The following is a 57671-nucleotide window of genomic DNA, read 5'->3' on the forward strand; positions in this document are numbered from 1 at the left end:
CGCCCCCGTCACCGATTTCAGGAACGCTCGCCTGCCCTTCACGCGGAATACTCCTTACAATGGCACTCACTCTGGCCGGGGTCCCGGGCCACGGTCCCGCCCGCGCGGGATCGCATGGCCGAGGCGCAGGCGCGCGCAATCCCGCCATGCACTACTTCGGCGACCCAGCCCGGCCATTGAACGGATTTTCTCCGATCTTGTAAAGCGCCTCGCGCATCGGCCTTCCCGCGTGCGCGCGCGGGAAATTCGGCACGGTCGAGCCGCGCGCCGGCAACGGCTTGACCTCCGGTCCATCAGGTCCAGCCGCGTGAAGAACGACAGGAAGATCGTTTTTCCGCGCCGCGGCCGCTTCCCGCGCCTCGGTTCGCGCTGGCGGCCTTTGCGCTGCTCCGCGAGGTCCATATGCGCTCCACGCCGCGAAGAACGCCGCCGCGGCGGTGCTGACGGCGGCGGTGATCTCCCAGACACTTTGAGGCACCGACTGAATTGTCGTTGACTCCCCCAGCCCCGAAAACACGAAGGGCCGCCAACCGGCGGCCCTCGTAAGCTATTCCATCAGCTTGTCTATTCTGGAGCGGGCGAAGAGATTCGAACTCTCGACCCTAACCTTGGCAAGGTTATGCTCTACCCCTGAGCTACGCCCGCTTCCTTGGGACGGGGGTATACACAGGAGCCCGCGGCGATGACAAGGGCGAAAGCGCGGGAATTTCGCGCACGACGATGAGACGCCGCGGATCAGCGGATTTCGATGTCGAGGTCGCCGAGGCCGGCGATTTCGGCATGGAGCAGGTCGCCAGACGCGACGGCGCCGACGCCGGCGGGGGTGCCGGTGAAGACGAGGTCGCCGGCGGCGAGTTCGAAGAGGCTGGACAGCGCGGAAATCGCCTCGGGCACGGACCAGATCATGTCGGCGAGGTCGCCGCGCTGGCGGAGATCGCCGTTCTGGCGGAGCGTGATGGCGCCGGCGCGGGGATGGCCGGGCAGGGCGGAGACCGGGACGATCGGACCACAGGGCGCCGAGCCCTCGAAGGCCTTCGCGGCCTCCCAGGGGCGGCCGGCCTTCTTGGCGGCGGCCTGCAGGTCGCGGCGCGTCATGTCGAGCCCGACGGCGTAGCCGAAGATCAGCGCCTCGGCGGCGGCGACGGGAATGTCGCGCCCGCCTCCGGCCAGCGCGACCACGAGCTCCACCTCGAAATGCACGTCGCCGCTCAGCGGCGGATAGTCGAACACGCCGTCCAGAACGAGGTTGTCGGGATTCTTCTGGAAGAAGAACGGCGGTTCGCGGTCCGGGTCGTGGCCCATTTCGCGCGCATGATCGGCGTAGTTGCGGCCGACGCAATAGATCCGGCGGACCGGAAACAGCGTGTCGGAACCGGCGACCGGCACGACGGGACGCGGCGCGGGCGGGAAGATGTACCGTTGCTGGGGCATGGTCATGGGCGGCCTCCTTCCGGTCGGACTATTCGACGAAGCGCACGGCCCCGATATAGGGCAGGTTGCGGTTGCGTTGGCCGTAGTCGATGCCATAGCCGACGACGAACTTGTCAGGGATCTCGAAGCCGATCCAGCGCGCGGCGACGGCGCGCTCGCGTCGCGATGGCTTGTCGAGCAGCGCGCAGATCTCGAGGCGCGCGGGGTGGCGGGTGCCGAGGATCTCGCGCACATGGCCGAGAGTATTTCCGGTGTCGATGATATCCTCGACGACCAGCACGTCGCGGCCTTCGATCTCGCCGCGCAGATCCTTCAGGATGCGCACCTCGCGGCTCGAGACGGTGGCGTCGCCATAGGAGGAGGCTTCGAGGAAATCGACCTCGATCGGCAGGTCGATCTCGCGCACGAGATCGGCGATGAAGACGAACGAGCCGCGCAAGAGCCCGATCACCACCAGCTTGTCGGTGCCGGCGTAGAAATCGGTGATCTCGCGCGCCAGCGCCTCGACCCGGGCGGCGATCGCCTTGGCCGAGATGAGCTCGTCGATCACGTAGGGGCGCGCGGTCATCAGGCGTGGAACCCTTGCGTGCGGGATGGCGGGCTGGTTTGGACTTGTGCCGGAAGGTCTCCTGTTGTCAATCTCGGCGCTCCGAAAAACCGGAACAGGCAGGGATGACGGGGGCGCCATGACCACCCACGCGGAAAAGCGGGTCATGCCGTACAGCGCCGAGCAGATGTATGGATTGATCGCCGACGTGCCGCGATATCCGGAATTCCTGCCCTGGTGCGCGGCGGCGCGGCCGCGCGCGCGGCGGTCGTTGCCGGACGGTACCGGCGAGGTGATGGACATCGATCTCGTGATTTCCTTCAAGGTGTTCCGCGAGCGGTTCGGCAGCCGGGTCACGCTGCGGCCCGAGGCGCGGGAGATCGAGGTCGAATATCTCGACGGTCCGTTCAAGTACCTGCGAAATCACTGGAAATTCGTTCCTCTTGGGCCGGACTCATGCGAGGTGGATTTCTTCGTCGATTTCGAATTCAAGTCGGTGATCCTGCAGAAGCTGATCGGACTGGTCTTCACCGAGGCGATGCACCGCGTGGTCCGGGCCTTCGAGAAACGGGCGGAGGATCTCTACGGGAAGGGCTGAGCGACGCGGGCTGTCGATCGCCGCCCGGGTCGCGTCACTTTTCCCTGGACGGTGGATGGAGCGCCGCGAAAACGCCGAAAGCGACAGCGATGGCCAGGATGGACAGCGGCTTGGCCAGCATCTGCCACGACCCGCCGTGGCTCTCGGGGAGGTCAGTCGCGAAATCCACGAGAAGATAGAGCAGGATGACCTCGACCAGCGTGCTCTTCAATTCGCTTACGTTGTTGATGCGCATCCAGGCCGGCAGCCGATCCCAGCCGGGCAGGCTCTGGTCGAAGACGAAGCCGAAGGTGATCGCATAGGCGAAGGTCACCAGTACGATACCGAACAGGAAAGCGTCGGTCGCGTGCATGACGGAGGCGATGATCAGGGGGCGATCCTCGCCTGCCATCAGGGCGAGCGCCGCGTGGAAAACCTCGGCCATGCCTTCCCACAACAGCAGCGTCGCGCCGACCGCCGCCCCGAAGGAGGCAATGAGCATGACGAACCGTAGTGACAGAATGGCATGGAGCACTCGCGGTTCCTGACATCGCTGTTGAACTGCGCAATTTCCGGGTCGGCGTGTCGACTGGGCCCGCTTTGAAAATTGCTACAACTGGCGACTGTAGCAAGGAGCCCGCTGGCCTGACAACGAAAACCGACGCATTGACGTGCGGTCAGACCGGCGCGAGAAGCGCCCGAAGCGCGAGGGCGAGTGCGGCGCGGGTGCTCTCGAACCGGACGCGGGCGCGGCCGAGCGGACCGAAATCGTGGCGCTCGGCGTCGGTGCCGGCCGCGGTGGCGGCGGCGAACCAGACCAGCCCCTCGGGTTTCGCCTCGGACGCGCCGGGGCCGGCGACGCCTGTGATGGCGATGGCGAGCTCGACCCCGGAGGCGGCGCGCGCGCCCTCGGCCATGGCGCGGGCGACCTCTTCGGACACCGCGCCGTGCCGCGCGATGAGTTCGGGCGGAACGCCGATCATCTCGGTCTTGGCCGCGTTGGAATAGGTAACATAGCCCCGGTCGAAGACGTCGGACGATCCGGCGATCTCGGTCAGGGCGGCCCCGACCATGCCGCCGGTGCAGCTCTCGGCCGTGGCGATGTGCCAGCCGCGGACGCGGGCGGTGGCGAGGACCCGGGTCGCGAGATCCTCGGTCACATCAGTGCCCCGTGGGCGATCGCGGCGGCGATGGCGACGCAGACCGCCGCGAGAACGCCGGCGAGCACATCGTCCAGCATGACGCCCATCGGCCCGTGCCGCCGGTCGGCCCAGGAGACCGGCCAGGGTTTCCAGATATCGAAGAGGCGGAACATCAGGAAGCCGCCGACCCATCCGGGCCAGGGAAAGACATGCGGCGCGGCGCCGGCGAACCAGAGGCCGGCGGAGAGCGGGAAAAGGGCGATCCACTGGCCGACGACCTCGTCGACGACGATCTCGGACGGATCCTGATCGGCGGCGCCCGCGATCTCCCGGGCGGTGGCCCAGTAGCCGACGCCAAACATCAGGAGCGTCGCGAGGCAGAGCAGGGGAAAGCCGCCGAGCCAATGCAGCGCGTAGGCGAGCGGCAGGGCGGCGAGCGACCCCCAGGTTCCGGGGCCGGGCCGCAGCAGTCCGACGCCGCCGAAGGTGGCGATCAGCCGGGTCACGCGCGCACCAGAGTCGCGGTGGCGAGGGCCGCGATCCCCTCGCCGCGGCCGGTGAAGCCCAGTCGTTCCGAAGTGGTGGCCTTGACGCTGACCCGGTCGGTCTCGACGCCGGCGATGCGGGCAAGCTCGGCGCGCATCGCCGGCGCGTGCGGCCCGACCTTCGGCGCCTCGCAGACGAGGGTGCAGTCGAGATGGCTGACGGCATAGCCGCGGGCACCGGCGCGCTCCACCGCCTTGCGCAGGAAGATCTCCGAGGCCGCGCCCTTCCAGGTCGGGTCGGAGGGTGGGAACCATTGGCCGATATCGCCCTCGGCCAGCGCGCCGAAGATCGCGTCGGTCAGCGCATGCATGCCGACATCCGCGTCGGAATGGCCGACGAGGCCGCGGTCGAAGGGCAGGGTGACGCCGCAGAGCGTCACCCTGTCGCCGGGGCCGAAGGCATGGACATCGTAGCCGTTGCCGGTGCGCACATCGACCGTGGCGGGCCGGGCGCGCATCTGCGCCTTGGCCCGGACGAGATCCTCCGGCGTGGTGATCTTGAAGTTCGCCTCCGTCCCCGGGACCACGGCGACCTCGAGACCCGCCGCGCGGGCGATGGCGACGTCGTCGAGCGCGTCGCCGATCTCGGCCCGATGCGCGGCGAGAATGGCGGCGAAGCGAAAGCCCTGCGGCGTCTGGGCGCGCCAGAGATCGGCGCGCGGCACCGGGTTACGCGCCGAACCGGCCTCGCCCTGCCAGAGCGCGTCCACCACGGGCAGGGCGGGGAAGGCGCCGGCCGTTCTGTCGAGCGCGTCGAGTACGCCCGCCACGGTCTCGACCGCGACGAAGGGCCGGGCCGCGTCATGGATCAGCACGCGGTCCGGCGGATCGGCCGCGAGCGCCTCGAGTCCCCGCAGCACGGATTCGCGCCGGCTGCCCGCGCCCGGGACCGGCGGCGCCAGTCGCGGGTCGTCGAGCCGCGCCGTCGCCGCGTCATAGAGCGCGCGGTCGTCGGGATGGATGACGATGGTGAGGGACTCAAGCTCGGGCAGGGCGAGCAGCGCGCGCGCCGACCGGCAAAGGACGGTTTCGTCGCCGAGATCGAGATACTGCTTCGGGATCGCGCCGCCGAGACGGTGCCCGCGTCCGGCCGCCACGATCAAACCCGCGGTGCGCATGTTTCTTTCCTAGGCAATTCGACAGCCGCATATAAGGCGGAAGCCACGACCTTAACAATCCCGGCATGGGCGCGCTTGCCTTGGTGGCATCGCTTTGTTAATGATTGACCGGGATGCACACGGTTTAATCATATGATTGTCAATTTGAGTCGCATAGGCGCGTGCTCGCCCGTTTTTCTGGCACCGATGGCCGGCATCACTGATCTGCCGTTCCGGAACTTGGCTCGGCGCCTCGGCGCGGGTCTCGTCGTGTCGGAAATGGTGGCCAGCGCCGACATGGTCAATGCGCGGCCGGGCGTCCGGGCCAAGGCCGAGCTCGGCCTCGGGGCCGAGGGCACGGCGGTGCAGCTCGCCGGGCGGGAGCCGCGCTGGATGGCCGAGGCGGCGCGGATCTGCGCCGGGCAGGGCGCCCGCGTCATCGACATCAATTTCGGTTGTCCGGCGAAGAAGGTGACGAACGGGCTTTCCGGATCGGCCCTGATGCGCGACCCGGACCTCGCACTGCGGCTGGTCGAGGCGGTGGTCGGCGCGGTCGATGTACCAGTCACCATCAAGACCCGGCTCGGATGGGACAGCGACGCCCTGAACGCGCCGGAAATCGCGGCGCGCGCCGAGGCGGCCGGCGTCGCCATGGTCACGGTGCATGGGCGCACCCGCTGTCAGTTCTATCAGGGCGCGGCGGACTGGTCGGCGATCGCGGCGGTGAAGCGCGCGGTCGGCGTTCCCGTGGTCGCCAACGGCGATATCCTCGACGCGGCGACGGCGCGGCGTGCGATGGCGCTCAGCGGTTCCGACGCCGTGATGATCGGGCGCGGCGCGCGGGGGGCGCCGTGGTTGCCGGGGCAGGTGGCGGCGATGCTGGCCGGACGGCCGGTTCCGGAGGCGCCGCGTGGCGCGGCTCTGGCCGAGCTGATGCTCGAGCATTACGATGCGATGCTGAGCTTTTATGGTCGCGACATCGGCGTGCGCGTCGCCCGGAAGCATCTCGGCTGGTATCTGGACCGCGTGCCCGGCGCCGCCGCGCTGCGCATCCGGGTGGTCGCGGCGACTGATCCGGCCGCGGTGGTTGCCATGATCGCGCGCGAACTGCGCGACTGCGCCTTCGACATGCCGCGCGAGGCGGCGGCGTGATCGCGGCGGCGTTCGAGACGCTCTGGAGCGCGATCCCGTATCCGGCCCTGGTGCTGGACGCGGCCGACAATATCCTCACGGCGAATCCCGCCACCGAAAGCTTCGGCGCCACGTCGCTGCGTCAGATGTCCGGCCGGCCGATCGCGAAATTCCTCGGCTCCGACAGCGCGGTGCTGGAGGTGATCAAGCAGGCGCGTCGCAATGGTGTCTCGGTGGCACAGTACAATGTGATGGTCGGCTGGGCCGAACAGCCGCCGCAGTTGCAGGACGTGCACGCGACGCCGCTGCACGAGAGCAATGGCGAGCTGCTGCTGCTGATGCATCCGCAGGGAATGGCGGACAAGATGGACCGGAGCCTGAGCCATCGTTCGGCGGCCCGTTCGGTCACCGGCATGGCGGCGATGCTGGCGCACGAGATCCGCAATCCTCTGGCTGGCATCTCCGGCGCGGCGCAGCTGCTTGAGATGGAGGTGGGCGAGGCCGACCGCGAATTGACCGAGCTCATCCAGGCCGAGGCGGCGCGGATCGGCAAGCTCGTCGACAGGGTCGAGCAGTTTGGCGATCTACGACCGGCGCAGCGGCGGCCGCTCAATATCCATGATGTGCTCGACCGGGCTCGGCGGGCGGCCCAGGCCGGCTTCGCGGCCCATGCGCGCTTCAGCGAGGAATACGACCCCTCGCTGCCGCCGACCGCCGGCGACCCCGACCAGCTGCTTCAGGTGTTCCAGAATCTGATCAAGAACGCGGCCGAGGCGATACCGCGGGTCGGGGGCGCGATCGCGATCGCCACGGCGTTCCGGCCCGGGGTCAAGATGGTGCGGCCGGGCCGACAGAGCGAGAGCCTGCCGCTGCTCGTCACCATCACCGACAACGGGCCGGGGATCCCGGAAAACCTGATCCGCGACGTGTTCGATCCCTTCGTCAGTTCCAAGGTGAACGGCACCGGGCTCGGCCTGTCACTGGTCTCGAAATTCATTTCGGACCATGGCGGCGTCGTCGAATGCGACAGCCGGCCGGGCCGGACGCGATTCAGGGTGCGACTGCCCGTCTGGCGTGAAATCGCGGGCGCGGAGGAGTAGGGCATGGAAGGGACCATCCTGGTCGCGGACGATGATCGCACCATCCGCACGGTGCTGGCCCAGGCATTGACCCGGGCCGGCTGCCGGGTCCGCGCGACCGGCACCGCCTCGACGCTCTGGCGCTGGATCGAGGAGGGCGAGGGCGACGTCGTCGTCACCGACGTGATGATGCCCGACGGCGACGCGCTCGACCTGCTGCCGGCGATTCGCAAGAAGCGCCCGGACCTGCCGGTCATCGTGATGAGCGCGCAGAACACGGTCATGACGGCGATCCGCGCGGCCGAGGTCGGCGCCTACGAATATCTGCCGAAACCGTTCGACCTGAAGGAAGTGCTGGGTCAGGTCGCGAAGGCGCTGAACCAGAAGTCGCGGCGCCTGCCGGCGGTCGAGGACGAGCCGGCGCAGCGCGAGGACAACCTGCCGCTGATCGGACGCAGCCCGGCGATGCAGGAAGTCTACCGCATTCTCGCGCGGCTGATGAACACCGACCTCGGGGTGATGATCAACGGCGAGAGCGGGACGGGCAAGGAGCTGGTCGCCCGGGCCCTGCACAATTTCGGCCTGCGCAAGAACGGGCCGTTCGTCGCCATCAACATGGCCGCGATCCCGCGCGACCTGATCGAGAGCGAGCTTTTCGGCCACGAGAAGGGCGCCTTCACCGGCGCGGATCGGGCGATGGCCGGCAAGTTCGAACAGGCCAAGGGCGGCACCTTGTTTCTCGACGAGGTTGGCGACATGCCGCTCGACGCGCAGACCCGCCTCCTGCGCGTGCTGCAGGAGGGCGAATTCACCCGCGTCGGCGGCCGAGACCTGCAAACCGCCGACGTGCGCATCATCGCGGCGACGCATCAGGATCTGCGCAGCCTGATCAACGAGGGACGGTTCCGCGAGGATCTGTTCTATCGGCTGAACGTGGTGCCGATCCGTCTGCCGCCGCTGCGCGAACGGCTGGACGACGTGCCGGATCTCGCGCGGGCCTTCCTGCGCAAGGCCGAGACCGAGGGCCTGCCGCGCAAGACGATCTCGAAGGAGGCGCTGGACATCCTGAAGAAGCAGGAGTGGACCGGCAATGTGCGCGAGCTCGAGAATCTGATGCGGCGGCTCTGCGTGCTCTGCCCCGACGACGTGATCTCGGGCACGGTGATGGCGCAGGAGATTTCCGCCCGCCCGAGCTCGGCGGCGAGTCCTCAGGGCACGCAGCCGCAGCGGCTCGCGCATGCGATCGAGGCGCATCTGCGGCGCTATTTCGACCTGCATGGCGACAGCCTGCCCCCCGATGGGCTCTATGACCGGATCCTGAAGGAAATGGAGCTGCCATTGATCGCGCTCAGCCTCTCGGCGACGCGCGGAAATCAGGTGCGCACGGCGGAACTGCTCGGCATCAATCGGAACACCTTGCGAAAAAAGATCAAGGATCTCGACATTAGAGTGACACGTGGCAAGAGAATGATGTAAGACGGCAACAGTCGAGCCGGAAAAGCGTCACATCAGAATGCGCTCCCACACCCTGACTCTCGTCGGACACCGTCTGGCGCGCTGGCGTTCAAACCGCAAGGTTTACGCCGTCGCGTTCTGGGTGATGGTGGCGCTGGCGCCGATCCTGGCACTCGCCACCTTCGCGGTTCTGGGCGAGATGGAATGGCTTGGCGGTGGCCGGCCGCTTCGCGTCATCCTGCTCGCCGATTTCGTCTATGCGCTCGTCGTCGCGGGCTTCGTCGCCCGGCGGCTGGCCGAGATGATCGCCGCCCGGCGGCGTGGCTCGGCGGGCTCGAACCTGCATCTGCGGCTGGTGCGGTTCTTCACCCTCATCGCGCTGATCCCCACGATCATCGTCGCGGTCTTCGCCGCGATCACGCTCAATTTCGGTCTCGAAGGCTGGTTCTCGGACCGGGTGCGCAACGTGGTCTCGAACTCGCTCGCCGCGGCGCAGGCATACGAGGACGAGCATCGCGTCACCCTGCAGACCGATGCGAGGACCTTGGCGCGGTTCCTCGACGATCAGAAGGCGCGCTACCCGCTGCTGTCCGGCGGACAGTTGCGCGAACTGCTGACCCGCGGCCAGTTGCAGATGCAGCGCGCGTTGCCAAAGGCCTATGTCATCGACGGCGACCGTGAGTTGCGGGCGCGGGGCGAGCGCAGCTATCTCTTCGACTACAGCCCACCGACCCCGGAGGAGGTCGAGCGCGCGCGGAATGGCGAGGTGGTCGTCATCCAGGACTGGAAGAACAACGAGTTCCGGGCGCTGCTGAAGCTCGACGCCTTCGCCGACTATTTCCTCTATGTCAGCCGCGACGTGGACGGCAAGATCCTGAGCCTGCTCGACGATACCAAGGAGACCGTCACCCTCTACCAGCAGCTGGAGGCGGACCGCGGGCGCATGGTCTTCGAGTTCGCGCTGATCTATCTCGGCTTCGCGCTCGCGGTGATCCTGACCGCGATGTGGATGGGCCTCTGGTTCGCCGAGCGGCTGGCGCGCCCCGTCGGCCGACTGGCCGGCGCGGCCGAGCGGGTGGGCCAGGGCGATCTCGACGTTCGGGTGCACGAGGAGGAGGGCGAGGACGAGATCGCGCTGCTCGGACGGACCTTCAACGAGATGACCAGGCAGGTGAAGAACCAGCGCGACGCGCTGATCGCCGCGAACGAGGAAACCGAACGGCGCCGGCGGCTGTTTGACTCCGTGCTGTCGGGCGTCACGGCCGGTGTGGTCGGTCTCGACGGCCTCGGCCGGATCGAGATGCTGAACGCCGCCGCCGCCGGCCTTCTGGGGCTGAACCCGGCCGAGGCGATCGACCGGCCGCTGACCGAGGCGGTCCCGGAGTTCGAGGGCCTGCTGGAGCGGCTCGATACCCGCAAGGCGCCCGTCACCCAGGCCGAGGTGCGGCTGCGCCGCGACAGCCGCGAGCGCGATCTCCTGGTGCGGATCGCCGCGCGCGTCGCGGGCGATGGCGCGCTCGAGGGCTATGTCGTTTCCTTCGACGACGTGACCGACCTTGTCATGGCGCAGCGCATGGCCGCCTGGGGCGACGTCGCCCGGCGCATCGCTCACGAGGTCAAGAATCCGTTAACACCTATTCAACTCTCGGCCGAGCGCCTGCGGCGGAAGTTCGGGCCGATGGTCGGGGACCAGCGCGCGAGCCTTGAGCAGTATGCCGACGTGATCGTGCGCCAGACCAATGACTTGCGACGCATCGTCGACGAGTTTTCCAAGTTTGCACGGATGCCCGCGCCTGATCGAAAACCCCTGGATCTGGGCAAGCTTCTGGGCGAGGCGGTGCTTCTGCAGGAATCCGCTCGTCCGGATATCAACTACGTTCTGACATTGCCCGACCACGCCGTTTTGGCGCATCTCGATGGCACGATGATAAATCAGGCCCTGACGAACCTGCTGAAGAACGCCGCGGAGGCCATCGACGACCGGGCGGAGGCCCGCCACGCCGAGCGGAAGGAGATCCGGGTCGCGCTGACCAGCGACGAGGAAGCGCTCACCATCGACATCCAGGACAATGGCGCCGGGCTGCCCGACGAGCCGGCGCGGCTGTTCGAACCCTACGTGACGCACCGGGCCAAAGGCACCGGCCTCGGCCTGCCGATCGTCAAGAAGATCGTGGAGGAACACGATGGAACCCTGGAACTGAAGCCGGCCCCGATCTTCGATGGCGCCATGGGCGCCGGCGCCTGGGTCCACATGGTCCTGCCGCGCGCCTTGCCCGACCGGCACTGGGAAAGCGACGAAAAAAGCAAGATTAGCACCAAGTTGAGAGAGAGCATGTGATGACCGACATCCTGGTGGTAGATGACGAGCGAGACATCCGCGCCCTGATCGCCGATATCTTGCAGGACGAAGGCCACGGGGTCCGCATGGCCGCCGAGAGCGACGCGGCACTCGCCGAGATCAATACGGCGGCGCCGGATCTCATCATTCTCGATATCTGGTTGAAAGACAGCCGACTCGACGGGATCGACATCCTGAAGCGCGTAAGGCGCGACAATCCCGCGATTCCGGTGGTGATAATCTCCGGGCACGGCAATATCGAGATCGCGGTCGCCGCGATCAAGCAGGGCGCCTACGACTTCATCGAAAAGCCCTTCAATATCGACCAGTTGCTGGTGGTTGTGACGAGGGCGCTCGAAACCTCCCGGCTGCGGCGCGAGAACGCGGCGCTGCGCGGCCGCGAGACCACGAACACCTCGATGATCGGCTCCAGCGCGGCGTTTCGCGGGCTGAAGGGCCAGCTCGACAAGGTGGCGCGGACCAACAGCCGCGTCATGTTGAGCGGCCCGGCCGGTTCGGGCAAGGAAGTCGCCGCGCGCTGGATCCATCGCAACAGCGACCGCGCCAAGGGCCCGTTCGTGACGGTGAATTCGGCCTCGATCGGCGCCGACCAGATGGAGGAAGTGCTGTTTGGCCGTCAGGGCACCGACCGCGGGGTCGAGCCCGGGTTGCTCGAGCGGGCGCATACCGGCGTGCTCTTCTTCGACGAGATCGCCGACATGCCGCCGGGCACGCAGTCGAAGATCCTGAGGGTGCTGGTCGACCAGGCATTCCAGCGCGTCGGCGGTGGTGACACGGTGCGGGTCGATGTGCGGGTGATCTCCGCCACCACGCGCGACCTCTCGCGGGAAGTCGCGGCGGGGCGTTTCCGCACCGAGCTCTTCCACCGGCTGAACGTGGTGCCGGTCTCGGTGCCGGGGCTCGAGGCGCGGCGCGAGGACATTCCCGACCTCGCGCGGCACTTCCTGGCCGAGCTCAGCGCGAGCCAGGGCCTCGCCCCGCGGCCGCTGTCGGCCGAGGCCGAGGCGCAACTGCAGACCATGCGCTGGCCCGGCAATGTCCGCCAGCTGCGCAACGCGCTCGAACGGGCGCTGATCCTCGGCGCGGACCATGGGCCGATCGAGCCTGAGGAATTGATCCCCGAGACACAGGCGAATGGCGCGGCGGCGGGCGGAATGCTCGGCGCCGCCTTCGCCGGCCTCGCCCTGCGCGAAGCGCGCGAGATGTTCGAGCGGGAGTACCTCATCGCCCAGATCAACCGGTTCGGCGGCAATATCTCGCGGACGGCGAGCTTCGTTGGAATGGAGCGCTCGGCCTTGCATCGCAAGCTCAAATCGCTGAACGTCATCTCCGCTGGCCGCAACGGCCGGACCGAGGACGCCGAGGAGCACGTCTGACAATCTGACCGATTGACGGGGCATCGGCGCCGGAGCTCAAGGCGACGGCATGAAGATCATCATCTGCGGCGCGGGCCAGGTTGGCGGGCAGATCGCCCGGCATCTCGCGCGCGAGGAAGGCAGCGGTAGCGTCACGGTGGTCGATAGCGACCCCGCGCTGGTGCGCCGGCTGACCGACGCCTACGACGTCGGCGGCATCACCGGCTTCGCCTCTCATCCCGACATCCTGGAGCAGGCGGGCGCGCGCGACGCCGACATGGTGATCGCGGCGACGCAGTCGGACGAAGTGAACATGGTCGTCTGCCAGGTGGCGCATTCGATCTTCGCCGTGCCGCGGAAGATTGCCCGGCTGCGCTCGCAAGCCTACCTCGACGCGGTCTATTCCGATCTCTACCGCACGGGTCATCTGCCGATCGACGTGGTGATCTCGCCGGAGTTCGCCGTGGCCGAAGCCGTGACCCAGCGGCTGGCCGCGCCCTCGGCCTTCGATATCCAGAGCTTTCTCGATGGCGCGGCGCAGCTGATCGGCGTCTCGCTCGATGGCGCCTGCGCGGTGCTGAACACCTCGCTGCGCCAGCTGAGCGAACTTTTCTCGACGTTGCGGGTGGTGGTGGTCGGTGTGCGGCGGGCCGAGCGCCTGTTCGTGCCGGAGCCGGAGGACCAGCTGTTCGTCGGCGATCAGATCTATGCGATCGCGGCCAGCGAGGACGTGCCGCGGGTGATGGACGTCTTTGGCAAGACCCGTCTCGGCGTCGATCGGGCGCTGATCATCGGCGCCGGGAACATCGGGCTGCACGTGGCCCGCCGCCTGGAGGAAGCCCAGGGCCGGAAGGTGCGGCTGAAGATCATCGAGCGCAACCGCGCGCGGGCGGAATTCGCCTCGGACAGCCTGAAGCGGACGGTTGTCCTGCAAGGCGACGGGCTCGATCTCGATCTGCTGGAGGAGGCTGGCGTCTCGACGAGCGACGCCGTGCTGGCGCTGACCGACGACGACAAGACCAACATCCTCGCCTGCGTGCGCGCCAAGACCGAGGGCGCCAAGCTGACCGTGGCGCTGGTCAATGATCCGTCGCTGATCGGGTTGATCGCGCCGATGGGGATCGACGCCTATGTGAACCCGCGCTCGACCACGGTCTCGTCGATCCTGCGCTATGTCCGGCACGGCCGGATCCGCGCGGTCTATTCGATCGGCGACGCGGACGCGGAGGTGATCGAGGCACAGGTGCTCGGCACATCGCCGATCGCGGGCAAGCTCGTCCGCGACGCCGATCTGCCAGCGGCCGCGCTGTTCGGGGTCATCCGCAAGAAGGATCAGGTGATGGTGCCAAGGGGGGACACGCGTCTGGCCGAGGGCGACCTGCTCACCATCTTCGCCATGCGCGGCTCGGTCGCCGAGGTGGAACGGTTGTTCCAGGCCGGCCTGGACTTCTTCTGAACCCGAATGGGCCTGCTCCGCCGCTTTCCGGGTTTCATCATTCTCCTGATGATCTCCTCGGCCCTGATGGCGGCGCCGGCCCTGCACGCGGCGCGACTGGAGGATTGGCCGACGGCGCGCGTCTTCGCCGACCACGCGCTGTTTCTGCTGGCCTTGTCGGTCATTCTCGGACTCGCGACCATGAACCGGGTCCCGCGCAGCGTGGCGCGCTATCACCTCGTCACGCTCCTTCTCGCCTTCGCGCTGATCCCGGTGGCGCTGGCGGCGCCAGTCGAGGCGCTGGTGCCCGGCCTCTCCTTCGGCCGTGCCTATTTCGAGATGCTCTCCTGCCTTACCACCACCGGGGCGAGCCTGTTCGAACGGAACACCGAACTGCCCGAGCCCCTGCATTTCTGGCGTGCGTTGGTCGGCTGGATGGGCGGTTTGCTCGTTCTGGTCACGGCCTTCTCGATCCTCGCACCACTCAATCTCGGGGGATTTGAGCTTCGGCTGGGCGGCGGCGCGGTGGAAAGCCGGCACAGCGCCACCGTCGAGGAGGCGGGTCGGCGCATCGCCCGCTTCACCCGGGTCATCGCCCCGATCTATGGCGGGCTGACCGGCGCGCTGGCGCTGGCGCTGATCTTCGCGGGGGACCGGCCGTTCATCGCGATCTGCCATGCCATGAGCACACTCTCGACCAGTGGCATCTCGCCCGTCGGCGGGTTGTCGGGCGGTCAGTCGGGCTTCCTCGGCGAACTCGCCATCGCGATCTGCCTGCTGCCCGCCGTCTCGCACCATATCCTCGGCTATGAGCGGCGTCGGCGGACCATGCCGAATCCGCGCGATCCCGAACTCGAGCTCATGCTGATCACGGTATCGGCCGTGACCCTGCTCTTGTTCCTGCGCAGCTATATCGGCGCGGCCGAGATAGACCGTCAGGGCAATCTGCTGGCTTCCGCCAAGGCGATCTGGGGCGGGATGTTCACGACCCTGTCGTTCCTGACCACGACCGGCTTTGCCAGCAACGACTGGCGCACCATGCAGCTCTGGTCGAACATGCCCTCGCCGGGCGTCATCCTGATGGGCGTCGCGGTGATGGGTGGTGGCGTCGCCACCACCGCGGGCGGGGTGAAGCTGCTGCGAATCTATTCGCTCTATCGGCAGGGCCTGCGCGAGATGGAGCTTCTGGTCCATCCGAGCAGCCTCGGACGGAGAGGGCAGGGGGACCACATCATCACGGCGCGCGGCGCGCGAATCGCCTTCATCTTCCTGTTGCTGTTTCTCATCGCCATGGCGCTGGTGATGATCGGACTGGCCGCGACGGGCCTGAACTTCGAGACAAGCCTGACCCTCGCGATCGCCGGATTGACCACGACCGGACCCTTGATCGACACTTTGGGCGGCGGGACAGGATACCAGGATCTCGGAGACGCATCGCTGGCGATTCTGTGCGCTGCGATGATCGTCGGCCGTTTGGAAACCCTAGTGATCGTCGCGCTTTTCAACCCGGGCTTCTGGAGAGGCTGAAATTTGTGCTGCGCTGCGGCAAAAACATCATCCTGACGGAAAATTGGCGCCGCGCTCTGGCAAAGGCTTCTCCGCCGTTACATACTCAGGCGCACAACAACAACAGAGATCCCCGGATAGGGCGATCGTCATACAACTGAAGGCTGAAAAAAATGGCTGCCGACAAGCAAAACCTGCAGGACGCCTTTCTCAACAACGTTCGCAAGGCGAAGGTCCCGGTCACGATCTTCCTGATGAACGGCGTGAAGCTGCAAGGCGTAATCACCTGGTTCGACAATTTTTGCGTGCTGCTGCGTCGTGACGGCCAGTCGCAGCTGGTGTACAAGCATGCGATATCGACGGTGATGCCGTCGCAACCGATCACGCTCTACGAGGCCGAGGATAACTGATTTCAATGCTCGGATGCGGACACTGGTCCTGCATCCCGTTCGTCACGGTTCGCGACATGCGAGCAGCCAGCGCGATCCGTCGGACGCGCTGGCCGAGGTCGTGAGGCTGTCCGAGGCGCTGGATCTCGAGATCGTCGGCGCCGAGGTCGTGCCGGTGCCCAAGGCGCGGGCCGCGACGCTGTTTGGCACCGGAAAGCTCGCCGAGCTGGGAGAGCGCGTCACCGAGGGTGAGGCGGGTCTGGTGATCGTGGACGGGCCGCTGTCGCCGGTGCAGCAGCGCAATCTGGAAAAGGCCTGGAAGGCCAAGGTGCTCGACCGCACCGGCCTCATCCTCGAGATCTTCGGCGACCGCGCCCGGACCCGGGAAGGTGTGCTGCAGGTCGAGCTCGCGCATCTCAGCTACCAGAAATCGCGGTTGGTCCGCAGCTGGACCCACCTCGAGCGGCAGCGCGGCGGCGTCGGCTTCCTCGGCGGCCCCGGCGAGACCCAGATCGAGGCCGACCGGCGGGCGCTGGACGAGAAGATCGTGCGCATTCGGCAAGCGCTCGGCAAAGTGGTGCGGACGCGGGGCCAGCATCGCGCGGCGCGGGCGCGGCTCGACTATCCGATCGTCGCGCTCGTCGGCTATACCAACGCCGGAAAATCCACGCTTTTCAATCGCCTGACCGGCGCTTCGGTGCTGGCCAAGGATATGCTTTTCGCAACGCTCGATCCGACCATGCGGGCCATCGACCTGCCCGGCGGGCGCCGGGTGATCCTGTCGGACACCGTCGGTTTCATCTCCGACCTGCCACACCAGCTGGTGGCGGCCTTCCGCGCGACGCTGGAGGAGGTTCTGGACGCCGATCTCATCCTGCATGTCCGCGACATCTCGCATCACGAGAGCGAGCATCAGGCCGAGAACGTGCGCGCGATCCTCGGCGAACTCGGGCTTGGGCAGGAAGCGCTCGGTCGCCTGATCGAGGTCTGGAACAAGGTCGACGCGCTCGACCCCGAACAGGCGGAGGCGACGCGCCAGATCGCGGCGCGGACGCAACGCACGCATGTGATCTCGGCGTTGACCGGGGATGGTGTGCCCGAACTGTTGGCGGCGATCCAGAGCGACCTGACGGAGCCCGCGCGGGACGAAACGCTGCGGCTTGGCTTCGACCAGGGGCGGCGGCGGGCCTGGCTCTTCGACCATGATCTCGTGACGTCGGAGCGGCAGACCGAAATGGGTTATGAAATGGCGGTGCGCTGGACCGAACGCGACCGAAGCCAGTTTGATACGCTGTAACGTATTGATTTAACTCGGTATTTCAACGACCGCGTCGGCATCGGCGGGGTCGATCCACGTCCAGTCGGCCATGCGGTTGCGAAACCAGGTGCGCTGCCGCTTGGCGAACTGGCGCGTGGCGGTCACGGCCTGATCGATGGCGGTATCAAGCGGCAGCGCGCCATCGAGGAAAGCCATCAGTTCACGCGCACCCAACGCCCGGGCCGAGGGCAGTGACAGGTCGAATCCGCCGTCGCGGAACGCCGCGCATTCCTCCAGAGCGCCGCCGGCGACCATTTTGTGAAATCTGTTGGTTATGTTATTGTTAAGACGGGATATATCTGGCTGTAGAACCACGCGGACGGCGCTGTCCGGGTCGATCAGTGGCGTTGCGCGGGCGGATTGCCAGTCAATCATGCCGCGCCCGGTGGCGGTGACGACTTCCCAGGCGCGTTGAACCCGCATCGGATTGGCGCGATCGATCCGTGCGAGCGTGATCGGGTCAAGCCGCGCCAGATCGGCGATCAGCGCCTCGGGTCCGTCGTGGCGCAGGATCGCCTCGGATCGCGTGCGAACCTCTGGCGCGATCGCCGGGATCTCTGCGAGGCCGGAGGTCAGCGCGCTGAGATAAAGCCCGGTGCCGCCGACGATGATGGCGCGCCGGCGCTGACGCGCCAGATCGGCGAGCAACGGCGCGAGGTCGCGCAGCCAGGCGCCGACCGAATAGATCTCGGTACAAGCTACATGGCCGTAGAGCGCATGCGGCGCGCGCGCCAGATCCTCGGGATCGGGCCGAGCGGACAGAACCCGCCAGCAGGAATAGACCTGCAGCGCATCCGCGTTGAGCACGACACCACCATCGCGCTCAGCCACGCGCAGGGCGAGCGCCGATTTGCCGCTGGCGGTCGGTCCTGCGATGATCACGGGTGCAAGCGCCATCAGGTCAAATCCAACTCCTTGATTCCGAGAATCAAAGAACACAACATAATCTGGATTATACGAATATCCGATCCGCCCGAATTCGATCGCGCCCCCTGTCGCTGGCGGCTGGTTTCCGTTGTGAACGCGCCGAGAGAAACATTGACCTGAGGTCGAATCCGTTCTGCAATGGCCCCGACTTTCAAGCCAGCGATGGCACAGGGGGATTACGATGGCCAACGACACGATCAATGGCAAGCCGATGCATTCCGCGGTGCCCGAACTGGCGGAAGCCTGTCGGCTTGGAAAGATCGATCGGCGGGAATTCCTGGCAACCGCGACGGCGCTTGGGCTGACCGGCGCCGCAGCCTATGGCCTCATCGGGCTGACGCGGCCGTCCGAGGCGCTGGCCCAGGAGGTCGCGCCGGACGTCGCAACGCCCGGCGGCACGATCAAGATCGCGATGGCCGTGATGCGGATCGAGGATCCGCGGATCTTCAGCTGGTCGCAGATGGCCAATGCCGCGCGCGGCACCATCGAGCCTCTGGTGCGCTACACCGCCGATTTCACCTTCGTTCCCTGGCTGCTGGAAAGCTGGGAAGTGAATGACGACGCAACGGAATATACGCTGAAGCTGCGCCAGAACGCCTTCTGGACCAACGGCGATCCGTTCACCGCCGACGATGTGCTGTTCAACTTCGCCCGCTGGGCGCAAAAGGAAGTCGCCGGCAACTCGATGGCCGACCGCATTTCAAGCCTGATCGAGAAGAAGGGCGAGGAGAAGTTCACCGGCGACGTTACCAAGGACGACGGCACCGTGGTTCAGGAGGAGCAGACGCGCGAGCTGTTCGGCCTGATCGACGGCGCGGTGGAAAAGGTCGATGAGAAGACCGTCAGACTGCGTCCGTCGAAGTCGGACATTTCGATCATCGCCGGGTTCTCCGACTACCCTGCCCTGATCGTGCACCGAAGCTTCGACGAGACCGGCGCCGATCTGTCGAAGAACCCTGTCGGAACCGGTCCCTGGACGCTCGATAGCATCGATGTCGGGGTCAAGGCGGTGCTCAGCCGACGCACGGACGACAAGGGTTGGTGGGGCGACGACGTCGATGGCCCGGTGCTGCTCGACGGCATTGAATATATCGACTACGGCACCGACCCGTCGGCCGAGATCGCCGGCTATGAGTCGGGCGAGATCAACACCAGCTACGAGACGCCACCGAGCTATGTCGAAATCCTCGACGGGCTGGATCTGGTGAGGTCCGAGGCTGTTACCGCGAATACCGTCTGCGTGCGGATGAACACCAAGAGCGCGCCGTTCGACGTGAAGGAAGTGCGCAACGCGGTGCAACTCGCGGTGGACAATTCGGTGGTGCTCGATCTCGGCTATCAGGGGCTGGGGCTGGTCGCAGAGAACCACCACGTGGGGCCGATGCATCCGGAATATGCCGAGCTGCCTCCGATCTCCCGCGACCCCGAGAAGGCCCTGGCGCTGCTGACCGAGGCGGGGCACGCCGAGACCGAGATCGAGCTGATCTCGCTCGACGACGATATCAACCGCAACACCACTGACGCGGTCGCAGCGCAGATGCGCGATGCGGGAATGAAGGTGAAGCGAACGGTCATTCCGGGAAGTACCTTCTGGAACAACTGGTTGACCTACCCATTCTCATCCACCGAATGGAACCATCGACCGCTGGGCGTGCAGACCTACATGCTGGGCTATCGCACTGGCGCGCCGTGGAACGAGACCGCGTTTTCCGATCCGAAGTTCGACGAGCTGCTCGACAAGTCGCTGGCATTGTCGAACCCGGACGACCGGCGACCGCTGATGGCCGAGATGGAGAAAATCCTGCAGGACTCGGGCGTTCTGATCCAGGCCTACTGGCGCAAGACCTTCCGGCACATGACGCCGAACGTGCACGGCCTCTCCATGCATCCGGTGTTCGAAATCCATCTCGAGAAGACCTGGCTCTCGGCCTGACGCACCTGCCCCATCCGGCGCGCAAATTCGCGCGCCGGATCAGCCAAGGTTGCCAAAATGCTGTTATTCTTTCTGAAACGCCTCTGGACGATGTTGCTGACCGGTCTTTGCCTGACGGCGATCGTCTTCAGCCTGGTGAACCTCAAGCCGAACCTCGTGAAGCTTGCCAAGGAGCAGAGCAGCGCCAAGGCGTCCGACCAGCAGGTCGAGGTCTGGCTTGAGCAGAACGGCTATAAACGGCCCTGGGTGGTACGCTACGGCGAGTGGCTGGGCGGCGCGGTGCGTGGCGATTTCGGCAATTCGACCCGGTTCCGCGCGCCGGTGGCCGAGGTGCTGTTGCCGCGGCTGGCGCTGACCGGCATCCTGATGTTCTGGGTCATGGTGGTCATGGTACCCGGCGCCCTGCTGATCGGGGTGCTCGCGGGCATGCGGGAAGGCTCGAAAACCGACCGCGCGCTGTCGACCATCGCCATCGCCGGAACCTCGACGCCGGAATATGTGTCGGGCGTGGTGCTGACGGTGATCTTCGCCAGCAAGATGGTCGGGCTGCAATGGTTTTCCGGCTCGGCGACCTCGGCGGCGGAGACCGGACCGACCTTCTACAATTTCACCCTGCCCGTCCTCACCATCGCGATCTACGGCATGGGCTACATCGCCCGCATGACGCGCGCCTCGATGGCCGAGGTGATGACCCAGCAATATATCCGCACCGCGCGGCTCAAGGGCCTGTCGTTCCATACCATCGTCGCGCGGCATGCGTTGCGGAACGCGCTGATCGCGCCTTTCACCGTCATCATGCTGCAGTTTCCCTGGTTACTGACCGGGGTGGTGATCGTCGAGACGCTGTTCAATTATCGCGGCTTCGGCTGGCTGCTGATCGAAGGCGCGGGCAACAACGACATCAACCTGCTGCTCGCCTGCTCGATCGTCGCCGTGGTGATCGTGCTGACCACGCAGCTCATCTCCGACCTCGGTTACGTCTATCTGAACCCGCGCATCCGGGTCGGTGGCTAGATGGAACTCACATATCTCACGCCGGGACAGATCGTCTGGCAGGTCATCCTGCGGTTCGCGCCGGTGCTGATCTCCCTCGCGGCGATCATGGTCGTCAGCATGATCTTCCGCCGGCGCCTCGGCTTCTACGGCCGGATCTTCGAGAGCGGCATCGGCATGATCGGCTTGGCGCTGCTGCTCTTCTGGCTGCTGACGGCGCTGATGGCGAACTGGATCACGCTGTTCGATCCGTTCGAGCAGATCCGCGCGCTACAGAACAAACCACCGGGGGCGATCGCACCGGATATCGGCCTGCCCTATCTCTTCGGTGGCGACAGTCTCGGCCGCTGCGTCTTCTCGCGCATGGTCTATGGCAGCCGGACCGTGATGGCGATCGCACCGCTGGCGACGCTGTTCGCCTATATGGTCGGGATCATGTTGGGGCTGCCGGCGGGCTATCATGGCGGCTGGCTCGACACCGCGCTCAGCTTCGTGGCCAATCTGGTGCTGGCCTTCCCGGTCATCCTGCTCTTCTACCTGCTTGTGACGCCGGAGATCCGGCAGACGTTGATACCCGGCGCCATGGCGGCGGTCCTCTTCATCTTTCCGGTGCTGTTCCTGCTGACCCTGTTCTGGAGCCGGTTTCGGGAGCGGCCCGGGGTCCTGCTCTATACCGTCCTGCCGGTCCTCGTGATCGGCGGCTTTATCTATGTCGGGTTGATCGGCCTCTGGGATCCGACCGGTCTGATCACGATGGAGCCGAACACGCTCAACATCTTCCTCGCCGTCGTCTTCATCACCTCGCCCACGGTCTTCCGGATCGTGCGCGGGCTGACGCTCGACATCAAGACGCGGGACTATGTCGCGGCGGCGCAGACCCGGGGCGAACGGCCGTGGTACATCATGCTGTGGGAGATCCTACCGAACGCGCGCGGACCTCTGATCGTCGATGCCTGCCTGCGCATCGGCTACACCACGATCCTTCTCGGGACGCTCGGCTTCTTCGGGCTCGGCGTCAGCCCGGAAAGCGCGGACTGGGGCTCCACCATCAACGAGGGGCGCAAGCTGCTTCGGCTTTATATTCACCCTGCCCTTCCGCCAGCGCTCGCGATCATGAGCCTCGTGCTGGGGCTGAACCTGCTCGCCGACGCGCTGCGCGAGCAGAGCATGAAGGACTGAGGGGCGCGCGGAACCAAAGATGACTTGCGACAGACCATCTCCAGATAGCACACGGTAAAGCCATGGCGGAGCCCATCCTGGAGATCGAGAACCTCTCGATCTCCTTCTTCACCCGGATCGGAGAGATTCCGGCGGTGATGAACTTCTCGGCGACGGTGATGCCAGGGCAGGCGCTCGGCCTCGTCGGCGAGAGCGGTTGCGGCAAATCGACGGTCGCGCTCGGGGTCATGCGCGATCTCGGCGCGAGCGGACGGATCGTTGGCGGCTCCATCCGCTTCAAGGGGCGCGACCTCGTGACCATGCCGGATGCCGACCTGCGCCGGATCCGCGGCTCCGAGATCGCGATGATCTATCAGGAACCGATGGCGAGCCTGAATCCGGCGATGAAGGTCGGCGCGCAGCTGATGGAAGTGCCGATGATCCACGAGGGCATCGGCGCCGCCGAAGCGCGCGCGCGCGCCCTGCGCGTGGTCGACGCCGTCCGCCTGCCCGATCCACCGCGCATCCTCGGCAGCTATCCGCACCAGCTCTCGGGTGGCCAGCAGCAGCGCATCGTCATCGCCATGGCGCTGATGGCGCAGCCGGCGCTCCTGATCCTCGACGAGCCGACCACGGCGCTCGATGTCACAGTCGAGGCCGGGATCGTCCAGCTGGTCAAGGATCTCGGCCGCGACTTCGGCACCTCGATGCTGTTCATCAGCCACAATCTCGGGCTGGTGCTCGAGACCTGCGACCGGATCTGCGTGATGTATTCCGGCGAGGCGGTGGAGACCGGGCCAATAGCGGAAGTGTTCGACGAGATGCGCCACCCTTACACGCAAGGGCTGTTTCGCTCGATCCCCCTGCCCGGCGCCGACAAGACGAGTCGTCCGCTGATCGCGATTCCGGGCAATTTCCCGCTGCCGCACGAACGCCCGCCCGGCTGCAACTTCGGGCCGCGCTGCGGCTGTTTCGAGAAGAAGCGTTGCGACGCGACCGACGTGCCGATGCTGCCGGTTTCGTCCAGCCATGCGAGCCGCTGCCTGCGGTTTCACGAAATCGACTGGACGGCGCCCCCGACCATCGCGACCCGCGCCGAGCCGGCGCCGATCGGCGACGTGGTGCTCAGCGCGCGGGAGTTGCGCAAATATTACCGCGTCGGATCCGGCGGCTTGTTCGGGGGCGACTCGACCCGCGTCGTCAAGGCGAACGAGTCGGTGAGCTTCGAGGCGCGCGAGGCCGAGACGCTGGCGATCGTCGGCGAGAGCGGCTGCGGCAAGTCGACGCTCGCCAAGGTGCTGCTCGGACTCGAGACGGCGAGCGACGGCGCGGTCCAGCTCGGCGAGCTGGAGATCGGCCAGCGGACGATCGGTTCCCGTGACACGCGCACCGTCGCCGACATCCAGATGGTATTCCAGAACCCGTTCGACACGCTGAACCCCAGCCAGTCGATCGGTACGCAGATCATCCGGGTGTTGGAAAAGTTCCGCTTCGGCGACGGCCACGCCGCGCGCGAAGCCAAGATGCTGGAGCTGCTCGATCTGGTGAAGCTGCCGCGCGCCTTCGCACGCCGAATGCCGCGGCAGCTCTCGGGCGGGCAGAAACAGCGCATCGGCATCGCACGCGCCTTCGCCGGGGCGCCGAGGGCGGTGGTGGCGGACGAGCCGGTCTCGGCGCTCGACGTCTCGGTGCAGGCGGCGGTGACCGATCTCTTGATGGACATCCAGCGCCGGCACCGCACGACGATGCTGTTCATCAGCCATGATCTGGGCGTGGTGCGCTATCTCGCCGACCGGGTGATGGTCATGTATCTCGGGCACGTGGTCGAGATCGGCGGCACGGACCAGGTGTTTCAGCCGCCCTATCATCCCTATACCGAGGCGCTGCTGTCGGCGGTGCCGATCGCGGATACCTCGGTGAAGCGCAAGCGGATCGTGCTGACCGGCGACATTCCGTCCGCGGTCAACCCTCCGCCGGGCTGCCCGTTCCAGACCCGTTGTCCGCGCAAGGCGCAAACCGGAAGCGATCTCTGCGAAACCGAGATGCCGCCCTTCCGCGAACTGGAGCCCGGACATCATGTGAAATGCCATCTGCCTTCGGAAGTCTTCGCGGCGATGGAGCCGGTGATTCGCCTCGCCGGGGCCGAAAGCTGACCCGCGCCCTTCGCCGATGGGGTCTATTCGACGTCTGACCTCCTTCAGATGACAGGATTGTTGCGTTGAGCGGATCGGTTCCCGGAATGGCCGGCATCGGCGAGTTCGCGCCGAAATGCACAATCTGTTAACGTTTTTAATGGGATTGCCGGCCCTTAGTGTCGGCGTCGGATTGATTTCGCGCGATCGCGGACTTGCCGCGGCGCCCGACAAGGGCGACCCAAGCGGCGCTGGAACGGCGGGAGGATATCGATGCGGAGAGAGTTGAACGGACCGGCGGCCGGCCTTGGCGGCATGAAGCACCTGTTTGTCAGCGTCGGCGTCTTCAGTTTTTTCGTGAACGTGTTGATGCTGACCGGCTCGCTCTACATGCTTCAGATTTACGACCGCGTGCTGCCGAGCCGGTCCGAGGAGACCCTGCTCGCCCTGACGCTGCTCGTCGCGGCGCTCTATGCCTTGATGGGCATCCTTGACTATGCCCGCACCCGGATCGCCGCGCGCATCGGCGCTACCATGCAGGCGCGGCTCGATGCCCGCGTGTTCAACGCGACGCTTCGCCGTTCGATCCTGTCGAGCGAACGCTCCAAGCCCGCCTCGGGGCTGAAGGATCTCGAGTCGGTGCAGAAGCTGATGGGCTCGCCTGTGCTCTTCGCCGTCTTCGACATGCCCTGGGCGCCGGTCTATATCTTCGCGATCTTCACCTTCCATCCATGGCTCGGCTATCTCTCGATCGGGGGCGGGCTGATCCTCGTCGCCGTCACCATCCTGAACCAGATCCTGACGCGCCGGCCCGAGATCGAGGCGAATATCGCCACGATGCAGGGCGACGCCTTCGCCGAGACGATCCGCCAGCAGGGCGAGATGATCCAGGCGCTCGGCATGCGCGGCGCGGTGGTCGCGCGCTGGCAGAAGCTGCGCGGCCATGCCCTGCGCTCGCAACTGCTCTCCGGCGATCGCGTCAGCCAGTTCGCGACGATTTCCAAGACCTTCCGGTTCTTCCTGCAGTCGGCGGTACTCGGCCTCGGCGCCTATCTGGTGATTCATGGCCAGATGAGCGCGGGTGCGATGATCGCGGGCTCGATCCTGCTCGGCCGCGCCCTCGCGCCGATCGAGCAGGCGATCGGTGGCTGGCCGTTGGTTCTGCGCGCGCGCCAGGGCTGGGCCTCGCTCACCAAGCTCTTGGAGAGCACGCCGGAACTGCCGGATCGGACCGCCCTGCCCCGGCCCCGCGCGCTGTTCGAGGTGAACCAGATCACCGTCTTCCCGCCGGAGCAGCAGAAGGCGAGCCTCCGGATGCTCGATTTCACCCTGCAGCCCGGCCAGGCGCTTGGCGTCATCGGCGCGTCGGCCTCGGGCAAATCGACGCTGGCGCGGGTGCTGACCGGCATCTGGCGCCCGGCCTCGGGTTCGGTGCGGCTCGACGGCGCGGCCCTCGAGCATTACGATCCGGACGTGCTCGGCGGCTATATCGGCTATCTGCCGCAGGACGTGGTCCTGTTCGACGGCACCGTCGCCGAGAATATCGGCAGGCTGCGCGAGCGACCGGACCCGGCCGCCGTGGTCGCGGCCGCCAAGAAGGCGGGCGCGCATGAGATGATCCTCGGCCTGCCGCAGGGATACGACACGCCGGTCTTCGCCGGTGGTGCGCGCCTCTCGGGCGGGCAGAAGCAGCGGATCGGGCTGGCGCGGGCCTTCTATGGCGACCCGGTGGTGATGGTGCTCGACGAGCCGAATTCCAATCTCGACTCGGCCGGCCAGGACGCGCTGAACCTCGCGATCCGCCAGGCCAAGTCGGAGGGCAAGGCGGTCGTCATCATGGCGCACCGGCCGGCCGGCATCGCCGAATGCGACGTGATCCTGATCGTCGACGGCGGGGTCGCCAAGGCCTATGGTCCGCGCGACGAGGTCCTGAAGGCGCATGTGCGAAACTATGCCCAGGTCGCGGGACGGGTGGCGGAGGGACAATGATGAGCGACGAATCCACGCATCGCTGGTTTGTCAATCGCTTCATGCTGGGCGGCTATCTGGCGGTTTTCGTGCTGGTGTTCGGGCTCGGCGCCTGGGCGGCGATGGCACGGATTTCCGGCGCGGTGATCGTGCCGGGCACGCTGGAGGTCGAGGGCAACAGGCAGGTGGTCCAGCATCCGACCGGCGGCGTCATCGAGGTGATCAATGTGCGCAACGGCGCGTCGGTAAACGCCGGCGACGTGCTGGTGCGCCTCGAGGGCGACGAGATCGTGTCCGAACTCGGCATCGTCGAGGGTCAGTGGTTCGAGATCCTCGCCCGCAAGGGGCGCCTCTCGGCCGAGCGCGATGGATTGACCGAGATCACCTTCGACCCCGAGCTGACTTCGCGGGCGAGCACGCCGAATATCGCGACGCTGATGAAGGCGCAGGAGCAGCAGTTCAAGGCCCGCCAGAAGCTGCAGGGCGAGGAGGCGGGCCAGCTGAGGGAGCGCCAGACCCAGATCGAGCGTCAGATCGAGGGACTGGACGCCGTGCAGGCCGCCACCCAGAAGCAGATCACCCTCATCACGCGCGAGATCGACGGCCAGGAATCGCTGCTCGCCAAGGGCCTGACCGAGATCACGCGGGTTCTGACCCCGCGCCGCGCCCTCGCGGAACTCGAAGGCACCAGCGGTCAGGTCGAGGCGACGATCGCCGAGAACAAGGGCAAGATCGCCGAGATCGAGATCAATCTCGTCCAACTCGATTCCAAGACCCGCGAGGACGCGATCTCGGAGCTGCGGGATCTCGAATTTCGCGAGATCGAGCTGCGCGAGCGGCGCGACAACCTGCGCCAGCAGGTGGAGAAGCTTGATCTGCGGGCGCCGGTGGCCGGCGTGATCTACGGTAATACCGCCGACACGCTGCGCGGCGTGATCCGGGCGGCGGAACCGGTGATGTACATCGTCCCGAAGGACGCGCCCCTGATCGTGCGCGGCCATGTGATGCCGATCAATATCGACCAGATCCATATCGGCCAGCAGGCGACGATGCGCTTCTCGGCCTTCGACGCGCGGACCACGCCCGAGGTGACGGGGCATGTGAAGACGCTGTCGGCGGATACGATGGAAGACCGAAACAATGGCTCGCGCTACTATCTCGTCGATATCGAGCTCGACGCGGCGAGTCAGGAGAAGCTGATCCACCGGCCGCTGGTACCCGGCATGCCGGTCGAGGCGTTCATCGGCACCGACGAGCGCAGCCCGCTCAGCTATTTCGTGAAGCCCTTCACCGACTATTTCTCCCGCGCCCTGCAGGAGGGATAGACCCCGGGGTTACGCGTGCCGCGTCGCCCGTTCGGCCTCGTCGAGCGCGGCGGGCAGCGCCTGGGCGACGATGGCGAGTTCGGCCGGGCGGCCGACGCTGATCCGCACGCAGCGGTCCTGCGGCGCGACGAAGGGCATGCGGATGAAGACGCCGCGGGCGATCATGCCGGCGAGCACCCGCCGCGCGAAGGCGCCGTCGCGACCGCAGTCGATGGTCACGAAATTGGTCGCCGAGGGCAGAGCGCGAAGGCCGCGGGCTGCGGCGATCTCGCCGAGCCGCGCGCGCCCCTCGGCCACCCGCGCCACCACTTCGGCGAGCCAGCGGCGGTCCGACAGCGCGGCGAGGGCGCCGGCCTGGGCCATCACGCCGAGGCCGAAATGATTGCGCACCCGGTCGAAGGCGGCGATCAGATCGGCGTGGCCGATGGCATAGCCGATCCGCGCGCCGGCGAGCCCATGCGCCTTGGAGAAGGTGCGCATGCGGATCACCCGCGGTTCCGAGACGTCGATCGGCGGGATCGCCTCGGGCGGGGCGAAATCGGCATAGGCCTCGTCGAGGCAGAGCACCGCGTCCTCGGGCAGGGCCGCGATCAGCGCGGAGATCATCCCGGCGGAATGCCAGCCGCCCATCGGATTGTCGGGATTGGCGAGATAGACCAGCGGCGCGCCGCTCTCGCGCGCGGCCGTGGCCAGTGCCAGCGGATCGGTCGCGTCGCCGTTGTAGGGCACGGCGCGGAGCACCCCGCCATAGCCGGTGACGTGATAATTGAAGGTGGGATAGGTGCCGAGCGAGGTGACGACCGGCGTGCCCGGCGTCACCAGCATGCGGACGAGATAGCCGAGCAGGCCGTCGATCCCCTCCCCCAGCATGATGTTCTCAGGGCCGACGCCGTGATGCGCGGCGACGGCGGCGCGGAGGTCATGCGCCTCCGGATCGCCGTAGCGCCAGGCGACCGCGGCGGCCTCGGCCATCGCGGCGATCGCCTTGGGCGAAGGACCGAAGACGCTCTCGTTGGCGCCGAGCCGGGCGCGGAACGGCACGCCGCGCGCCCGCTCGCCGGTCTCGGGACCGACGAAGGGCACGGTCGCGGGCAGGCTCGCCACCAGCGGCGTCAGCCGGGGCGCCATGGTCAGAGCGACGCCAGACGCGCCTGGGCGGCGCGCAGGATGCCCAGTTCCTCCTCGGCGGCGCCGAGGCGCGCGCGGTTCTCGTCCACCACGTCCTCCGGCGCCTTGGCGACGAAGGCGGGATTGCCGAGCTTGGCCTTGAGACCGGCCGCCTCCTTGGCGAGCTTGTCCGCCGCCTTGCCAAGCCGCTCGCGCTCGGCGGCGATGTCGATCACATCGGCCAGCGGCAGGCAGAAGGTCGCGCCGCGCACGGTCAGCGTGACGGCGCCCTTCGGCGCCTCGGCCGCCGTCTCGAACCGCTCGATCCGCGCCAGCCGGGCGACGAGCGCGCGATCGCGCTCCAGCGCCGCGGCCTGATCGGGCCCGAGATCGAGCTGGATCAACGGCACCTTGGCGCCGGCGGGAACATGCATCTGGGCGCGGACCGAGCGGATTTCCTCGATCAGCGCCACGATCCAGCCCATTTCGGCGTCGGCCGCGGCATCGACCAATTCGGCGCCGTAGCTCGGCCAGTCGGTATGGACGAGCAGCTTCGGCCGCGCCGCGATCTGGCCCCAGAGCGCCTCGGTGATGAAGGGCATCAGCGGGTGGAGCAGGATCAGGCACTGGTCGAGCACCCAGGCCATCGTGGCGCGCGTCTCCTCCGCCGCCGCCGCGTCCTGAAACAGCGGTTTGGCCAGCTCGACATACCAGTCGCAGACATTGCCCCAGACATGGGCATAGAGCACGTTCGCCGCGTCGTTGAAGCGATAGGCGTCCAGCGCCGCGTCCAGCGTCTCGCGCACCCGGCCGGTCTCGCCGACGATCCATTTGTTCGCGGTCAGGGTGACGGAGGCCGGATCGAAGCCCGCGACCGGCCGGCAGTCGTTCATCTCGGCGAAGCGCGCGGCGTTCCAGAGCTTGGTGCCGAAGTTGCGATAGCCGGCGATCCGGTCGCGGCTGAGCTTCAGGTCGCGCCCCATCGCCGCCATCGCGGTCAGGGTGAAGCGCACCGCGTCGGCGCCGAACTCGTCGATCAGTTCGATCGGGTCGAGGACGTTGCCGAGCGATTTCGACATCTTCTTGCCCTTCTCGTCGCGGACGAGGGCATGGATATAGACGTCCTTGAACGGCACCTTTCCGGTTAGTTCGAGCTGCATCATCATCATCCGGGCGACCCAGAAGAAGATGATATCGAAGCCGGTGACGAGGACGGAGGTCGGGAAATACTTCGCGAGTTCGGGTGTGTTTTCGGGCCAACCCATGGTGCCGATCGGCCAGATGCCGGAGGAGAACCACGTGTCGAGGACGTCGGGGTCGCGATCTAGCTCCGTCCATCCGAGCGTGCCGTCGCTATCAACCCCATATGCCGCGGGGGGCACATGTTCCCTCAGCGCACCCTCTTCCCTAGAGAAGCTGATCGGGATGCTCGCACCATAGAACTCTTGTGCTTTTTTAAGAACTTCCTGCTCAGTGGAAGCGCAGAAGGCCCGCACCGCCCCGGGCACAACTTTCCCCTCACTGTCGATTTCTGGCCCGTACCAAACCGGGATCTGATGCCCCCACCACAATTGCCGGGAGATGCACCAAGGCTCGATATTCTCCATCCAGTGGAAGAACGTCTTCTCGTCGCGCTCCGGCAGGATACGCGTCTTGTCGGAGCGGACCGCGTCCATCGCCTTCTCAGCCAACTCTTCGGTCTTCACGAACCACTGGTCGGTCAGGAGCGGCTCGATCGCGACCTTGGAGCGGTCGCCGTGCGGGACCATGTGCGGCTCCGCGTCGATCCCGTCGAGCCAGCCTTCATCGTGGGCGAGCGTGACGATCGCGTCCCGCGCCTCGTAACGGTCCATTCCGTCGAGACCGGCCAGCGCGTCGGACCCATCGATCCCGTCCCAGAAATCCGCATTGTCCTTCAACGCGATCTGGGCGCGCGTTCCCATCACGTTGATGACCCGCAGACCCGCGCGTTTGCCGACCTCCCAGTCGTTGAAATCATGCGCCGGGGTGATTTTCACCGCGCCGGTGCCCTTGGTCGGGTCGGCATAGGCGTCGGCGACGATCGGGATCGAGCGGCCGACCAGCGGCAGGCGGACCGATCTGCCGATCAGATGGGTGTAACGCGGATCGTCCGGGTTCACCGCGACGCCGGTATCGCCCAGCATCGTCTCCGGTCGCGTGGTTGCGACAACCAGATAGTCGCGCGTCTCGTAGGCCGTGGGCTTGCCCTCGGCGTCGAATTCGATGGGATGCTCGTAGGTCGCGCCGTTCTCCAGCGGATAGCGCAGGCGCCAGAGGCTGCCTTTCTCCTCGACCTGCTCGACCTCGAGGTCAGAGATCGCCGTCTCGAAATGCGGATCCCAGTTCACCAGCCGCTTGCCGCGATAGATCAGGCCCTTGTCGTACAGCGAGACGAAGGCTTTCAGCACCGCGTCGTGGAAGTTACCTTCCTCGCCCGCCGGCGCGCCCGGCGCTCCCGACATGGTGAAGGCGTTGCGCGACAGGTCGAAACTGTCGCCGAGCCGACGGCACTGATCGAGGATGGTGCCGCCCGACTTGCCCTTCCATTCCCAGACCTTGGCGACGAAGGCCTCGCGCCCCATGTCGCGCCGGCCGATATTGCCGGCGGCGGCGAGCTGGCGCTCGACCACCATCTGGGTGGCGATGCCGGCATGGTCGAGGCCGGGTTGCCACAGCACGTCGTCGCCCCGCATCCGGTGCCAGCGGGCGAGGATGTCCATCAGCGTGTGGTTGAAGGCATGGCCCATATGCAGGCTGCCGGTGACGTTCGGCGGCGGCAGCAGGATGCAGAACGGCTTGGCGTCCGGTCCGGCATTGGTCCCGGCGGCGAAGGCGTTCTTCGCGTCCCAGAGGTCGGCGATCTCGGCCTCGGCGCGCGCCGCGTCGAATGTCTTTTCCATCTGTCAGGCGCCCCGCGAGAAACTGAGGTCCGTGTCATAGCGCCGCGACCCGCGAAGGAAAAGTGCCCCCGTGTCCCGGTCGAGGCTCAGTCGAGCGCGGCGCGCGCCGCGACGGCGCGGGCGGCGTGGGTGATCTCCTCGACCGCCGTCCCGGCGAAGGATCGCATGACCATGACGTCATAGCCTTCGGGCCGCGCGATCACCAAAGCCATCACATGGCCGAGCAGGGTGCGCGCCACCCGCCACGGCGCGAAGGTCGCGGGATCGAGTTCGACGGGCACCAGCCGCGCGAGCACATCGCCCGCCGCCGCGCCGGTCACCCGCAGCCCGGCCCAGCCATCGCCCTGATCGGTGACCGCGGCGCGGCCGGCGAGGTCGGGCGCGGGCGCCCCGATCAGGAACCACAGCCCGAGGCCCGCCCAGACCAGCCGGCCGCCACCGATATCGGTCGCGGTCCCGGTTTCGAGCGGCGTGCCGAGGGCGGCGGCGACCTCGGCCTCGCGGCCGCGAAATGGCGCGATCGAGACCATCGGCGCAGAGGGCAGCGGCGCGAGGATCACGCCGCCGATCTCGACCGGAAGGCCGAGCCCGTCCATCGGTCCGAGCGGCGCGAGATCAGCCACGCAGGCGCCCTCCTTCGGGGGCGTGGAAGACCGGCGACACCAGTTCGCATTCGACATCGAGACCGCGGAGCGCGCAGACGGCGCGCAGCCGCTGGCCGATCCGCGCCCGCCCGTCGCGCACGAAGCCCAGCGCGATGGCGTGGCCGAGCGTCGGCGAATGGCAGGCCGAGGTGAGATAGCCGAGATCGTTCGCCGCGACCGCCTCCGCGCCGGGCGCCACCACATGCGCCCCCGCGACCAGCCGCGCCGCGGGGTCCACCGGGCGCAGGCCGACCAACTGCTCACGCTCCGGTCCCGACAGGCCGGGCCGTTGGCTCGCGACCTTGCCGACACAGTCCTTGGTGCCCGAGACCATCCGCCCGAGGCCGAGATCGAAGGCGGTGGTCCGGCCGGTCAGCTCGGCATGGGTCAGAAGGCCCTTTTCGACGCGGAGCACGTTCAGCGCCTCCATGCCATAGGCGCCGCCGCCGAGCGCCTCGGCCCGGGTGACCAGCGTCTCGAACAAGGCGGCGCCGAAGCGGGCGGGTACCGCGACCTCGTAGGCGTGCTCGCCGGAGAAGGAGATGCGGAACAGCCGCCCGGCGATTCCGAGGACGGAGGCCGCGCCGCAGGCCATGTAGGGAAAGCCGGCACCGTCCACGGCCTTGTCGAGCAGGCCGTTGACCAGTTCACGCGACCGGGGGCCGGCGACGGCGAGCTGCGCCCATTGCTCGGTGACCGAGATGGTCTGGACGTCGAGTTCCGGCCAGAGGCATTGCGCGCAGAATTCGAGATGGGACATCACCTGCCCCGCGGCGACGGTGGTGGTGGTCAGCAGGAAATGCTCCGGCCCGAGCCGCGCGACGGTGCCGTCGTCCATGGCAAACCCATCCTCGCGTAGCATCAGCCCGTAGCGGACACGGCCGACGGCGAGGGTCGAGATCACGTTTGAATAGACGCGATCGAGGAATGTCGCCGCGTCCGGTCCCTGCACGTCGATCTTGCCAAGCGTCGTCACGTCGCAGACGCCGACCGCCTGCCGGACCATCGCGACCTCGCGGTCGCAGGACTGGCGCCACTCGGTTTCGCCGGGCCGCGGAAACCAGCTCGGCCGGAACCAGAGACCCGCCTCGACGAAGCGCGCGCCGAGGGCCGCCGCCGGCGCGTGGGCGGGGGTGAGGCGGCGGGGCTGGAACCCCTGCCCCGCCGCGCCCGCGCCGAGCGTCGCGATCGGGACCGGCGCGTAGGGCGGCCGATAAGTGGTTGTCCCCGTCTCCGGCACGGCCCGCCCGGTGAGCTCGGCGAGGATCGCGAGACCGGCGACATTGGCGATCTTGCCCTGGTCGGTCGCCATGCCGAGCGTGGTATAGCGCTTCATATGCTCCACCGAGCGGAAATTCTCGCGCGCGGCCAGGGCGACGTCCTTCACGGTGACGTCGTTCTGGAAGTCGAGCCAGGCGCGGCCCTTGACGTCGCGCACCTGCCAGAACGGCGGCACGGCGACGGATGCGTCCTCGGCCGCGGGCACCTCCGGCGCCGGTGGCGGGAAGCCGAGATCGTGCGCGGCCCGCGCCCCGGCCGCCGCGCCGGCGGCGAGCGCCGCCTGGGTCGAGAAGGCGCCGGCCGCGGCGCCGACCGCCACCAGCCCCGGCACCGCGCCCGCCGTCGGGACGAAGGCCGAGATCTCCGGTTCCCAGGTCGGCCGGCCACCGAGGTGACAGGTGAGATGCACCGCCGGATTCCATCCGCCCGAGACGGCGAGGCAGTCGGCCGGGATCGGGCGGATGCCGGCGCGGTCCCGCACCATGATCTCGCGCAGGCCGAGGCGGCCGCGGGTTCCGATGACTTCGGCGCCGGTGAAGGTGCGCCAGTCGCCGCGCGGCGGTGCGACGCCGGTCCGGCCGTCGACCAGCGCGGTGACTTCCACCCCGGCGGCGGCGAGATCGGTCGCGGTGCGCCACCCTTCGTCATGGCAGGTGAAGACCGCGACCCGCCGCCCCGGCACGACCGCCCAGCGGCGAAGGTAGGCACGGACGGCGCCGGCGAGCATTACGCCCGGCCGGTCATTGTCCGGAAAGGCGATCGGCCGCTCCAGCGCCCCGGCGGCGAGGATCGCGCGCCGCGCGGTGATCCGCCAGAAACACTGGCGCGGCGTATGCTCCGGCGCGAGGCCGATATGCTCGCTCACCCGCTCAAGCGCGCCGTAGGTGCCGCCGTCATAGGCCCCGGTGACGGTCGTGCGCGGCATCAGACGCACATTGGGCAGGGTGGCGAGCTCGGTGACCAGGCCGGCCGCCCAGACATCTCCGGGTGCGCCATCGACTTCGAGGCTCTCGGCCTTGAGGCGACCACCGAAGCGGAAATCCTCGTCGGCGAGGATCACGCGAAGGCCCGCGCGGGCTCCCGTCAGCGCCGCCATCAGGCCCGCCGGCCCGCCGCCGATGACGAGCAGGTCGCAGAAGGCGAAGGCCTTCTCGTTCTCATCCGTGTCAGCGCGGCCCGACAGCGCCCCAAGCCCGGCGGCGCGGCGGATCGCGGGTTCGTACACCTTCTCCCAGAAGCTCTTCGGCCACATGAAGGTCTTGTAGTAGAAGCCGGCGCCGAGCAATGGCGCGGCGAGGTCGTTGATCGCCATCAGGTCGAACCGCGCGCTCGGCCAGCGGTTCTGGCTGAAGGCGGTCAGGCCATCGAATACCTCCTGCGTGGTCGCCCGCGTGTTCGGCGTCGCCGCGGCGCCATGGCCGACGGTGACGAGCGCGTTTGGTTCCTCCGACCCCGCGGTCAGGATCCCGCGCGGGCGGTGGTACTTGAAGCCGCGCCCGACCACACGGACGCCGTTGGCGACCAGCGCCGAGGCCAGCGTGTCGCCGGGATGGGCGACGAGCTGGCGCCCGTCGAACAGCACGTCGAGATCGTGCGTCCTGTCGATCGCCCCGCCCGACGCCAACCTCACCGTGCCACCTCTCGGGCCAGCGCGACATCCAGTATCTCGTGGCTTCGCGTGTCCCGCGCCACCCGCAGCCAGGCGCGGCAACCGCCATCATGCTGCCAGAGTTCGAGGTTCGGACCCGCCGGATTGTCGCGCAGGTTCAGATAGTCGTGGAACGCCTCCGCCCCGGACTCCGCGGATGGCCGCGCCAGCAACTTCGCCGAACCGCGATAGCTGAACTCACGCAAGTCGCGCTCGCCGCAGACCGGACAGGTCAGGCGCATGGCGCGCCGCGATCAGTGCAGGTTCGGCTGGGCACCGGTCGCCTCCTCGTCGATCACATGGCCGGTCGCGAACCGGTCGAGCCGGAAGCGCGCCGCCGCCGGATGCGACGCGCCGGTCGCCATCAGATGGGCGAAGCACCAGCCGGAGCCGGGCACCGCCTTGAAGCCGCCATAGCACCAGCCGCCGTTGAAGAAGAGCCCCTCGACGGGCGTGCGATCCATGATCGGCGAGCCGTCCATCGTCATGTCGACGATCCCGCCCCAGGAGCGCAGCACCCGCGCCTTGCCGATCATCGGCATCAGCGCCATGCCCGCCTCCATCACATGCTCGACCAGCGGCAGGTTGCCGCGCTGCGCATAGGAATTGTAGCCGTCGAGATCGCCGCCGAAGACGAGGCCGCCCTTGTCCGACTGGCTGATGTAGAAATGCCCCATGCCGAAGGTCACGACGCCGGGGATCAGCGGCTTCAGCCCCTCGGTGACGAAGGCCTGCAGAACCTGGCTCTCGATCGGCAGGCGAAGGCCGGCCATCGCGCCGACCTGGCTCGACCGCCCGGCGACGGCCATGCCGACCCGTGGCGCGGCGATGGCGCCGCGGCTGGTCTCGACGCCGCGCACCACGCCGTTCTCGATGCGAAAGCCGGTAACCTCGCAGTTCTGGATGATATCGACGCCGAGCCGGTCGGCGCCGCGCGCGAAGCCCCAGGCGACCGCGTCATGCCGCGCGGTACCCGCCCGGCGCTGCAGCAGACCGCCCCGGATCGGAAATCGCGCGTCGCGAAAATCGAGAAAGGGCGCGTGGGCGCGGACCGCTTCACGATCGAGCAGTTCGGCATCGTCGCCCTGGAAGCGCATGGCATTGCCGCGGCGGGCGAAGGCGTCGAACTGGCCGTCGGAATGGCAGAGGTTCAGGATGCCGCGCTGGGACATCATGACATTGTAGTTCAGCTCGCGCTCCAGTCCCTCCCAGAGGCGGAGCGAGTGGGAATAGAACTCGGAATTGCCGGGAAGCAGATAGTTCGCGCGGACGATGGTGGTGTTGCGCCCGACATTGCCACCGCCGATATAGCCGCGTTCGAGCACCGCGACGTCCCGCAGCCCATGGTTCCGGGCGAGATAGTAGGCGGTGGCGAGCCCGTGTCCGCCGCCGCCGATGACGATGGCGTCATAGCGGGCCTTCGGCGCCGGGTCGCGCCAGGCGGGCGTCCACAGCCGGTCGCCCGCCACCGCGTTTCGAAGGATCGTCCAGGCCGAATAGCGCATTCAGTCCCCGCCATTGCGCGGGTCAGAAAACCCGTTTGGCGGATCGGACGCAAGGGGGTGATCCTGCGCGGTCGCCCCACCCGATCAGCCCTCTTCGGGCGCGTCCCCGGGTCGGGCGCCGAGACGTTCGATGCGCGGGCCGCCGTCGCCATGGCGGGCGGCGGCGTTGGCAAAGCCGCGGGCGGCGCCGCCGCGCACCTCGAACTGCGTCTGGCCGTCGCGCACGCGGACGCGGCCGATGTCACGGCGCGACACCCGGCCGATCCGGCAGAGCAGCGGCAGGATCCACCGCACTTCCGCCTGCCCGCCATGGCCGAGATTGACGCTGAACCAGACGCCGCCGGTCCTTGATCGCGCACCCGCGGCGGCACGGCCGGCGAGGTCCTCCGGTGCCGGACGCCCTGCGCGCCAGAGCTGGACGAAGGCCGCCGCGACCCGTTCCGGTCCGTGCGTCGAGAGAAGCGCGCTGACCGCCTCGCGGTCCTGCTCGGTCTCCGCCGCCGGGGCCACGTGATCGAGCATGCGGACCCGGCGCCCGGCTTCGATCTCTTCGCGCCGCGGCACCGGATGCCACTCGAGCGCGAGCCCCGCCCGCGCGATCAGCGTTTCGGCCCGGCGCTGCGACGCGGGCGGGACGACGAGGACGGCGAGGCCCTTGCGCCCCGCGCGGCCCGTGCGCCCCGAGCGATGCAGCAGGATCTCGCGGTTCGCCGGCAGGTCCGCGTGGATCACGAGGTCGAGCCCGGGCAGGTCGAGGCCGCGCGCGGCCACGTCGGTCGCCACGCAGACCTTCGCCCGCCCGGAACGCATCGCGGCGAGCGCGGCGTCGCGGTCGCTCTGGCCGAGATCGCCCGACAGCGCCACCACCCTGAAGCCGCGGGCCGAGAGTTCCCCGGTGAGCAGCGCGACCGATTCCCGGCGGCCGCAGAAGACAAGCGCGCTCTCCGGCTCATGCAGGCAGAGGAGGTTGATCACCGCCTTGTCGCGATCGTCGGGCGCGACGAGCATCCCCTGGAAGGCGATGCTCGCCTCCCCCTCCGGCGCCGCGATGTCGATGCGCGCGGCGCCCGTCTGGAACCGCGCCGCCAACGCCTCGATGCGGGGGGTGATGGTCGCCGAGAACATCAGGGTCCGGCGCTCCGACGGCAGCGTCGTCAGGATCGCCTCCAGCTCCTCGCGAAATCCGAGGTCGAGCATGTCGTCCGCTTCGTCGAGCGCCACGGTCGCCAGCGCATCGGTGGGCAGCGCCCCGCGCCGGATATGGTCGGCGACGCGGCCCGGCGTGCCGACCACCAGGGCGCAGCCTCCGGCCAGCGCCGCGCGTTCGGCCGCGACGTCCGCGCCGCCGACGCAGGACGCGATCCGCGCGCCGGTGCCCGCGAAGAGCCAGGCGAGTTCGTTCCGCACCTGCGCCGCGAGTTCACGGGTGGGGACGAGGATCAGCGCCCGCGGTTCAGGCCCGGACGCGTAGAGACCGTCGGCGTCAAGAACCTCGCGGGCGAGCGCGAGCCCCAGCGCCAATGTCTTGCCCGAACCGGTTCGCGCCGAGACCAGGAGGTCGGCTTCCGGGGCATCGAGGATGGCGGTCTGTACCGGGGTAAGCGTGGTAAATCCACGCGCGAAAAGCGTGCGCGTGAGCGTCGCAGGGACGCGATCTATGCCAGTCATCGGAACTCGTTTCTTGGAACACAGGCCGACGTCGCCAAAATGTCGGCGGATCCCTCCGCGCCAGAAGCGGGTGGCGCGGCGGACGTCGGGAGCCGGCAACTTGCCAGCGCGGCAAAGTCTGGCTATAGCAGGCGCGAATTTCGAACTTATGAATGGATCGGCAGTCGTCATGCCCAAGATCAACGGCAATGAAATCCGCCCGGGCTACATCCTCGAGCACGACGGTGGCCTGTGGGTCGCGGTGAAGGTCGCCCATGTGAAGCCCGGCAAGGGCGGCGCCTTCGCTCAGGTCGAGTTGAAGAACATCCGCGACAACCGCAAGCTCAACGAGCGCTTCCGCTCCGCCGACAAGGTCGAGCGCGTCCGCCTCGACCAGAAGGACCAGCAGTTCCTCTACGAGTCCGACGGCCTCCTGCATTTCATGGACGCCGACACGTTCGAGCAGGTGACCATCGCCGCCGACATCTTCGGCGACCGCCGCCCCTTCCTCCAGGACGGCATGACCATCCAGGTCGAATATTACGAGGACGAGGCGCTGAACGCCATGCTGCCCGACAAGGTGACCTGCAAGGTCGTCGAGACCGAACCCGCCGTGAAGGGTCAGACCGCCGCCAATTCCTTCAAGCCGGCGATCCTCGACAACGGCGTCCGCGTCATGATCCCGCCCTTTGTCGGCGAGGGCGAAGCGGTCATCGTTTCGACCGAAACCATGGAATACGTCGAGCGCGCCTGACGCGGGCTCACTCTCCCAGGACAAGCCCTTCGCGGCGCTTGTCCGTGGCGCCGCGCAGCAGCGGCCCGTCGATCTGGATCACCTGAAGCCCGGAATTGAGATCAGCCGCTTCGGCGACATGGCCGCGGGCACTGAGCGCGGCGATCAGCGCCGCCGCCTCCGGCCCCTCCTCGACCTCGGTATCACCGTTGCGGTTGACGACATGCGGCAGGTCGATGGCAACCTGAGGATCGAGGTTCCAATCGAGCATCGCGATCAGCGCCTGCGCGACATAGGGGATGATGTTGGCCCCGCCGGGTGAGCCGGTCAGCAGCACCGGCGCGCCGCGATGCAACACTACCGTCGGCGCCATCGAGGAACGCGGGCGTTTGCCGCCCTCGACGCGATTGGCAACGGGGACGCCGTTCTCCTCGGGAACGAAGGAGAAATCGGTCATCTCGTTGTTGAGCAGGAAGCCGTCCACCATCACCCGGCTGCCGAAGCCGGTCTCGATGGTGGTGGTCGCCGTGACCATGTCGCCGAACCGATCCTTGATGACCAGTTGCGATGTGCCCTTGCGCGGCCGCGGACGGTCGGAGGTGAATTCCTCGGGATGCTCCCGCGGCGGTTCACCGGCGGTGGCGACGCCCATGGTGCGTAGCGGATCGATCAGCCGGGCGCGCGCGCCGAGATAGGCGGGATCGAGCAGGCCCTCCGTCGGCATATCGACGAAATCCGCGTCGGCCATGTAGCGGGCGCGGTCGGCGAAGGCGAGTTTCGAGGCCTCGATGAAGAGATGCGCCGCCTGCGGCGTGTCGCCGATCGCGGTCAGGTCGAAGGCCGAGAGGATGCCGAGGATCTGGCCGACGGTCAGCGCGCCGGAACTCGGCGGCCCCATGCCGCAGACTTCCCATACCCGGTAGTCGAGGCAGACCGGAATCCGCTCCTTCGCCTGATAGGCGGCGAGATCGGCCCGCGTCATCATTCCCGGATTGACCGCCGTCCGCGCCGCCTCGACGATCCGGGCACCGATCGGACCCTCGTAGAACGGCGTGCTGCCCTCCGCCGCGATCACGCGCAAGGTCGCGGCGAAATCCGGGTTGGCGAGGATTTCGCCCTCCGGCTTCGGCGTGCCGTCGGTATGGAAGAAGTAACCGCGGGCCACCGGGAAATCTGCGAGGTCGGGCGCGTCGGCGATCGCCGTGGCGAGGCGCCGCGAGATCGGAAAGCCCGCTTCGGCCTTGTCGATCGTGGGCTCGAACAAATCCGCCCAGGGTAGCCGGCCGTGCGCCGTGTGCAACAGTTCGAACACCTTCAGCGTGCCCGGCACACCGACCGAACGACCACCGGCGACCGCCTGTCGGAACGGGATTGGCGCACCGTCAGGCCCGAGCCAATAGTCGGGTGTCGCAGCGGCGGGCGCGGTCTCGCGGCCGTCGTAGCTGGTCAGCGTCTCTGTCTCGGCGTCCCAATAGACGAGAAATGCCCCGCCGCCGATGCCCGAGCTTTGCGGCTCCACGAGGTTCAACATCATCTGCGCGGCGACCGCGGCGTCGGCGGCGGAGCCTCCGGCCTGGAGAACCGCGAACCCCGCCTCGCTGGCCAGCGGGTTCGCCGTCGCGATCATGATCTCGCTCGCGGAGACCGACCGGCGCGCGGCGATCGCCGTCGTCGTCTCGGGCGGCGGCACCAGATTCTCGGCGACGGCGCCGAGGGGCAGCAGCGTCAAGGCGAGGCACAGGAATCGCGCCAAAAGGCTGAAATATTTTCTTGCCAACAAGATCGAGACCTTTTCTCACATCGCGCGCGAGGCTCAGTCTCCGACCGGGATCACGTCCACCGCCTGCTCGCTGGTCTGCTCACCCGCGATGCGCAGGATACCACGGACCGGCGAGACGTCGCCATAGTCGCGGCCGCGGGCGATCACGATGTGATCGGTACCGACGATCAGCGCGTTGGTCGGATCGAACTCGATCCAGCCGCTCTCGCGCCCGCACCAGGCGCGGACCCAGGCGTGCATCGCATCGGCGCCCTCGAGCCGCGCCTTGCCGGGCGGCGGATTGGTGCGCAGAAAGCCGCTGACATAGCCGGCCGGAACGCCGATGCCGCGCAGGGAGGCGATCATGATCTGGGCGAAATCCTGGCAGACACCGCGACGTCGGGCAAACGCCTCGGTCGCCGGTGTCTCGACCGTCGTCGCCTCCGGATCGAACTCCATGTCCTCGTAAAGACTCATGCCGACCGCCCGGACCGCGTCCATCGCCGTCATGCCCGGCCGCAGCTTCTCGACCGCGTAGGCGGTCATCTCCGGCGTCGGGGCCGCGCGTGGACTCGGGCCGAGGAAATGCAGCGGTGAATCCGGGTCGAGACCGCGATATTCCGCGATCTCCTCGGCCAGCCGTCCAAGCGCGGGCGATATGTCGAAGCCCGGCGCCTCGCCCATCCGGTCGACGCGGGCGGCGACGCGGAACTCGATCTCGTCATGGGTATCTCGAAACACGATCTCGACACTGTTGTTGCCGAAGAAATCGACCATGTCGGACCGTTCCGCCGGCCGCGGCTCGACCGTCAGCGAGGAGGTGACGCGGCGCTGGACGCCGGGCAGGTCGGCGGGTATCAGCCGCAGCAGGTGGCGGCCGCCGACGGCGGGGCGGTCGTAGCTGTAGGTGATGCGCAGGCCGATGTCGTACAGCATGACCTAGCTGAGATACGTCTTGGAAAGCAGTTCGGAAAGATCGCCGATCTCAAGCCTCAAGGTCAGCAGGCTGGTTTCGTCCAGCGTGTCGGGCGTCTGGACCGCGAGTGAGGTGTGGGTCCGCAGCACGGCGCGCGACAATTCCGACAGCTGGCCGTTCACCTCGGCCCCGGGCAGGAAGGCGGCCTGATCGCGCAACTCCGTCAGTTGATAGAGTACCGAGCGCGGGTTCATGATGTCGAGCGCGAGCAGGTCGACCACCGTGTCGCGCGTGGTCGAGACCGCGTAGCGGCGGCGGTGGGACATCACGCTGTCACCGATCTCGACCGCGAGATCGAGCGCGCCGTCCGGTGCGTCGGGCTTGCCGAGCCAGGAAATCGCGCTCGCCATCGCCATCGCCCGCTCCAGCGACCTGCCGATGATAAGAAAGCGCCAGCCGGTGAACCGGTACATGTTTTCGTGCACGAGACCCGAGAAGCCGGTGATCTTGCGCAAAAGGACACCCATCGCGCGCGCGGTGTCATCGCCGGGGGTGACCGTGGCCGCCATCTTGCGCGTGGTGCGGGCGAGATCGTTCAGCGCCATCCAGCCGTCGGTCGAGAAGCGGTCGCGCACGTGGCTCGCGCTGGTTATCGCCGCGCTCAGCGTCCATTGCAGGCCGGAAGGAATACCCTCGGACGTGTCGACGCCACTCGCCTCCAGATGCTCGGCGAGATGGGCGATGAGGGGCGCCTCGGGATCAGCCGTTTCGGCGAGGCGGATATGATGGGCGCGGAGGAGGCGCATCATGCCCTCCGCCCGTTCGACATAGCGGCCCAGCCAGAAGAGATTGTCGGCGGCGCGGCTGGGTAGCACCCCGGGCCGGACGCGGGCATATGGCCCGACCGGGGCGGGAAGCATCGAGATGCTCTCCACCGGTTTCTCGCTGACGATCCAGACGTCGGCGGCGGAGCCTCCACGCTGCATGGCGATCGCGGTCGCGTCCGGCGTGCGGCCGATGCGGGCGAAGCCGCCGGGCATCACCTGCCAGCCGCTCGGTGTGCGCACGAGGAAGGCGCGCAGGCTCATCGGACGCGGCACCAGCTGGCCGTCGACATGCGCCGGCGTCGTGGAAAGCGTCACGGCCTCCTGCCCGACGAGGCCCGGGCCGTCCGCTTCGAGCCACGCATCGACCGAGGGGCGGGCTCGGCCGCGGAAGTGGTCGCCGAGCACCGTCGTCTCGTCGATATCGAACGGCAGCCGTGTCGAGAGGGCCGAGCCGATCATCATCCGGTCGGCATGGGCGCGGACATGCGCGCGCTCCGCCGCCTGCCCGCACCACCAGGTCGCGATGTTCGGCAGCGCCAGCGGCTCGCCGCGGAGCGCAAGCGAAATACGGGGCAGGAAGGCCAGCAGCGCCCGCGTCTCCAGCACGCCCGAGCCGAGGGCGTTGACCAGGGTGACATTGCCCCGACGCACGGCGTTGACGAGGCCGGGGGTGCCCAGTCGCGAGCTTGAATCGAGTTCCAGCGGGTCGGCGAAGGCCGCGTCGAGACGGCGCCAGAGAACGGTCACCGGGCGAAGACCGGCGACGGTCCGCACCATTACCCTGCCCTGCGAAACGGTCAGGTCCTCGCCCTCGAGCAGCATGAATCCGAGGTAGCGGGCGATATAGGCATGTTCGAAATAGGTATCGTTGAGCGGCCCCGGCGTCAGGATCGCCACACGCGAGTCGGGATCCGAGGTCAGCCCCTGCAGCGCGTCGCGGAAGGTGCGGAAGAAGCCGGCCAGTCGGTGGACATGCGCCTCGGCATAAATGTCGGAGAAGACCCGGGCGGTCGCGACCCGGTTCTCCAGCGCGAAGCCAGAGCCCGAAGGGGCCTGGGTCCGGTCGCCGAGCACCCACCAGGACCCGTCCGGCCCGCGGCCGAGCTCGAAGGCGAGGAAATGCAGATAGTGCCCGCCGCGCGGCGGAATGCCGACCAGCGGCCGCAGCCATTCCCGGCTGCGCGCGATCAGCGACGCGGGCAACTGCCCGGTGCTGACCAGCCGGTTCGCACCGTAGAGATCGGCGACGACGGTCTCCAGCAGGTCGGCGCGCTGGATCAGGCCGTCGGCGATGCGCCGCCACTCCGCCTCCTCGATCAGAACGGGCACATGGGCCAGCGGCCAGGCGCGTTCCGTCGAGATGGTGTCGCCGTACTGACGGAAGAAGACGCCGGCGTCACGGAGATACTGGTCGCCCCGGGCGAAACGGCCGGCCAGTTCGTCCGGGGGGATCGTCGTCAGATGCTGGATCAACTGGCGCCAGACCGGCCGGAGTTGGCCCGACGGATCCATGAGTTCGTCCGCGACCCCGGGAAGCGGCCGGTATCCGGCGAGCAACGCCGGAGGGCCGGCCGCGAGGCTGCGGACGTCCATGCCTCAGTATCCCGGCGATCTGCGCAGATCGAGCGTCATCGGGAACGCCGGGTTCGGGGTTTCGAGCGGCGGCGCGAAATAGCCCGGCGTATGGCCGAGCGGCTCGAACCGCGCCAGCCGCCGCGCCTCGGCCTCGTTGCCATTGACCGGGAAGGTGTCGTAGTTGCGCCCGCCCGGATGGGCCACGTGATAGACGCAGCCGCCGAGCGACCGCCCGCTCCAGCTGTCGTAGATGTCAAACGTGAGCGGCGCGTTGACGGGCAGCACGGGATGCAGCGCCTGCGCCGGCTGCCAGGCCTTGTAGCGCACGCCGGCGACCGCGACCCCGCCGGTTTCGGTGGCGCGGAGCGGCAGGCGCCGTCCGTTGCAGGTCACGGTGTAGCGCTCGGGGTCGGTCGTGGTCAGCTTCACCTGCAACCGTTCGGTGGAGCTGTCGGTGTAGCGCACGGTGCCGCCGATCGCGCCGGTCTCGCCCAGCACGTGCCAGGGTTCGAGCGCGGCGCGCAGCTCGAGATTGACGCCCTCGTACTGAACTTCCCCGCAGAACGGGAAGCGGAACTCGGCCTGCGCCTCGAACCACTCGGGCCGCATTTCGAAACCATGCGCGGTCAGGTCGCGCAACACGTCGAGGAAGTCCTGCCAGACATAGTGTGGCAGCATGAACCGGTCGTGCAGCACGGTGCCCCAGCGGGTGAGGTCGCCGCTCGCCGGGCTCTGCCAGTAGCGGGCGATCAATGCGCGGATCATGAGCTGCTGCGCCAGACTCATGCGCGCATCCGGCGGCATTTCAAAGCCGCGGAACTCGACCAGCCCGAGGCGCCCGGTCGGACCATCGGGCGAATAGAGCTTGTCGATACAGATCTCGGCGCGGTGGGTATTGCCGGTGACATCGACCAGCAGGTTGCGCAGCAGGCGGTCGACGAGCCAGGGCAGCGGCTGCACGCCCATGCCCGGCGCGGGCATCTGCGCCATGGCGATCTCCAGCTCGTAGAGACCGTCGTGGCGGGCCTCGTCGATGCGCGGCGCCTGGCTGGTCGGGCCGATGAACAGGCCGGAGAACAGGTAGGACATCGACGGATGCCGCTGCCAGTGCAGGATCAGGCTGCGCAGCAGATCCGGCCGGCGCAGGAACGGGCTGTCGAGCGTGGTGCCGCCGCCGACCACGACATGATTGCCGCCGCCGGTGCCGGTATGGCGACCGTCGATCATGAACTTGTCGGCGCCGAGCCGGCTCGCGCGGGCCTCCTCATAGACCGTTTCGGTGATCGCGACGCAATCTTCCCAGCTGTTCGCCGGATGGATGTTGACCTCGATCACACCCGGATCGGGCGCGACGCGGACGACGTTCAGCCGCGGATCGTGCGGCGGCGCGTAGCCCTCGATATGCACCGGCAGGCCAAGGGCCCTGGCCGAGGTCTCCGCCGCCGCGACCAGCTCCAGATAGTCCTCCACCCGCTCCACCGGCGGCATGAAAACGCAGAGCCGGCCGTCGCGCGGCTCGACGCTGAGCGCGGTGCGCACGGCGCCGTCGAGCTCGCCGATCACCTGCTCGATCCGGTCCTGGGTCGGCTCCGAGGCAGTGAAGCGCGCCGTCGCCTGCGGGCGAACGATCGGCGTGGCGACCCGCGGCTCGGGCAGCGGGTCGCGCGGTACCGTCGGATCGGCGATGTTGGTGTAGGGGTAGGAGGACGCCGGCACGTGGGGCAGCGAACTCAGCGGAATGCGATAGCCGACCGGGCTGTCGCCCGGCACCAGGAACAGATACTTCCGCCGCAGCCGCCAGCGCTCCGACCGCCAGCGGTGCGAGGGGTTCGCCTTGGATTGCCAGCGCTGGATCGGCAGCACGAAGCCGCTCGGCGCGGTCAGGCCGCGGGAGAACACACGGCTGATCCGGTGCCGCTCCTCGGCGTCCTCGAGCTCGCTGTTCTCGGGCGTCACATTCTCCGGCAGGGAGGCTTCCTTCAGGATCCAGGTCGCGGGATCCTCGAAGGCGGGCGTGACGAGCTCCGACTCGACGCCGAGCGCGTCGGCGATGCCCATCAGCAACCGTTCCGCCTCGTCCGGGCCGACGCCGGTCTCCTTGCCTTCCGCGGCGATCAACTCGGCGTCGTGCCAGATCGGCTTGCCGTCGCGCCGCCAGTAGAGCGAGAAGGTCCAGCGCGGCAGCGTCTCGCCCGGGTACCATTTGCCCTGGCCGTAGTGCAGGAAGCCGCCCGGCGCGAACCGGTCGCGCAGGCGCCGGATCAGCTCGTCGGCGAGCGCGCGCTTGTTCGGGCCGACGGCGTCGGTGTTCCATTCGCCGCTCTCGAAATCGTCGATCGAGACGAAGGTCGGCTCGCCACCCATGGTCAGGCGCACATCGCCGGCGACCAGCGCCGCGTCGACCTTGCGGCCGACATTGTTCAGCGCCGTCCAGGCCTCGTCGGAATAGGGCTTGGTGATCCGCGGATGCTCGGCCACGCGGTTGATCTTCATGTCGAAATCGAACTCGACATTGGCCGAGCTCGCCATCCCCGAGATCGGCGCCGCGTTGCGGAAATGCGGCGTCGCCGCCAGCGGCACGTGGCTCTCGCCGGTCAGGAGGCCCGATGTCGGGTCGAGCCCGATCCAGCCCGCGCCCGGCAGATAGACTTCGCACCAAGCATGCAGGTCGGTGAAGTCATGGTCGGTCCCGGCGGGGCCGTCGAGCGAGATCAGGTCGGGCTTCAGCTGGATCAGATATCCCGAGACGAACCGCGCCGCGAGGCCGAGGTTGCGCAGGGTCTGCACGATCAGCCAGCTCGAATCCCGACACGATCCGGTGCCACGCTCGAAGGTCTCCTCCGGCGTCTGGACCCCGGGCTCCATGCGGATCACGTAGCCGACGGTGTTGGCGACACGGGCGTTCAGCCCGACGACGAAATCGACGGTCCGCGCCCGGTCGCGCGGGATGGTGTCGAGAAACGCCCGGAACATGGGGCCGACCGGCTCGGGCCGGCGATAGATCTCGAGATCGGGCCGGATGTCCTCGGGATATTCGAACGGCCAGTGCTCGGCGCTTTCCTCGACGAAGAAGTCGAAGGGATTGTAGACCGTCATGTCGGCGACGAGATCGACCTCGATCTTCAGCTCCGTGACCGGCTCGGGGAAGACGAACCGCGCCATCCAGTTGCCGTAGGGGTCCTGCTGGTGGTTGACGAAGTGACCAGCCGGACTGACGCGCAGCGAATGGGAGATCACCCGGGTACGCGAATGCGGCGCGGGCCGCAGGCGGATGATCTGCGGTCCGAGCGTGACGGGGCGATCATACTTGTAGTGGGTGAGGTGGTAGATGCTGGCCTTGATCGACATGTCTGGATACGGCTCCGGCGAAACTCGAGGGTTAACGTTTCACAAAAGATTGCAGCGCACCATGCTTCTTTGGGGATTCCGCGCCGAGACGCGCCGACGGCGGATTTCCGGCGCCGCCGTCCGCCATCCGAACGATGCGTTGCCTGACTTCCGCGCGGTGGCGCGTCCGCGCCGCGGCGAACAAGGAGGAGCGCGGGGCATCCGATCCCTCGCGGGCCAGGAAACGGGACACATGCCGCTCCATGCGCCTGCCATCATCGCGCCGGTCTTCGTCATCATCGCGATCGGCCACGCGGCGTTGGTCAGCGGCCAGGGTGACGCGCGGGCTCGCGCTCCGCGCCGCGACGGCGCTGTCCGCGGGAACCCTGTCCGCCCTGATCCCCGGTCATTTCGGGACGGTGACGCTCGGATCCCAGGGAGCACCGCCCTCGCCGCGGGGCCCAGGCGTCAGACCGTCATCCAGCGGCGCACTTCGTTTTCGTCCAGCTCGGAGGTCTTGCCCGCCAGAACAATGCGTCCGCGGTCCATCACCGCGATCCGGTCGGCGAGATCCACCGCGAAATCGAAGAACTGCTCCACCAGGACGATCGCCATCGTGCCCTGATCGCGCAGATAGGCGATCGCCCGGCCGATGTCCTTGATGATCGAGGGCTGGATCCCTTCCGTCGGCTCGTCGAGCAGCAGCAGGCTCGGATTGGTCACCATCGCCCGCCCGATGGCGAGCTGCTGCTGCTGGCCACCGGAGAGGTCGCCGCCGCGCCGGCCCATCATCTCGGCCAGCACCGGAAAGAGCTCGAATACCGTGTCCGGAATCCTGCGCTGGCCGCGGGGCAGCAGAGCATAGCCGGTTTCCAGATTCTCCTTCACCGTCAGCAGCGGGAAGATCTCGCGCCCCTGCGGCACCGTCGCCACGCCGAGCTGGGCGCGCGCGTCGGGCCGCAGCTTGCTGATATCCTTGCCCTTCCAGAGGATCTGGCCGCTCCGGATGCCCTGTCGGCCGGAAACGGCGCGCAGCATCGAGGTCTTGCCCACGCCATTGCGCCCGAGGATCGACGTCACCTGCCCGACCTCGGCGTCGAGCGAGACGCCTTTCAGCGCCTGCGCCGCGCCATAATAGAGATCAAGGCCGGTGATGCTCAGTTTCTCAGCGGCCAAGATACACCTCGATCACTTCCTGGTTGGCCGAGACATGGTCGAGCGACCCCTCCGCCAGAACCGCGCCCCGATGCAGCACCGTGACCTTGCAGTCCAGCGCCCGCACGAAATCCATGTCATGTTCGATCACCACGACCGACCGTTCGCCCGCGATACCGCGCAGCAGTTCGGCGGTGCGCATGGTCTCGGCGTCGGTCATGCCGGCGGCCGGCTCATCGACCAGCAGGAGCAGCGGCTCCTGCGCCAGCAGCATGCCGATCTCGAGCCACTGCTTCTGGCCGTGGCTGAGGCTGCCGGCGAGGCGGTGGCGCGCGCCTGTCAGCCGCACGAGTTCCAGAAGCTCGTCGATCCGCGACTTCTGCGGCCGGCTGATCTTGAAGAACAGGCTCGACTTGACGCCGCGGTCGCCGGCCAGCGCCAGCATCAGATTGTCCTCGACGGTGTGGGTCTCGAATACCGTCGGCTTCTGGAACTTCCGGCCGATGCCGAGCCGCGTGGTCGAGGCTTCGTCGAGCCGCGTCAGATCGGTCTCGGCGCCCCAGATCACCTGCCCGCTGTCGGGCCGCGTCTTGCCGGTGATGATGTCGAGCATCGTCGTCTTGCCGGCGCCGTTCGGGCCGACGACGGCGCGCAACTCACCTTTGGCGATGGCGATCGACAGGCCGTTGATCGCCTTGTAGCCGTCGAAGGCCCGATGCACGTCCTGCAGATAGAGCTGGGTCTCCCTCACGCCTCGACCTCCCGCGTTTCGGGCTCAGGTTTCTCCCGCCGCTTGACGATTTTCTCGACCAGGCCGAGCACGCCCTGCGGCAGGAAGATGGTGACGATGATGAACATCGCGCCGAGCACGAAGAGCCAGGCGTCCGGCATGACGCCGGTCAGCCAGCTCTTGGTCGAGGTGACGATCAGCGCGCCGATCGCCGCGCCGACCAGCGTCGCCCGGCCGCCGAGCGCCACCCAGATCACGATTTCGATCGAGTTCGCCGGGCTGAACTCGCCCGGATTGATGATCCCGACCTGCGGCACATAGAGCGCCCCGGCGACCCCCGCCATCATCGCCGAGACGGTGAAGACGAAGAGCTTGTAGTGCTCGACCCGGTAGCCGAGAAACCGCGTCCGGCTCTCGGCGTCGCGCACGCCGAGCAGCACCTTGCCGAACTTCGAAATGGTGATCGCGCGGCCAAGCAGCAGCCCGAGGGCGAGGGCGACCGCCGACATGACGAAGAGCGTCACCCGGGTCGTGTCCGCCGACAGGCTGAAGCCGAGCACGTCGCGGAAGTCGGTCAGGCCGTTGTTGCCGCCAAGTCCCATCTGGTTGCGGAAGAAGGCGAGCAGCAGCGCGTAGGTCATCGCCTGGGTGATGATCGACAGATAGACGCCGGTGACGCGGCTTCGGAATGCGAAATAGCCGAAGACGAAGGCCAGCGCGCCGGGCACCAGCAGCACCATCACGCAGGCGAACCAGAACATGTCGAACCCGTGCCAGAACCATGGCAGTTCGGTATAGTTCAGGAACACCATGAAATCGGGCAGGATCGGGTTGGCATAGACGCCGCGGTCGCCGATCTCGCGCATCAGATGCATGCCCATGGCATAGCCACCGAGCGCGAAGAAGGCGCCATGCCCGAGGCTGAGGATACCGCAGTAGCCCCAGACAAGATCGAGCGACACCGCGAGCAGCGCATAGCAGAGATACTTGCCGAGCAGCGCCACGATGTAGCTCGGCACATGCCCGCCGGACCCCGGCTCGGCCAGCAGATTGCCGAGCGGCACCAGCACGGTGACGACGAGCAGCAGCGCGAGGAAGATCCCCATGCGCTTGTCGATGAAGCTCGCGCGCATGGCTCAGCCCTCCACGGCGCGGCCGCGGGTCGGGAAGAGACCCCGAGGCCGTTTCTGAATGAACAGGATGATGAAGACCAGGATCAGGATCTTGGCCAGTACCGCGCCGACGAAGGGCTCCATGAACTTGTTGGCGATGCCGAGCGAGAAGGCCGCGGCGAAGGTGCCCCAGAGATTGCCGGCGCCGCCGAACACCACGACGAGGAAGCTGTCGATGATATAGGCCTGCCCGAGATTGGGGGAGACATTGTCGATCTGGCTGAGCGCGACGCCCGCCAGCCCGGCGATTCCGGCGCCGAGGCCGAAGGTCAGCGCATCGACCTTCGCCGTGCGGATGCCCATCTCGGCCGCCATCGGCCGGTTCTGCGTCACCGCCCGCATCTGCAGGCCGAACAGTGTGCGCTTCAACAGGAGGAGCAGCCCGAGGAACACCGCGAGCGCGAAGATCACGATATAGAAGCGGTTCCAGGTGACGGTCATCTCGCCGACCTGGAAGGCGCCCGACATCCAGGAGGGGTTGCCGACCTCGCGGTTCGACGGGCCGAACAGGGTGCGCACCGTCTGTTGCAGGATCAGGCTGACCCCCCAGGTGGCGAGCAACGTCTCCAGCGGCCTTCCGTAGAGGAACCGCACGATCCCCCGTTCGATCCCGACACCGATCGCGCCCGCCACCAGGAAGGCGAGCGGCGTCGCGATCAGCAGCGACCAGTCGAAGAGCCCGGGATAATACGTGCGGATAACCTGCTGGGTGAGGTAGGTTGTGTATGCGCCAAGCATGATCAACTCGCCGTGCGCCATGTTGATGACGCCCATCACCCCGAAGGTGATGGCGAGGCCGACCGCCGCGAGCAGCAGAACCGATCCGAGCGACACGCCGAACCAGACGTTCTGCGCCACGCCCCAGATCGCCCGCGCCCGCTCGATCTCGGCCTTGGCCTCGGTCGCGGCGGCCGCGACCTCCGGCTGATCGGACGATACGTATCTGGTGATCGCGGTCAGCGAGTCATTGCCGCCCCTGTCCCGCACCACGGCGAGGGCGGCCACCTTGTCGGCGGCCGAGGCGTCGGATTCGAGCATGGCGAGCGCCTGGGCTTCGCGCAGCGTCTTGGCGACGCCGGAATCCTGCTCCGCCGCCAGAGCCTCGGCGATCGCGGGCAAGGCCTCCGGATCGGCGGCGAGGAAGGCGGCGTTGGCGGCGGCGAGCCGCTTCGCCGGATCGGGCGACATCAGGGTCAGCGTGCCGATCGCGGCGCGGATCGCCCGGCGCAGCCCGTTGTTCACCCGTATCGGCTCGGTGCTGCGCGCGGCGACCGGCCCGAGCGCGACACCGGTCAGCGGATCGAACCCGACCGCGCGCCCCCCCTTGCCGGTGACCCGCAGGATCGCGCCATCGGCCGTGCGTTGCCGAAGCTCACCCGCGGAGAGCGCCTCGAGCAGACCCTCGGCGCGCGGGTCGGTGGTGGCGGCGATCTCCGCCACCACTTCGGCGCGATCGTTGAAATTTCCGTCCGGGAGCCGCTGGACCAGCTCTTCCAGGGTCTGGGCGGCGACACCCTGCCCCACCAGGGCGAGCCCGATCCAGATGACGACGGCTGCTAGGAAGCGCATGGAAACTCCGCGACTGACGCTTGAAACAATTGCCACAATCCACTGGCGTTTCGGGGAAACACCTATGTGGGATCGGAAAGGAGCGCGGACCCTTCCGGGGTCCGCGCGTCACGATCGTTCAGGTCAGTTCGTCGCGCCGCCGCATTTGCCGGTGGCGACGTTGAAGTTGCCGCAGGACATGGGCGAGCGCCAGTTGGCGATCAGCTCGGCCGATTCCGGCAGGTAGTCGGACCATTCGTCGCCCAGAACGAGACCGGAGGTTTCCCAGACGGTTGCGATCTGGCCATCATCCTGGATCTCGCCGATCAGAACCGGCTTGGTGATGTGATGGTTCGAGCCCATCGACGCGATGCCGCCGGTCAGGTTCGGAACCGCGACGCCTATCATCGCGTCGAGCACCGGATCGGTGTCGGTGGTGCCGGCCGCCTCGACCGCCTTCACCCACATGTTGAAGCCGATATAGGTGGCTTCCATCGGGTCGTTGGTCACGCGGTCATCCGACTTGATGAACTTGTGCCATTTCTCGATGAAGGCCGCGTTCTCGGGCGTATCGACGCTCATGAAGTAGTTCCAGGCCGCCAGATGGCCGACCAGCGGCTTGGTGTCGAGACCCGCCAGCTCCTCCTCGCCGACCGAGAAGGCGACGACCGGAATATCCTCGGCCGAGATGCCCTGATTGCCGAGCTCCTTGTAGAACGGCACGTTGGCGTCGCCGTTGATGGTCGAGACCACGGCGGTCTTCTTGCCCTCGGAACCGAACTTCTTGATGTCCGAGACGATGGTCTGCCAGTCGGAATGACCGAAGGGCGTGTAATTGATCATGATGTCCTCGGGCGCGACGCCCTTGGCCTTGAGATAGGCTTCGAGGATCTGGTTCGTGGTGCGCGGATAGACATAGTCTGTGCCCGCGAGCACCCAACGTTCCACGCCCTCGTCGTTCATCAGATAGTCGACCGCCGGGATCGCTTGCTGGTTCGGCGCGGCGCCGGTGTAGAAGACGTTGCGCTCGCTCTCCTGGCCCTCGTACTGGACCGGATAGAACAGGATCGAATTCAGCTCTTCGAAGACCGGCAGCACCGACTTGCGGCTGACGGAGGTCCAGCAACCGAAGACCACGTCGACCCCGTTCGCCGCGATCAGTTCACGGGCCTTCTCGGCGAAGAGCGGCCAGTCCGACGCGGGATCGACCACCACGGCCTCGAGCTTCTTGCCGAGCAGGCCGCCCTTGGCGTTCTGCTCCTCGACCATCATCAGGACCGCGTCCTTCAGCGTCGTCTCCGAGATCGCCATCGTGCCCGACAGCGAATGCAGCACGCCGACCTTGATCGTTTCCTCCTGGGCGAAGGCGGCGCCGGCCCACAGGGCCCCGGCCAAAGCCGCGGAAGTGCCCAAACACTTGATCTTGCTTATCATGTACCTCGTCCCGTCGAATGAAGCGCGTGCGTCCGTCTCTAGGCATCTCAACGGGACGCGGAGGTTCCCCCTGCGTCTTCGCGGCGCGCCGCCACCGCCATCGTCAAGCGCGCCTCAGGCTGCGGCCGGGGGCGAAATCGGTCAAGCGGCATCGCACAATTTTCGTGCTGCACTAAACAATTGCATGAATTTTATGCTGTGTTGTATGGGATTCACTATTTCGAGATCATAATGCAAGCAGCGAGTGGCCGCGCATCACGGCGCGAGTTGCGGGATCTCCAGGATCAGATTGCGGCGCGCGGCATGGGCAAAGGCCGCCTGCCCGTTGGCGGTCACCATGAAAGCGGCCACCAGCCCGATCGGGCCCCCTTGCGCACAGGCAACCTCATCGGCGCGCCGGTCAATGCCGGACCGTTGACACGGACCGCGGCGCGGCCCACGAACGTGAGCGACCCCCCAAAACCCCGGAGACATGATGACCGTCTGGATCTATCCCGTGATCGCGGCGCTGCTCGGCGCGCTCCTGACCGTCCAGCCGCTGGTGAACGCGATCCTGGCCCGATCGGTGGGCAATCCGCTGGCGGCGACGACGGTCTCGGTGCTGGTTTCCTTCCTGAGCGCGCTCCTCCTGCTGGCCGCGACCGGACGGGTCACCGACCTCGGGCGGGCGGTGACGGCGCCGGTGCCCTGGTGGGTCTATCTCGCCGGCATCGCCGGCTCCGCCTTCGTGCTCGGCGCGATCATGATCGCGCCGGTGATCGGCGGCGCGGCGTTTTTCGTCTGCGTGGTGGCGGGACAACTGATCGGCGCGACGCTCGGCGACCATTTCGGCATCCTCGGCCTCGCCGAGCGGCCGGTCTCGATCGAGCGGCTGGCCGGTCTGGCGCTGGTGCTCGGCGGCGCGATCCTGGTGCAGCGTGGCTGAGCCGGACCCCGACGCGGAACGCGGGTAACGGTCCCCGGAGGGCGTTTCCGTCAAGTGAACAGGTTTTTCGCGTTGGCACTTAGGCCCGACGACCGCCGATCTGAGCGATGTCCAGCACGTCGAGCACCTTTGCCTCGATCTGCTCGGCGTTCATCCCGGCGACGGCGTACATGCGTGCTGGGCTGTCCTGGTCGATGAAAGTGTCGGGAAAGACCATGGAGCGGAATTTCAGGCCGCGGTCGAACACGCCGGCCTCCGCCAGCAACTGCGCGACATGGCTGCCGAAGCCGCCGATCGCGCCCTCCTCGATGGTGATCAGCGCCTGATGGCCGGCGGCGAGGCGCAGGATCAGGTCGCGGTCGAGCGGCTTGGCAAAGCGCGCATCGGCGATGGTCGGGCGGATGCCGCGCGCGCCGAGCGCCTCGGCGGCCTTCAGGCATTCCGCGAGCCGGGCGCCGAAGGACAGGATCGCGACCCCCGCACCCTCCAGCACCACCCGCCCCTTGCCGATTTCCAGTGGCCGGCCGCGCTCCGGCATCTCGACGCCAACCCCCTCGCCCCGCGGAAAGCGGAAGGCGCTCGGCCGGTCGTCGATGGCGGCCGCGGTGGCGACCATATGAACCAGCTCCGCCTCGTCCGCCGCCGCCATCACCACGAAATCCGGCAGGTTGGCGAGGAAGGCGACATCGAAGGCACCGGCGTGGGTCGGCCCGTCCGCGCCGACGAGGCCGGCGCGATCGATGGCGAAGCGCACCGGCAGCCGCTGGATCGCCACGTCATGAACCACCTGATCATAGCCGCGCTGCAGGAAGGTCGAATAGATCGCGCAGAACGGCTTCATCCCCGCGGCGGCCATGCCGGCGCAGAAGGTGACGCCATGCTGCTCGGCGATGCCGACGTCGAAGCAGCGTTTCGGGAACCGCTCGGCGAAGAGATCGAGGCCGGTGCCGTCCGGCATCGCGGCGGTCACCGCGACGATCCGTTCGTCCGCCTCGGCCTCGCGGATCAGGCTCCGGGCAAAGACCTTGGTGTAGGCCGGTGCGTTCGAGGGCGCCTTGGCCTGGGCGCCGGTGACAACGTCGAACTTGCCGACGCCGTGGTACTTGTCGGAGGCGCGCTCCGCCGGGGCATAGCCCTTGCCCTTCCGGGTCAGGGCGTGGATCAGCACCGGCCCGTGGGCGCGGGCCTTGACCGCGCGCAGGATCGACAGCAGCTGTTCCATGTCGTGCCCGTCGACCGGACCGATGTAGGAAAATCCGAGATCCTCGAACAACCGTCCACCGACGGTCGCGGCCTTGACGAGATCGCGCGCCCGTTTCGCCCCCTCGCGAAAGGGTCCGGGCAGCAGGCTGACCGCGCCCTTCGCGGCGGCGTAGAGATCCTGGAACGGCTCGCCCGCGTAGATCCGCGACAGATAGGAGGACATTGCGCCGACCGGCGGGGCGATCGACATCTCGTTGTCGTTCAGGATGACGAACAGCCGTTCCTTCATGTGACCGGCGTTGTTCAGCGCCTCATAGGCCATGCCGGCCGACATCGCGCCGTCGCCGATCACGCAGACCACCTCGCCCACGTCCGGCGCGCCAAGATCGCGGGCGACCGCGTAGCCGAGGCCCGCCGAGATCGAGGTCGAGGAATGCGCCGCGCCGAAGGCGTCGTAGGGGCTTTCCGCGCGCTTGGTAAAGCCCGAAAGCCCGCCCCCGGCGCGCAGCGTACGGATCCGGTCGCGCCGCCCGGTCAGGATCTTGTGCGGATAGCACTGATGGCCGACATCCCAGATCAGTTTGTCGGTCGGCGTGTTGAAGACCGCGTGGATCGCGACGGTCAGCTCGACCACCCCAAGTCCGGCGCCGAGATGTCCGCCGGTCACACTGACCGCCGAGATGGTCTCCGCGCGCAACTCCTCCGCCACCCGGGCGAGATCGGCGTTTGACAGGCCACGCAGATCGGCGGGCACCGCGATACGGTCGAGAAACGGGGTGCGAGGCGCGGAAACGGTGCCGGTGCCGTCGGTCATGCCAGTCTCCTTCAGGCGCCGCGGGCCAGGGCGAACTCGGCGGCGTTTCGCAGGTTCCCGGCGGCCGAGCCATAGGGCACCAGAGTGTCGCAGGCGCGCGCGACGAGTTCCTCGGCCAGCCCGCGCGCCCGGTCGATGCCAAGCAGCGAGACGAAGGTCGCCTTGCCGGCCGCGGCGTCCTTGCGCAGCCGCTTGCCCGTCACCTCGGGATCGCCCTCGACATCGAGGATATCGTCGCGGATCTGGAAGGCGAGGCCGAGGTCGGCGGCGTAGGCGCGCAGGGGCGCGATGTCGGACCGGCCGAGCACCGCGCCTGATTCCGCCGCCCAGATAATGAGCGCCCCGGTCTTCAGCCCCTGCAGCGCGCTGATCTGCTCGAGATCGAGCGGCGCGGCCGCGGTCTCGGCGGCGATGTCGAGCGCCTGGCCACCGACCATGCCCATCGCCCCCGCCGCCTGGGCGAGCCGCGTGATCAGCCGCACCTGCAGTCTGGGGTCAATCGCACCCTGTGGCGAGGCGAGGATCTCGAAGGCGAGCGCCTGAAGCGCGTCGCCAGCCAGGACCGCCGTCGCTTCGTCCCATTTCACGTGCACGGTTGGTTGGCCGCGGCGCAGGTCGTCATCGTCCATACAGGGCAGGTCGTCATGGATCAGGCTGTAGGCATGGACGCATTCGACCGCCGCGGCTGCCCGCAAGGCCTGGGCCGGCGGAACGCGGAAGAGCGCGGCGCTCTCCATCGCGAGATAGGCGCGCATCCGCTTGCCGCCCGACAGCGCGCCATGCCGCATCGCCGCCCCGAGCGTTGTGTCGGCCGCCGGCAACAGCGTTTCGAGCAGCGCCTCTACGCTGGCGGCCGCGTCGCCGAGGCGCGCGTGGAAGGCCGGGGCATCGGGCTGCATGGTGTCAGCCGATATCGACGGGGCGCGCGCCGATCCGACCGTCGGGACCTTGGGTGATTTCCGCGACCCGCGCCTCGGCGGCCTTGAGCTTGTCTTCGC

The 57671-nt window shown here is 67.7% G+C and carries 44 protein-coding genes and 1 tRNA gene (1 of these 45 running past the window's edge); 18 read left to right on the plus strand and 27 right to left on the minus strand.

Annotated features, from left to right (window positions below; all coding sequences use genetic code 11):
* Nucleotides 1–570: 570 nt before the first annotated feature.
* From Q0480_RS13605 to hpt, 3 genes are all read right to left on the minus strand, one after another.
* Nucleotides 571–645: transfer RNA gene (locus Q0480_RS13605), tRNA-Gly, on the minus strand.
* 90 nt (nt 646–735) lie between these two features.
* Nucleotides 736–1431 (minus strand): fumarylacetoacetate hydrolase family protein, encoded by a 696-nt coding sequence (locus Q0480_RS13610; RefSeq protein ID WP_299133795.1) that lies wholly within the window; start codon nt 1429–1431, stop codon nt 736–738.
* 28 nt (nt 1432–1459) lie between these two features.
* Nucleotides 1460–1999 (minus strand): hypoxanthine phosphoribosyltransferase, encoded by a 540-nt coding sequence (gene hpt, locus Q0480_RS13615; protein WP_299133717.1) that lies wholly within the window; start codon nt 1997–1999, stop codon nt 1460–1462.
* Nucleotides 2000–2117: 118 nt separating this feature from the next.
* Here hpt and Q0480_RS13620 point away from each other — a divergent pair, with 118 nt between their 5' ends.
* Nucleotides 2118–2576 carry a type II toxin-antitoxin system RatA family toxin gene (locus tag Q0480_RS13620; RefSeq protein WP_299133719.1) on the plus strand — a complete coding sequence of 153 codons (459 nt, stop codon included), beginning with the start codon at nt 2118–2120 and terminating at the stop codon, nt 2574–2576.
* 34 nt (nt 2577–2610) lie between these two features.
* Here Q0480_RS13620 and Q0480_RS13625 read toward each other — a convergent pair whose 3' ends face one another.
* The 4 genes from Q0480_RS13625 to Q0480_RS13640 form a co-directional block, all read right to left on the minus strand.
* Entirely contained in the window at nt 2611–3090 is a 480-nt protein-coding gene (locus tag Q0480_RS13625; RefSeq protein ID WP_299133720.1) for a YqhA family protein, read from the minus strand.
* Nucleotides 3091–3232: 142 nt separating this feature from the next.
* Nucleotides 3233–3715: a CinA family protein gene (locus Q0480_RS13630; protein ID WP_299133721.1), complete on the minus strand. Its 483-nt coding sequence runs from the start codon at nt 3713–3715 to the stop codon at nt 3233–3235.
* On the minus strand, nt 3712–4203 hold the full coding sequence (locus Q0480_RS13635) for a phosphatidylglycerophosphatase A (RefSeq protein ID WP_299133722.1): 492 nt from the start codon (nt 4201–4203) through the stop codon (nt 3712–3714). Before Q0480_RS13635 ends, Q0480_RS13630 begins: the two co-directional genes overlap by 4 nt.
* Nucleotides 4200–5360, minus strand: coding sequence for a bifunctional 2-C-methyl-D-erythritol 4-phosphate cytidylyltransferase/2-C-methyl-D-erythritol 2,4-cyclodiphosphate synthase (locus tag Q0480_RS13640; protein ID WP_299133724.1), 1161 nt, complete (start codon nt 5358–5360; stop codon nt 4200–4202). Before Q0480_RS13640 ends, Q0480_RS13635 begins: the two co-directional genes overlap by 4 nt.
* A gap of 132 nt (nt 5361–5492) precedes the next feature.
* Between Q0480_RS13640 and dusB the strand changes: the two genes are divergently transcribed.
* The 9 genes from dusB (at nt 5493) to hflX (ending at nt 17345) form a co-directional block, all read left to right on the plus strand.
* The gene (gene dusB, locus Q0480_RS13645) at nt 5493–6491 is read left to right on the plus strand and encodes a tRNA dihydrouridine synthase DusB (RefSeq protein ID WP_299133726.1); all 999 of its coding nucleotides are present in this window, start codon (nt 5493–5495) and stop codon (nt 6489–6491) included.
* Nucleotides 6488–7570 (plus strand): ATP-binding protein, encoded by a 1083-nt coding sequence (locus Q0480_RS13650; RefSeq protein ID WP_299133728.1) that lies wholly within the window; start codon nt 6488–6490, stop codon nt 7568–7570. Before dusB ends, Q0480_RS13650 begins: the two co-directional genes overlap by 4 nt.
* Before the next feature lie 3 nt (nt 7571–7573).
* The gene (gene ntrC / locus Q0480_RS13655; protein ID WP_299133729.1) at nt 7574–9025 is read left to right on the plus strand and encodes a nitrogen regulation protein NR(I); all 1452 of its coding nucleotides are present in this window, start codon (nt 7574–7576) and stop codon (nt 9023–9025) included.
* Nucleotides 9026–9062: 37 nt separating this feature from the next.
* Nucleotides 9063–11342, plus strand: coding sequence for a PAS domain-containing sensor histidine kinase (locus Q0480_RS13660; RefSeq protein ID WP_299133730.1), 2280 nt, complete (start codon nt 9063–9065; stop codon nt 11340–11342).
* Nucleotides 11342–12739, plus strand: a complete 1398-nt coding sequence (locus tag Q0480_RS13665) for a sigma-54 dependent transcriptional regulator (RefSeq protein ID WP_299133731.1) — start codon at nt 11342–11344, stop codon at nt 12737–12739. The genes Q0480_RS13660 and Q0480_RS13665 overlap by 1 nt, the downstream gene beginning before the upstream one ends.
* Before the next feature lie 49 nt (nt 12740–12788).
* Nucleotides 12789–14174 (plus strand): Trk system potassium transporter TrkA, encoded by a 1386-nt coding sequence (trkA, locus tag Q0480_RS13670; RefSeq protein WP_299133732.1) that lies wholly within the window; start codon nt 12789–12791, stop codon nt 14172–14174.
* 6 nt (nt 14175–14180) lie between these two features.
* On the plus strand, nt 14181–15680 hold the full coding sequence (locus tag Q0480_RS13675; protein ID WP_299133733.1) for a potassium transporter TrkG: 1500 nt from the start codon (nt 14181–14183) through the stop codon (nt 15678–15680).
* A 152-nt stretch (nt 15681–15832) separates the two neighbouring features.
* Nucleotides 15833–16069 (plus strand): RNA chaperone Hfq, encoded by a 237-nt coding sequence (hfq, locus tag Q0480_RS13680; protein WP_299133734.1) that lies wholly within the window; start codon nt 15833–15835, stop codon nt 16067–16069.
* Between the two features lie 13 nt (nt 16070–16082).
* Nucleotides 16083–17345 (plus strand): GTPase HflX, encoded by a 1263-nt coding sequence (gene hflX / locus Q0480_RS13685; RefSeq protein ID WP_299133735.1) that lies wholly within the window; start codon nt 16083–16085, stop codon nt 17343–17345.
* A 9-nt stretch (nt 17346–17354) separates the two neighbouring features.
* Here the strand turns inward: hflX and miaA are convergent, their stop codons facing one another.
* On the minus strand, nt 17355–18500 hold the full coding sequence (gene miaA, locus Q0480_RS13690) for a tRNA (adenosine(37)-N6)-dimethylallyltransferase MiaA (protein ID WP_366940863.1): 1146 nt from the start codon (nt 18498–18500) through the stop codon (nt 17355–17357).
* On the opposite strand from miaA, the gene Q0480_RS13695 reads away from it, so the two are divergent.
* From Q0480_RS13695 to Q0480_RS13720, 6 genes are all read left to right on the plus strand, one after another.
* Complete coding sequence (locus tag Q0480_RS13695; RefSeq protein ID WP_299133738.1) at nt 18475–20226, plus strand: ABC transporter substrate-binding protein; 1752 nt, start codon at nt 18475–18477, stop codon at nt 20224–20226. The genes miaA and Q0480_RS13695 overlap by 26 nt on opposite strands.
* A 57-nt stretch (nt 20227–20283) precedes the next feature.
* Entirely contained in the window at nt 20284–21240 is a 957-nt protein-coding gene (locus tag Q0480_RS13700) for an ABC transporter permease (protein WP_299133739.1), read from the plus strand.
* A complete protein-coding gene (locus tag Q0480_RS13705) occupies nt 21241–22398 on the plus strand; it encodes an ABC transporter permease (protein WP_299133740.1) in 1158 nt (385 codons plus the stop codon).
* A 62-nt stretch (nt 22399–22460) separates the two neighbouring features.
* Nucleotides 22461–24530 (plus strand): ABC transporter ATP-binding protein, encoded by a 2070-nt coding sequence (locus Q0480_RS13710; protein ID WP_299133742.1) that lies wholly within the window; start codon nt 22461–22463, stop codon nt 24528–24530.
* 252 nt (nt 24531–24782) lie between these two features.
* Entirely contained in the window at nt 24783–26498 is a 1716-nt protein-coding gene (locus Q0480_RS13715; RefSeq protein ID WP_299133744.1) for a type I secretion system permease/ATPase, read from the plus strand.
* Nucleotides 26498–27802 (plus strand): HlyD family type I secretion periplasmic adaptor subunit, encoded by a 1305-nt coding sequence (locus Q0480_RS13720; protein WP_299133745.1) that lies wholly within the window; start codon nt 26498–26500, stop codon nt 27800–27802. The genes Q0480_RS13715 and Q0480_RS13720 overlap by 1 nt, the downstream gene beginning before the upstream one ends.
* A 9-nt stretch (nt 27803–27811) precedes the next feature.
* On the opposite strand, the gene Q0480_RS13725 is transcribed toward Q0480_RS13720, so the two are convergent.
* From Q0480_RS13725 to Q0480_RS13755, 7 genes are all read right to left on the minus strand, one after another.
* Nucleotides 27812–28930: a pyridoxal phosphate-dependent aminotransferase gene (locus Q0480_RS13725; RefSeq protein WP_299133751.1), complete on the minus strand. Its 1119-nt coding sequence runs from the start codon at nt 28928–28930 to the stop codon at nt 27812–27814.
* 2 nt (nt 28931–28932) lie between these two features.
* Nucleotides 28933–31830: a valine--tRNA ligase gene (locus Q0480_RS13730; protein ID WP_299133752.1), complete on the minus strand. Its 2898-nt coding sequence runs from the start codon at nt 31828–31830 to the stop codon at nt 28933–28935.
* Nucleotides 31831–31916: 86 nt separating this feature from the next.
* Nucleotides 31917–32453, minus strand: coding sequence for a sarcosine oxidase subunit gamma (locus Q0480_RS13735; RefSeq protein WP_299133754.1), 537 nt, complete (start codon nt 32451–32453; stop codon nt 31917–31919).
* Entirely contained in the window at nt 32446–35385 is a 2940-nt protein-coding gene (locus Q0480_RS13740; protein WP_299133755.1) for a sarcosine oxidase subunit alpha family protein, read from the minus strand. Before Q0480_RS13740 ends, Q0480_RS13735 begins: the two co-directional genes overlap by 8 nt.
* Complete coding sequence (locus Q0480_RS13745; protein ID WP_299133756.1) at nt 35382–35645, minus strand: sarcosine oxidase subunit delta; 264 nt, start codon at nt 35643–35645, stop codon at nt 35382–35384. The genes Q0480_RS13740 and Q0480_RS13745 overlap by 4 nt, the downstream gene beginning before the upstream one ends.
* A 12-nt stretch (nt 35646–35657) precedes the next feature.
* Nucleotides 35658–36908, minus strand: coding sequence for a sarcosine oxidase subunit beta family protein (locus tag Q0480_RS13750; RefSeq protein ID WP_299133757.1), 1251 nt, complete (start codon nt 36906–36908; stop codon nt 35658–35660).
* Between the two features lie 84 nt (nt 36909–36992).
* On the minus strand, nt 36993–38576 hold the full coding sequence (locus tag Q0480_RS13755; protein WP_299133758.1) for a DEAD/DEAH box helicase: 1584 nt from the start codon (nt 38574–38576) through the stop codon (nt 36993–36995).
* 169 nt (nt 38577–38745) lie between these two features.
* Between Q0480_RS13755 and efp the strand changes: the two genes are divergently transcribed.
* Complete coding sequence (gene efp, locus Q0480_RS13760; protein ID WP_299133759.1) at nt 38746–39309, plus strand: elongation factor P; 564 nt, start codon at nt 38746–38748, stop codon at nt 39307–39309.
* Between the two features lie 7 nt (nt 39310–39316).
* On the opposite strand, the gene ggt is transcribed toward efp, so the two are convergent.
* The 9 genes from ggt to urtA form a co-directional block, all read right to left on the minus strand.
* Entirely contained in the window at nt 39317–41065 is a 1749-nt protein-coding gene (gene ggt / locus Q0480_RS13765) for a gamma-glutamyltransferase (RefSeq protein WP_299133760.1), read from the minus strand.
* A 36-nt stretch (nt 41066–41101) separates the two neighbouring features.
* On the minus strand, nt 41102–41983 hold the full coding sequence (locus Q0480_RS13770) for a transglutaminase family protein (RefSeq protein WP_299133761.1): 882 nt from the start codon (nt 41981–41983) through the stop codon (nt 41102–41104).
* A gap of 3 nt (nt 41984–41986) precedes the next feature.
* Nucleotides 41987–44383 (minus strand): circularly permuted type 2 ATP-grasp protein, encoded by a 2397-nt coding sequence (locus Q0480_RS13775; RefSeq protein WP_299133762.1) that lies wholly within the window; start codon nt 44381–44383, stop codon nt 41987–41989.
* 3 nt (nt 44384–44386) lie between these two features.
* Nucleotides 44387–47713 (minus strand): DUF2126 domain-containing protein, encoded by a 3327-nt coding sequence (locus Q0480_RS13780; protein ID WP_299133763.1) that lies wholly within the window; start codon nt 47711–47713, stop codon nt 44387–44389.
* 447 nt (nt 47714–48160) lie between these two features.
* Entirely contained in the window at nt 48161–48868 is a 708-nt protein-coding gene (urtE, locus tag Q0480_RS13785; RefSeq protein ID WP_299133764.1) for an urea ABC transporter ATP-binding subunit UrtE, read from the minus strand.
* Nucleotides 48858–49598 (minus strand): urea ABC transporter ATP-binding protein UrtD, encoded by a 741-nt coding sequence (gene urtD / locus Q0480_RS13790; protein WP_299133765.1) that lies wholly within the window; start codon nt 49596–49598, stop codon nt 48858–48860. Before urtD ends, urtE begins: the two co-directional genes overlap by 11 nt.
* Nucleotides 49595–50710 carry an urea ABC transporter permease subunit UrtC gene (urtC, locus tag Q0480_RS13795; protein WP_299133767.1) on the minus strand — a complete coding sequence of 372 codons (1116 nt, stop codon included), beginning with the start codon at nt 50708–50710 and terminating at the stop codon, nt 49595–49597. Before urtC ends, urtD begins: the two co-directional genes overlap by 4 nt.
* Nucleotides 50711–50713: 3 nt before the next feature.
* Nucleotides 50714–52318, minus strand: a complete 1605-nt coding sequence (gene urtB, locus Q0480_RS13800) for an urea ABC transporter permease subunit UrtB (protein WP_299133768.1) — start codon at nt 52316–52318, stop codon at nt 50714–50716.
* Nucleotides 52319–52441: 123 nt separating this feature from the next.
* Nucleotides 52442–53731 (minus strand): urea ABC transporter substrate-binding protein, encoded by a 1290-nt coding sequence (urtA, locus tag Q0480_RS13805; RefSeq protein WP_299133769.1) that lies wholly within the window; start codon nt 53729–53731, stop codon nt 52442–52444.
* Between the two features lie 475 nt (nt 53732–54206).
* Between urtA and Q0480_RS13810 the strand changes: the two genes are divergently transcribed.
* Nucleotides 54207–54656 carry a DMT family transporter gene (locus Q0480_RS13810; RefSeq protein ID WP_299133771.1) on the plus strand — a complete coding sequence of 150 codons (450 nt, stop codon included), beginning with the start codon at nt 54207–54209 and terminating at the stop codon, nt 54654–54656.
* Between the two features lie 79 nt (nt 54657–54735).
* Here Q0480_RS13810 and dxs read toward each other — a convergent pair whose 3' ends face one another.
* The 3 genes in view from dxs to Q0480_RS13825 are tightly spaced (at most 11 nt apart) and all read right to left on the minus strand, a layout consistent with a single transcriptional unit that may run on beyond the window.
* Nucleotides 54736–56673 (minus strand): 1-deoxy-D-xylulose-5-phosphate synthase, encoded by a 1938-nt coding sequence (gene dxs, locus Q0480_RS13815; RefSeq protein WP_299133773.1) that lies wholly within the window; start codon nt 56671–56673, stop codon nt 54736–54738.
* A gap of 11 nt (nt 56674–56684) precedes the next feature.
* Entirely contained in the window at nt 56685–57572 is an 888-nt protein-coding gene (locus Q0480_RS13820; protein WP_299133775.1) for a farnesyl diphosphate synthase, read from the minus strand.
* Between the two features lie 4 nt (nt 57573–57576).
* On the minus strand, nt 57577–57671 hold the 3' portion of the coding sequence (locus Q0480_RS13825) for an exodeoxyribonuclease VII small subunit (protein WP_299133776.1). The gene runs 139 nt beyond the window's last position; the window shows 95 of its 234 coding nt (coding positions 140–234); its start codon lies off the right edge, out of view; its stop codon occupies nt 57577–57579.

The organism is uncultured Amaricoccus sp., from assembly GCF_937891315.1.
GTDB lineage: Bacteria > Pseudomonadota > Alphaproteobacteria > Rhodobacterales > Rhodobacteraceae > Amaricoccus.

Bases quoted from the DNA above. Each gene is read 5' to 3' on its own strand.
- Q0480_RS13610 (WP_299133795.1), bottom strand. From the start codon at position 1,431: ATGCCCCAGCAACGGTACATCTTCCCGCCCGCGCCGCGTCCCGTCGTG.
- hpt (WP_299133717.1), bottom strand. From the start codon at position 1,999: ATGACCGCGCGCCCCTACGTGATCGACGAGCTCATCTCGGCCAAGGCG.
- Q0480_RS13620 (WP_299133719.1), top strand. From the start codon at position 2,118: ATGACCACCCACGCGGAAAAGCGGGTCATGCCGTACAGCGCCGAGCAG.
- Q0480_RS13640 (WP_299133724.1), bottom strand. From the start codon at position 5,360: ATGCGCACCGCGGGTTTGATCGTGGCGGCCGGACGCGGGCACCGTCTC.
- dusB (WP_299133726.1), top strand. From the start codon at position 5,493: ATGATTGTCAATTTGAGTCGCATAGGCGCGTGCTCGCCCGTTTTTCTG.
- ntrC (WP_299133729.1), top strand. From the start codon at position 7,574: ATGGAAGGGACCATCCTGGTCGCGGACGATGATCGCACCATCCGCACG.
- Q0480_RS13660 (WP_299133730.1), top strand. From the start codon at position 9,063: ATGCGCTCCCACACCCTGACTCTCGTCGGACACCGTCTGGCGCGCTGG.
- Q0480_RS13665 (WP_299133731.1), top strand. From the start codon at position 11,342: ATGACCGACATCCTGGTGGTAGATGACGAGCGAGACATCCGCGCCCTG.
- trkA (WP_299133732.1), top strand. From the start codon at position 12,789: ATGAAGATCATCATCTGCGGCGCGGGCCAGGTTGGCGGGCAGATCGCC.
- Q0480_RS13675 (WP_299133733.1), top strand. From the start codon at position 14,181: ATGGGCCTGCTCCGCCGCTTTCCGGGTTTCATCATTCTCCTGATGATC.
- hfq (WP_299133734.1), top strand. From the start codon at position 15,833: ATGGCTGCCGACAAGCAAAACCTGCAGGACGCCTTTCTCAACAACGTT.
- hflX (WP_299133735.1), top strand. From the start codon at position 16,083: ATGCGGACACTGGTCCTGCATCCCGTTCGTCACGGTTCGCGACATGCG.
- Q0480_RS13695 (WP_299133738.1), top strand. From the start codon at position 18,475: ATGGCCAACGACACGATCAATGGCAAGCCGATGCATTCCGCGGTGCCC.
- Q0480_RS13700 (WP_299133739.1), top strand. From the start codon at position 20,284: ATGCTGTTATTCTTTCTGAAACGCCTCTGGACGATGTTGCTGACCGGT.
- Q0480_RS13705 (WP_299133740.1), top strand. From the start codon at position 21,241: ATGGAACTCACATATCTCACGCCGGGACAGATCGTCTGGCAGGTCATC.
- Q0480_RS13710 (WP_299133742.1), top strand. From the start codon at position 22,461: ATGGCGGAGCCCATCCTGGAGATCGAGAACCTCTCGATCTCCTTCTTC.
- Q0480_RS13715 (WP_299133744.1), top strand. From the start codon at position 24,783: ATGCGGAGAGAGTTGAACGGACCGGCGGCCGGCCTTGGCGGCATGAAG.
- Q0480_RS13720 (WP_299133745.1), top strand. From the start codon at position 26,498: ATGAGCGACGAATCCACGCATCGCTGGTTTGTCAATCGCTTCATGCTG.
- Q0480_RS13725 (WP_299133751.1), bottom strand. From the start codon at position 28,930: ATGGCGCCCCGGCTGACGCCGCTGGTGGCGAGCCTGCCCGCGACCGTG.
- Q0480_RS13730 (WP_299133752.1), bottom strand. From the start codon at position 31,830: ATGGAAAAGACATTCGACGCGGCGCGCGCCGAGGCCGAGATCGCCGAC.
- Q0480_RS13745 (WP_299133756.1), bottom strand. From the start codon at position 35,645: ATGCGCCTGACCTGTCCGGTCTGCGGCGAGCGCGACTTGCGTGAGTTC.
- Q0480_RS13750 (WP_299133757.1), bottom strand. From the start codon at position 36,908: ATGCGCTATTCGGCCTGGACGATCCTTCGAAACGCGGTGGCGGGCGAC.
- Q0480_RS13755 (WP_299133758.1), bottom strand. From the start codon at position 38,576: ATGACTGGCATAGATCGCGTCCCTGCGACGCTCACGCGCACGCTTTTC.
- efp (WP_299133759.1), top strand. From the start codon at position 38,746: ATGCCCAAGATCAACGGCAATGAAATCCGCCCGGGCTACATCCTCGAG.
- Q0480_RS13770 (WP_299133761.1), bottom strand. From the start codon at position 41,983: ATGCTGTACGACATCGGCCTGCGCATCACCTACAGCTACGACCGCCCC.
- Q0480_RS13775 (WP_299133762.1), bottom strand. From the start codon at position 44,383: ATGGACGTCCGCAGCCTCGCGGCCGGCCCTCCGGCGTTGCTCGCCGGA.
- Q0480_RS13780 (WP_299133763.1), bottom strand. From the start codon at position 47,713: ATGTCGATCAAGGCCAGCATCTACCACCTCACCCACTACAAGTATGAT.
- urtC (WP_299133767.1), bottom strand. From the start codon at position 50,710: ATGCGCGCGAGCTTCATCGACAAGCGCATGGGGATCTTCCTCGCGCTG.
- urtB (WP_299133768.1), bottom strand. From the start codon at position 52,318: ATGCGCTTCCTAGCAGCCGTCGTCATCTGGATCGGGCTCGCCCTGGTG.
- urtA (WP_299133769.1), bottom strand. From the start codon at position 53,731: ATGATAAGCAAGATCAAGTGTTTGGGCACTTCCGCGGCTTTGGCCGGG.
- Q0480_RS13810 (WP_299133771.1), top strand. From the start codon at position 54,207: ATGACCGTCTGGATCTATCCCGTGATCGCGGCGCTGCTCGGCGCGCTC.
- dxs (WP_299133773.1), bottom strand. From the start codon at position 56,673: ATGACCGACGGCACCGGCACCGTTTCCGCGCCTCGCACCCCGTTTCTC.
- Q0480_RS13820 (WP_299133775.1), bottom strand. From the start codon at position 57,572: ATGCAGCCCGATGCCCCGGCCTTCCACGCGCGCCTCGGCGACGCGGCC.